Origin of the sequence: Fibrobacter sp. UWB12 (assembly GCF_900142485.1) — a bacterium.
Taxonomy (GTDB): domain Bacteria; phylum Fibrobacterota; class Fibrobacteria; order Fibrobacterales; family Fibrobacteraceae; genus Fibrobacter.
Window position 1 is genome coordinate 1 of sequence record NZ_FRAZ01000012.1, and the last position, 57,671, is coordinate 57,671.

The following is a 57,671-nucleotide window of genomic DNA, read 5'->3' on the forward strand; positions in this document are numbered from 1 at the left end:
CGCGACTCTCGCCTCTTGATTAATTTGACTTCCAAGAAATTTTCTTGGGCCGTCACTAAGCACATCTCCGATTCCTTCAATCTTCCCGAAAGTCTCGCGGGCTTTCGTGTTTCCCTTCGTTCTCGGCTTTCGTTTCTTCGTTTCGGCCTCGTCTCTCAGGAACGGCGCCAATTATAGAATTTTACGATGACTTTGCAAGGGGTAAAAGTGAAAAAATTTCACTTTTTTTCACTTTTTTCGGAAAAAACGGGATGTGCGCCGCGGCACGACAGATTATTCACATTCTGTAAACAGAAATCTTCGGGGCGCCACGGCCAGGGGATGGCGGACGGGGCCCGCCATGACGTTTTGCGTCAAAGCACCTAATGTTTTTTTTCAAAAAACATGACATGTCGCGCATTTTTTAAAGGGAGGTGCCCGCTCGGTGGCGGGCATGACAAGACCGTGACGGAGTAAAAAAGGCGACCCCGGAATAAATCCGGGGTGACAAAAGCAAGAAACGACTGGATGGGGGCAAGCCCCAACCTCTTAGGCTCGGTCATGTCCATACAAGTATGGCCGCGATGCTCGCCTTTTGAGGTTGTCTTCACTTCGTTCAGTGTGACGGGGTAAAAAAAACGCCCGAGAGCGGAGCTTCCGGGACGTTTTCGATTGCAATTGTTGAATTTTGTTCGCGATTTGCGACTTTTACAACAAATTATCTTTTTAAAATTACGGTTGACAACCAGCACCCTTGCCATTCGGGTCATTCGGGTTTTCACCATCTTTCCAGCAGTAAACCGTGTCAAGCACGTCGCCTTTCTTGTAATCAGACCAATCGTCATGCCAACGCCAGCGATTTTCCTTGGTCGTATTGAACTTGGTCATATAGTGGTCAATGAGGTACTGCGGGCATTCCACCTCTTCCCAGTTGAATGTCGGGTTGTCGGCAGCCATAAACCATTCCGCATACCAGCGGCAACCGCGCAACAGGTTCGGCCAGTCCTTGAAGACCTCGTCGCACTTATTGAGGACGCATTGCTGATAAGCTTCCACGGTGTTATCCCAACCAAGAGAGATCTGACATTCTGACAAGAATCCACCGCCATTGGCACCAAGACCGCTAGCAGGCACACCAATTTGAGTAGAGAGAGCATTGAAGGCACCCACGCCACCACCTGGCACCATCAAGTCAAACTGGCCATCTTCCACATCGTAACCGATATTGGAAACCATCACCACAATATGCTTACCCTTAAGTGCCTTGTGGGTCGCCTTGACATCATTAGCATGGTTGCCGCCATTATATTGCAAATGGTAGCACTTGCCACAGCCGTACTTGTGAAGACCACCAGAACCCGCCACGTAGCCGTAAGAAAGATTCTCGTTCACCTGGATAGGTGCCATGTCCGTACAAGTATAAGTACCACCGGCATTCGAGTTGACGCAAGCGCTATTCGTGCCTTCGTAACCCATCCAGTATTGCTGTACTGCATGTCCAAGCGTAAATGCAGGAACTTCTACGTCGTGAATATTGCAGTTGCGCGCCACGGTGCGACCGGCCTGATAAGTCTCCTCGCTCGAGGTATCAACACTGCTAAGCCAAGAACAGTGCGGCTTGCAAGCATCCCAATAACGGCTGCTCCAACCGGTCTTGCCATTGCTCAGAATGTCCTTGGTATAAGACTCAGGAGGCGGACCGTAAGATTCAAGAGTCGGGAAACCATTCTCGTCGAGATTCGGAGCGTTGCTGCTAGAGCTCTCCGTTGCAGAAGAAGTTGGATTTGCACTAGATGTCGGATTAGCAGAAGAACTCGACAAAGAAGGAATCACGCTGGAGCTAGAGCCCGGCGGAACAATAACGGAAGAGCTAGAACCTGGATTAGAGACACTAGATTCCGGCACCACAGAAGAACTAGAACCTAAATTGTTATTCGCGCCATTGCTAGAACTGCTTTGGTTATCCCAAACTAAACTCGACGACGAAGCCGGCGTAGGAGCAAACGGCGTAGCGGCATCATCACCACAACCAACAAACATGGCCACAGCACCTGCGACACATAAAGAACTCAATAAAGCTTTTTTCATAATTTTCCTTTTTACACACCTCTTCTAAAACTAGATTTTCTTGTAAGAAAAGGCACAAAAAAAAGTTTTTTAAAAGCAGATATGTGAGAAGAAACAAAAAAGGCCGCGCTTTACACGCAAGCCTTTTGGTTATTAGCTATTAGCCAATAGTCATCAGCCTTAGTTAGGCGCCAAAGGCGCGATTATTTAAACCAATAACCAATGACCAACTACTAATGACTAGTCGCGGAACTTCACCTGCTTGGAGCCAGCGACGACTTCACCGATCTGTGTCCACTTTTCACCCTTAGCTTCGAGGTGAGCAACGACTTCAGCCTTGTCAGCCGGGTCGATGAAGATGAGCATGCCCATGCCCATGTTGAACGTGGAGTACATTTCGTCCTTTTCAACAGAGCCAGCCTGCTGGATGAGCTTGAAGATCATCGGAGGATCCCACGTGGTGCGGTCGATAATCACATCAACGTTGTCCGGAAGGATACGCGGAATGTTGCCCTGGTAGCCAGAACCGGTGATGTGAGCGAGACCCTGAATCTTCTTCTTGTTGCAAAGATCGATGAGGCTCGGATAGTAGCTGCGGTGCGGAGTTGCAAGAGCTTCGCCGATGGACTTGTCCATACCGTCCACGACAGTGTCGACCTTGTAGCCGGCCACGTCAAAGAGGACCTTACGAGCAAGAGAATAGCCGTTTGTATGGAGACCCGTAGACGGGAGACCGAGGATAATCGTACCCGGCTTGATTTTCTTACCGTCGATGATGTTTTCGCGTTCCACGACACCCACGATAGTACCGGAGATATCGTAGTCACCCGGACCATAGAAGCCCGGCATTTCAGCAGTTTCACCACCGATGAGCACGAGATCGTTTTCGCGGCAAGCCTTTGCCATACCGGCAACCAACTTGTCCATGACACCCGGTTCAAGACGGCCCGTTGCCACGTAGTCGAGGAAGAACAAAGGACGTGCACCCTGCACCAAGATGTCATCGCAGCAGTGGTTCACGATGTCCTGACCCGGCAGTTCATGCGTACCCATTTCGATATCGACCTTGAGCTTGGTGCCGACACCGTCGACGGAACTCACGAGGACAGGGTCCTTCATGCCGAGGTGGTTCAGAGTGAACAGGCCACCGAAGTTGCCCACGTCGCCGAGAACGCCCTGGTTGAATGTGGTACGTACGGACTTCTTGACACCGACCATTGCCTCATCGGCACGTGCCAAGGAAACTCCTGCGTCTGCGTAATTCATCTTTTTTCCTTTGCCCTACGAGCGGGCAGCGATTTGGCCCTATTTACGGGCACTTTGTTTTTCATCAATATTTCTGAGTGCATCAAGGATGAGGCTTGTCGTATCCGTCATCTGGTTGATGTTGACCACATCCGGCATCACGTGCGTATCCAGCTTGAACAGCGTCTCGTCGCCCCACGAAAGCATCTTTTCGAGAGCATCCGGACCAGCAAGTTTTCCGCACTTAGCGCAGCAAATTCGACCTTCCTGGAAAGCGATAAAACCCGACTCTCCAGCACATTCGAAAATAACCGTTCCTGTAATGTGGCTCTTTTCCATTGTCTGAGCAAAATCAATAAACGGAAGCACCTTTGCCGAAGCCAAAAGCGACAAACGTTCAAACTCGTCAAACGCCTGGTTCTTTGCGCGGAGGCGATCCGCCATCACCTTGTAAAGGTAAACCACGACGTTCGGATTCTTGTCGAGGAACTTCACGAATTCCGCCTTCGGAATGTGAAGAACCGTGCAACCATCTTCAGCGGCAATAACCGTATTGCCAGTAGGCTCATTACACAGGATAGACATTTCGCCAAAACAGGAGCCGCTTTCCAAAGTCGCAAGCGCGCTATAATGGCCATCTGGTAAAATCTGACCACAAATAGTAGCGCGTCCGCTCTGCAAAACGCAGAAGGAATCGCCTTCAACTCCGCCCTGGAGAATAATCTCGCCAGTATCATATTCGCGGATCTGCGAATTCAAAAGAAGATAATCCGCATAATCCCTCGGGACCTGTTGCAAAAACGGTACACCAAGATCATACTGAGCGGCGATCCAATCTCCAATACCTGTGTGTGACATCATACGCTAAAAATTATAGATATTTCTGTACCATTTGTAACTGGTATCTACCGAATTTACACCCGGAACGGAGCCTTTTATGCATTTTGTAAGATTCCAAAGGAGTTCCGCCGGTCGAGTGATGGCCCCTTCGTAAAAATCGTTACCACCCCCAGGCCCCTTGCGCCCGTCATTCTGGAAAATTTTCTTCTCCCTGAATGCCTTGATATTCTTTACGCGAGGTTCCAGCGAGAGGATTTCATCGACAGTACCAAATGCAGACGGATTCACCCACATGTCCACGCTATCGGCAAGCGCATAGACCTGTTCGAACGAGAAAGTAAGTTCGCGGGACGTATCGGATGCCCACAGGTAACAGCCACCCGCATCGCGAACAAGATTCGCGGTAAAGCTATTGCCGCCAGAAGCATGCCAGACACCGCCATAGGACATACCGGCAAGAACGCGAGGACAATGGGAATTCAAAGCTATTTCATCATTGCGGGCCGCAGGAGCAGCAATCAAGGCCTTTAGCGTTTCGTATTTATTCTTCTCTTGTTCAAAAATCGAATCGGCTTGTGCGCGAATCCCGAAAAGGATTCCGTACAACTTAATCCATTCCAGTTTTGCAAGCGGTGTATTTTCTTGCCACTCCGAAGTGAGCATCAATGGCAAACTTGTTCTTGCAATTTGTTCGTAATTATCATAATCACCGCCTGTCGTAAAGTCAAGAACCAAGTCCGGACTTAACGCCATGAGCTTTTCCAAGGCGCTAGCATCATAACCGATACTTGCAACAGCGTTCTGCTTTGCCCGTTCATACAAAATACTATCTACAATGTACTGGCCATCCGAGACGCCGATAATGTTGTCGCGAAGCCCGAGCCTGAGCATGTATCCGACCTGCGCAGTCGAAAGAGTAACCACCCGCTTGAGCGGAACGCGCAACACAAATGCAGACTGCCATTCTTCCGGGAAACCACGGCGGCGCAAATCCGTCCCTAAACTTGCGGTCGCAGAATCCATCATCACGTACTTATGGACTATAGTATCCTTACCGAGCACAGAACGCACAACAGCGACATCCGCTCCGCACAACCGGCCAATCGAGAAATAATCACTCCCAATCTGCTCAAAATGTACCGCCTCGTTGCATGTGACCACCTTCGTATCTTGCTTATCGCTATTGCACCCTGTTACAAGGAAAATCCCCGTCAAGGCGCCCAAAAAACACAAAATTGGCAAAACTAAATGCGAAAATGGGCCTATTTTACCGTTTTTCATCATTCTATCGTAAATTTTCATGCACAAAACCGGAAGATAATGTATTTTATTGTTTGACTTAATATCTCTTTTGAAGATACCTATTAGGAGAGAGCCTTTATGAAGACAAAAATAGCCTCTTTATGCTTGGCTGTGGTATTTAGCATTCTTGCATTTGCCACTAATTCATCTGCTGCCGAAGAAGGATTTTACGACAAAGACCACATCCGTGGCTTCGTTTCCTTCGGTGGTGATTTCCGCGGCATGTTCCCCGCATTCAACGACTACATAAATACAGTCGCCCTTGCTAACGCAGCACTCAAAAACAAGAACGGCAGCGACACTTCCCTATACTACGGTTCTGCAAAGTACAGCAAGTTCAACAAGTTCTACCCGAACTTGCACTTCAATATCGGTGCACAGTACAAGCAGTTCATGACCTGGTTCAACATCAACTTTGCAATCACGCAGGTTTCTGAACGTCCGAGAAAATCCATGACCGCCATTGACACAAGCGGAAATATGGCAGCATTCCCCCTCTACGACGCACGCTGGTTCAACTACGGCGTCGACTGGATGTTCGGGTGGAAGACGCTCGGCGAAGATGCATTCTTCAACTTGATTCCGGCAGTAGGTATCGGATTCAACATGATGAACATCCACTTCACGTCCAACTACGTCGTCACGGACAAGTCCTCCAATGAAGAGACTATCATGCGCGACCGTTACTACAGCACCATGGCCGCCACGTTCAATGCCGAACTTGAAGCTCGACTCCAGTTCGAACAGTTCTCGATCGGTCTCTATGGCGGTTACCGCGCAGTTCGATACAACGAACTCAACGTCGAAGGCGCAAACCTCGATACGACAATATTCAATACCGACAACGATGGCGATACCTGGTTTGTAGGTCTTCGCTTCACTTGGACGTTCCTAAGCCCCTGGGCCAAGAAACAATTGGACAAGATTTAACAACAACTTAATTCTCAGCCGAGCCTCGCTAACGCGGGGCTTTTTTCATAACTAGCCTTTTCGAACCCGCTGTGTGAATCATCGATTGAATCCACTAATTTTTTTAGGTAAGTACGCCATGGACTTGAATGTGAAGGGCGTGCACTGTACGGCAGCATGAACAAATTCCTAGCAACTCCATGCCTGGGCGGATACTTTTCGGCAACGTCCTCCATAGCGACATAATAACCACTTAGTTCACGCAAGCACGAATCCGTTTTCCAACAAACGGTCGTGTTATCCTTTTCGTACATGAAGTTCCAACCTAGGAGAAGCATCGGGACACCTTCCCGCTTGAGCCGCTCCGGCAATGTCGAATACTGCCCCTGCGTGCTGAGCAATACAAGAACATCAATCTTGTGGTAATATGCATAAAGGTACGCATCCTCGACCAGTTGCATGTTCGGTCCCATTTTATTGGCATGATCAGACGTGTTATAATGGACCTCGAAACCTGCAAGCGTAAGCTGCTTTTCAAAGCGATCCATCCCGTCGCCAGTGGACAATTCCGCGACATCAGTACTCCGGACATACGGATGATAGTAATGCGCCTCCACCTCGACCGGACAAGCCTCCCTGCCCAAAAGCCTTACGGCATAATCCCTCACCCACCCCTTTAACGCCCTGAAGTCAAGGCGGGCATGGTAACGATGATACTTGAGATAATACTCGTTCACTTTTTTTAGCGTGTAACCATCCAAGAAAAAACCGACACGCAATACAGATAATTTGCTCGACATAAAGCCTCCTGATATGTTAATGAGCTTCTACTTATTAACACGCTTTTTTACCGGGCTTGTACTAAAATCTATGCGATAATTTTTGTTAACATTCAAAAAAGTCCCCACTCTAGCTGTGAGGACTGCAATTCCCTAACCATTGTCTACTTGCTACTTAAATCAACTTGCGGTCGTTGAGATCGTCAAGAAGCGAGCCCGGCATCCATTTCTTTTGCTTTTGGTAGTCCGGGTCATTAAGTTTTTTGCGCTGTTCATTAGCCTTGGCTTCGTCACCCGCGTCATGATAAATGCGGATGAGATTCAAGATAGAACACCAATAGCGAATTGTCTTTCCGGTACGTTCGAGATAGTCGGCGGCACTCTTTTCGTAAATGGCTGCAGCCTCATCGTAACGGTTCAACCTGTAAAGCATATCGGCCTTGATTTGGAGCATCACCGGATGATTCGGTGCTTTTTTAAGTCCGCGTTCGGCAAGGGACAGACCCGTCTTGAAATCCTTGCGGTCGTAGTGCATCCATATAAGCGGTGTCAGGAACAACGGCCAAAACCGGGCCGAGCGCAATGAACCGGAATCAAGAATCTTGAGGTACGATTCCCGGTTATCCGACTTGAACGGGAGCCAGCCAAAGCTGTTGTCGACGTAATAGGCATAGATAGAGTAAAACGCCTTCGACTCAAAATCCTTGGCTTCTTCAAATTGATTCGCCGCCGAGCGGGTCTGCATAGCACCCTTAACAGAATGTCCCGTTTCCGTGAGCACATAGCCAATCTCGAAATTGCGGAGCGCATCCCACAAGCCTTCGGTCTTGCAGGTCTCAAGATTCTTGGCAGCAACCTTGAGCGACGTGGTATCGCCCTTGTCGTCGTACATGCTTACGCGGATGATGTTCTGGAACACGCAGCCAACGCCATCGTTTTCTAGGCGGAGCTTGCGGGCCAAGTTGAATGCCTCGACATAGTTAAGTTCCATCGTCTTTTGCGTAATCTTTTCGGCAAGTTCATTTTGGGCCGGAGAAAGCGCAAAAGTATTTTCGTCGGCAAACGAAATGCCGGCGACCATTAAAAGCGGAACGATGAATCTCTTTAGCATTATGGACAATTTAGAAACTTTCGACCTGCATCACCACATTCCACTTTGGAATATGGCTAGGGCTTGTTTCTGAATGTAAAAAAATGTATAAATACAATAGATACTAATAAGAAATAAACATTTTATCAACAATTTTAGACATTTTTGAATTCTAAGTTGTTGATGCAAGGGAAGTTAGAACGAGTTGGAATGAGAGATTTATAAAAAAACGGAGGTTTCCATGAAGATGCTCCAAAAAACGCAGACCACGGCTCTTTACTACCTGTTCCATACGGGGTTCCAAACCTTCAAGGAACGGATTAAAGATGAACTGACCTCCACAAGCGGCGTAAACCTCGAAGATGTCATGGATGACTCGAACCTTTACGCCTACTACCAGCAAGGTGAATCGGCAGATTTTGTGGCAGCATGCATTGCAGCATGCTGCTGACAGGGATAGGGCATAATTCTCCTCCTAGCAAAAGACCCTGTGGTTTTAACCACAGGGCTCTTTTTTTTAAACGAGAAATTATGGATCCTTCGGGCTTTACCCTCAGGATGACAAGTCAATTATTTCTTTTTCTTGGACTTTGCACCCTTTTCAGCCGCATCCTGCTTTTCGCAAGTGGTGACGACTTCGAACTTGCCCTTGTTCACGGTCACGATTCGCGTATTGGCATTTGCACCACGACGGAACTTGATGTCACCGTAAATACCCTTGAAGTCCTTCGTTGCATTGATATAATGCGTCATGTCGTCTTGCTTGCCCGTAATAGCATTCAAGGCCGTGAAGATGATATTTGCAGCATCGTAGCTAAGGCCACTTACTTTATCTTCACCCGGTTCAACACCCCAACGAGCTGTAAAGTCCTTTACAAAGTTCGTATAGGCGACATTTCCTTTGTTCATATCGATATCCGGAACGCTGAAGAAAGAACCTTCAACAAGGCGCTTGCCCTGAATCAAAAGTTCACGGCCATACCAGCCAGACGTTCCAAGATATGTACCAGAAACCTTGTTGAATGCAGCCTGACTTACCATAGCGCCTGCATCAGCCGGGTTTGTAGCCGGAATAAAGAGGCCCGGGAAATCACTAGTAGAATCAGCGAGGTAAATCTTGCGATCTCTCGGATTCACGGTATTGAGGTCGCTCAAGCCCTTGGCAATATTGCGACGGCGGTTTTCCTGAGTAAAGCGAACATCACGGAGAAGATTGAATTCCGTCTTGTAGTCCGGACGACCTTCTTCGTAATTACGGAAACCAACAACTGCACCGCCACGGCGTTCAACAGCCTTGGTAAAGCTTTCAGACATAGCAGTACCGAATTCGCCAAGCGGGCTCATCACGCCAAACTCGCGGATATCAAGGCACTTGATAGCAAAGTCTGCAATGGTCTGAGCGAGGATATCCATAGTGATATTCACCTGGAAAATATTCGGACCAAGCTTTGCGATGCCTGCATCGGTTGCAGTCGGGGTAAGCATCGGCACATGCTGGAAGTTTGCACCAAGCCATGCAGCCACAGCCGTTGCCGGAGCACTCATGATAGGACCGACAATAGCGATAATGCTATCCTGATTGACAGCACGCTGCGTGCGCATGAGAGCGATAGCAGCATCGGCATGCGTATCCTGGAAAATGATATTCACTTTGCCCTTGAGTCCAGCCTGTTCGTAAGCAAGGAGAGAACCCTGAACGGCGGCGGCACCGAATTCTGCGTAATCACCAGAAAGCGGAGCAAGAACGAGAACAGTCGGAAGGCCTGCACCGAGACCTTCAAGAGCGCTGATACCCTTCTTGGCGGTCTTCTGCAAGTTTTCGGAAGAGGTAGTCTTGAGGACTTTCTTGTACCAATATCTTGCAGCGCGGTAGCGCTTGGCATTCTGACATTCGCGGCCAATCTGGAGTTGCATCCATCCCATCACTTCGCGGTCGACGGGATATTTTTCGAGCAAGGACTGGAGCTGGTCGGCCGTAAGGAGCGAAGCAGCCAATGTCTGGATAACTACATCCTTTGCATGGGAACGGGCAGCCGGATTGGTCGAGTAAGAAAGCACGCGGAGCATAGCTTCGACGCCATCGAACACGGAGCCCTTTTCGACATCGACAACAGCACGGGCAAGTTCCATACGTTCGCGGTAAGCGGACTTCACATGGTATTCCAAGAAGCGAGATGCCACATCGTGAGCGGCGTCTTTCTTGCCAGTGCGGAGGTAACATTCCGCCAGCATGACAGAAGCCTTTTCGCCTTCGAGCTTACGGAACGAAGAACCATAAATTTTTTGCAGCGGAGCAATCGCATCCGAGCAGCGGCCACTCTTGACCACCTGCTTTACCTTTTCGACATCGTCCTGTGCAAAAACCGAAGTCGAAAGAATTGCAGCTAGAAATAGAGGAAACAAGCGATTCATATTTAACCTCGCCGTCTTACTGGAAGCTATCGGCGGCCTCCTGTATTACAAAATGTTCTTTCTTGATTTGCTTTTGAAGAGATTCAGGGAGCTTAGACCAGTCGATTACATCTACGCGGAACGGGAGTCCGCTTTCGACAAACGCCTTCTCCACCGAAGTCATATCATCGAGGGCAATAGGAGAATCCGAAATGACTGCCAATTCCAAATCCGTATCCGGGGTCAAATCCACACCCGTGACACGCGTGCCGTACGCCCAAACTTCAAAGCCCTCAAAATGGAGCCCAAGTATTCTCTGTACGGTTTCTAACTGATCCGATTCTAAACAAAGAGTCATAGTTGTTTCAAATATAGTTAATGTATTTTGACACTGAATGACATTAAAGTCTGTCAGGCACAAAACGGAGGAACCAAATTTCGGTATCGCTACCGACACGGACAGGCGGTCCCCATGAATCAACACCGCTAGAGACTAGCCATTTGACCTGATCCAGCTCGCCAAGACCGTATGCAAGGCGCCAGACCCAATTAATAATTACTGTTCCCGGGAAGAATTGCCCATTGTGAGTGTGGCCGGACATGGCAAAGTCGGGGCGACGACCGGGGTGGTCTTCTTCGATGCCACGCGGCTGGTGATCCAAGAGCAACCAGGGGAGCTTTGTAGCCTCCATCGGAGGGCGCAAATCAAAAAGCGGCTTGCGTTCGACATCGCGCATTTTGGCAACGCTGTAGTCTACACGACCAGTAATGCAGGCAAACGACGTACAGACCGTAGAATCTTCAAGCACGACAAAGCCGTTATTCTGCATCCATTTTTTGTAGTCGCCACCTTCGCGTTCAATGAACCCTTCATGATTTCCGTCGATAGCAATTGCAGCCACCTTGGCAGTTGCCGCCAACTTTTGCACTAAAAAGTCATATTCCCAAGCAGATAGCGTCGAATCCAGAACATCTGCAAAATCACCGCCAAAAAGAACCAAGTCCGGGTGAAGACTGTCGGACACGTGCACAATGCGTTCCATCTTTTCGCGGTTGGATAACGGGTCGATGTGGAGGTCACTAAAGAAGACCGCCGTAAATTCACGTTCTGTCGGAATAGCCACCTTGAAGCTACGAACATGGAAATTATCATTTGCGCTCACACCCACAATGCGGAATATGACTGCAAGGAGCACAGAGACAAAAAGCAAAAGTCTCGATACTGAAATGACAAGGCGTGGGTTAATCGGCTTCTTTACGATGGCACGGCGGATGCCGCGGACAACCCACCAGAGGATATAAAGCATCAAGGCTTCACAAAGCCATACCGCAAAAAACGACATGCCAAGCGAAGCAAAATAACTTGTCCTAAACAGAAAACATACAGGGAGGAGGATTACCGAAATACCGGCAATAATGCTCCCCTTGATTCCTGGCGCTACATTCCTGACATTCATGAACAGGAAAAACACGCCGAAAATGAGAATAAAAAAGAATATCATTTCAGTTTCGCCTGGATGAGTGAAAGGACATCACGATGGACATCATCGGGAGTACGGTCGGCATCGACAACACTCACGACATCGCTGTAATCGCGGCCGGCGGCCAAGTAGCCTTCACGGACGCGTTCAAAGAATTCCGCCTTTTCGCTTTCAAGACGGTCAGGTGCTCCGCCACGAGTCGCCATGCGCTTGCGGCTTGCCTCGACAGTCAAGTCGAGCACCACGGTAAGTTCCGGGAAGCAACCGCCGCACGTGAGTTCTGTGAGGCGCTGTACTTTGTCTGCACCAATCCCACGGGCGTAGCCCTGATAAGCAAATGTGCTCCACGCAAAACGATCGGCGATAACGATGTTACCTGCATCAAGCGCGGGCTGGATGATTTCGTGAATCACCTGGGCGCGTGCAGCATTGTACAACAAGAGTTCGGTATCGTCAGCCATGATGCCCTTGAATGCAGGATCCAAGAGCAGCTCACGAATGCGCTCAGAAATTTTCGCGCCACCAGGTTCACGCAAACGCACAACCTTGTAACCTTCGGATTCAAGTGCAGAAACCAGCAAGTCAATTTGCGTTGACTTGCCGGAACCATCAATGCCTTCGAGGCTGAAAAATTTCTTCGCTGTTTGCATGTGATTTTAGGAATTAGGTTTTAGGTATTAGGTATTAGGTTCAGATAATCGCGGCTACGCCGCCTTACACAGATGCACGAAGTGCATGATACTTTTCCTAATACCTGTCCCCTATAACCTACAACCTCTCCTATTCCACGTCCTTGCCGTGGCACTTCTTGTACTTGAGGCCAGAACCGCACCAGCAGAGGTCATTGCGACCGAGCTTTGCACCAGCCTGCTGTTGGGCGCGCTTCACCGCGGCAGCGAGAGCCGGGTTCACACGGTTCGGGCGAGTGCCCGGAAGCGCGCTCTGCGGCATCGGCTGAGCCTGCTGATCTTCAGAAAGAGCATTCGTCTCGGAAGATGCAGCCTGACCGGCGAGGCCTGCGGCCTTGGCGCCATCGGCACTCAACTGTTCAGAAGCTTCTTGAGATTGCTTCGCTTCGCTCGCAATGACGTCGGAGGCGCCATTTTCACCTGCGTTAGCAGCAGCTTCTTCAGCGGCCTTGCGTTCGGCATCAATCTGTTCCTGGCTCTTGAGCTGGAGCTGGTCCGGAGAGACCGTCACACCGTTCGGGAGCGTGATGCGGATGTTCAAAATGCGGAGAGCAGTAAGCGTTGCAATCTTTTCGAGGCAGCTTTCGAACATTTTGAAGCCGTCGTTCTTGTACACCATCAGCGGATCCTTCTGGGCGTATCCGTGGAAGCGGATAGCATCCTTCAACTGGTCCATAGCATACAAGTGTTCCTTCCAAACTTGGTCAATCGTCATGAGGAGGAAGCGGCGTTCGATATTGCGGAAGTCAGCATCCGGAATAATCTTCGTGAGCTTGTCGTAACGCACCTTGCAAAGGTCGATGATTTCATCGAGCACCTGTTCCGGTGTCTTCGTCACTGCATCTTCAAGCGTCAAATTATATTCCATGCCGAGCGTGCGCTGCAAGTCAGCATGCAAGTCTTCGAGTTTCCACTGTTCCGGATAGCTCTTGGCCGGAATGTATGCGGAAACCTTGATATCGCAAGCATCTTCGATGCGGTTCATGATTTCGTCACGGATGTCTTCGCCGTTCAGGATGCGACGGCGGAGCCCATAAATCACCTTGCGCTGTTCGTTCATCACGTTATCGTAGTCGAGCAAGTGCTTACGGATATCGAAGCTCTGGCTTTCGACGCGGCGCTGTGCACCACGGATAGAACGGGAAACGATCGGGTGGGTAATCACTTCGTCTTCGCCCACGCCAAAACGGTTCATGAGGTTCTTGACGTTGTCGCCACCGAAGATACGCATCAAGTTATCGTCGAGGGAGAGGAAGTACTGGCTAGAACCCGGGTCACCCTGACGGCCAGAACGACCGCGCAACTGGTTGTCGATACGGCGAGATTCATGACGTTCAGTACCGAGCACATGCAAACCGCCGAGTTCAGTCACTCCCGGTCCGAGAGCAATGTCAGTACCACGACCAGCCATGTTCGTTGCAATCGTCACCTTGTCCTTATGACCTGCGTACTGGATGATTTCAGCTTCGCGGCCATGGTTCTTGGCATTCAAGACTTCGTGCGGGATGCCTTCCTTTTCGAGCATGCCGTGGAGGATTTCAGACTTTTCGATGGAAGCCGTACCCACGAGGAGCGGCTGGCCCTTCGCATGGCGTTCCTTGATTTCAGCAACAATGGCGCGCCACTTGGCATCTTCGGACTTATAAACGAGGTCCTGCAAGTCCTTACGGATGCACGGCTTGTTCGTCGGAATGACCCACGTGTTCATGTTGTAAATCTTGATAAATTCCGTTGCTTCGGTTTCTGCCGTACCGGTCATACCCGAGAGCTTCTTGTACATACGGAAGTAGTTCTGGAACGTAATCGTTGCAAGCGTCTGGTTTTCACGACGGATAGGCACGTTTTCCTTCGCTTCGATTGCCTGGTGGATACCATTGGAATAGCGGCGGCCTTCCATCAAACGGCCCGTGTTTTCGTCGACGATGATGATTTCGCCATCACGGACGATGTAGTCAACATCCTTTTCGAACAGGTACCAGGCGCGGAGAGCGTTATCGAGGAAGTGAACCCAATCGGCATGTTCGCCATAGAGGTTCGTAATGTGCATCAAGTCCTGGATGTGGAGCACGCCCTTTTCGGTAAACTGGATGTTCTTGTCCTTTTCATCGACAGAGAAGTCCTTGTTGCGGACGAGCTGCTTCGAAATTTCGTTTGCCTTTGCGTACTTTTCGGTAGCGTCTTCGGCCGGACCACTGATGATAAGCGGCGTACGGGCTTCGTCAATCAAGATAGAGTCGACTTCGTCAACGATACAGAAGTTGAGTTCGCGCTGCACGAGCTGGTTCGGTTCAACAGCCATGTTGTCGCGGAGGTAGTCGAAACCGAATTCGTTGTTGGTACCATAAGTCACGTCGGAGTTGTAGCTTTCGCGACGCTGTTCCGGATTGAGGCCGTTGATAATAAGACCGACCGTAAGACCGAGGAACTTATAGACCAAGCCCATCTGCTTTGCGTCACGGCCAGCGAGGTAATCGTTCACCGTCACCACATGCACGCCATGGCCCGAAAGACCGTTCAAGTAAACCGGGAGAGCTGCAGCAAGCGTCTTACCTTCACCGGTTGCCATTTCTGCAATTGCACCTTCGTGAAGCACCAAGCCACCGATCATCTGCACGTCAAAAGGCAACATGCGGAACGGCTTCACAGATTCCGGATAGAGTTCACGAACCTTAGCATAGAGAGCTGCCGGGAGGTAGACTTCCCATTCGTTCTTACCACTTTCGAGTTCGGCCTTAGCCTTGTTCACAGCTTCCTGAAGTTCCGGGCCGAGGCGGCTAAAATCAAAGCCAAATTCCGGCTTGAAAATATTGAAGATACCCAAGCGGCGGTCGCAAGCTTCACGGCAAACCGCAAATGCTTCAACCTTGATATCGTCGAGCGTTGCGCCGTTATTCAGTTTTTCGCGAAATTCCGCACTCTTTGCAGCGAGTTCAGCGTCGTCCAACGTTGCAAGGGCCTTACAGGCTTCGTGAATCTTTGCAATCACCGGGCGGAGCTGCTTCACCTTACGTTCATGAGGTGTACCAAAAATCTTATGGAGTACTGTATCTACAATGCTCATGGTTATCCTTTATAATTGCCCTCGGATTCCCGCCGGGCATGATTTAAAATTAAACGTGGTTAAAAGTAGCAAAAGATGTGCCACAATTTTTTCGTTTCAACTTGAAATATAGGCTAATCGCCTTAAAAATCATGCGGGCGGGGCCTTAAAACGAAACTTTGAATTTAGTTTACTTAAACAAAACCATCAATATATTATATTAGTGGCATGAAAAAAATGGATTTCGTAAACGGCTTTTTTTTACTTGCAGCAGGATTTTTCCTTGTAGCCCCCCTCAACGCCCAAACAAGTGATGCCGAGCTTGCAAAACATCCCGAATTTACATCGAGCAATTACCTTGCGTACCCGGAACCCGTAAATACCAATTACACTAAAATTCCCGCCGGATACAAGCCATTCTATATCAGCCATTACGGACGCCACGGTAGCCGTTACCACCACAGCGACGAAGAATACACCTACCTTTTCGAGACGCTTTCCAAAGCCGATTCCGCCCAAAAGCTCACCGAACTCGGTAAACAAGCGCTCGCCTACGCCAAGGTACTCGCAAATGACGCCGCCCCGCGCAAAGGAGACCTCACACAAGTGGGAGTCAAGCAGCACGAGGGAATCGCAAGCCGCATGTACAAGAATTTTAGGGAAGTCTTCAAGGACTGGAAAATCGGTGGCAAAAAAGTTACACCGCGCGTGAAAGCGTACGCAAGCACAAGTGGACGCTGCATCGTGAGCATGGCCGCGTTCAACGGAGAACTCCGTTCGCTCAATCCAAAAATAAAGCCCGAACTCATCTCTGGCAAAAGCTACATGAAGTTCATCAGCGCTTTCGATTGGGGCAAACTCGACTATTCGAAGGTCAAGGCCTACACAGATGAAAGCGATAAACTTTGGAAAAACGTAAACCCGCAACCCTTCTTGAAAAAGCTCTTCAATGACAGCAATTATGTTGTAAAAAATATTGAAGCAGACAAATTTTATAACCGTTTCTTCGAGATTGCAACATCGCTCCAAGGCATGGACAAGCAATTACTCGATGACATTGCTGCAAATGCAAAAATTCCTGCCGATTCCATCGTAAACCTCTTCACGACCGAAGAAAAAATCACACGCTGGAAAGCCCAGAACGCTTGGTGGTACAGTCTCGTCGGCACAAGCCCGCTCATCGCAAGTTCCGAAGGACTCAAATCTGCGGCCCCCACACTGCAAAACATTCTTGACGAAGCCGATGAAGCAATTGCCGTAGATACATCGACAAATGCACGCACAGCCCAAACACCAATTGCAGCCACACTCCGCTTTGGTCACGATGCAACACTCCTCCCCCTCGCTGCCTTGATGCAACTCCCCTTCGCAAGCGCAAAAGTTTCGGACCTCACCAAATTGCACGAACAATGGAACGACTTCAAGATTATCCCGATGGCAGCAAACCTACAAATGGTATTCTACAAGTCCTCCGGCAATAATTCCATCCTCGTAAAAGTCCTGTACAATGAAATCGAGCAGACACTCCCCATCGAATGTAAGGACTCCAACAAGGATAAATGCCCCGCTGCCCCGTATTACCGCTGGGACGATGTCCGCGAATTTTACTCCGCTATCCTCTATACTTTAAAAAAATAATTTATCATGAAAAAATCCATTGCACTCCTTTTTTGCATCGCCACAACCTCAATTTTTGCGGCTTCAAATACAGCCAACAAAAATGCTGACGCGGTCGAACGCCTCGTAAACGAAGGCGTCCAGTTCCACGAACAAGGTCAATTCGACGATGCCATCGCCAAGTACAAACAGGCCGAAAAGAAGGATCCCAAAAACGCACTCGTCAAATACGAGATGGCTTTTACGTACCATGCCAAGCGAGATTTAGACAAAGCACTCACCTACGCCAAAGCCGCGACAAAGCTCAAAACAGAATCTATCAACGAAAATCTCTATAGCCTGCTCGGAAGCATCTACGACGAAAAAGGCATGCCCGACTCCGCGCTCGCCGTCTACCGCGAAGGATTCCAAAAAACGCCCAACTCGGCAAACATCCCCTACAACGCAACCATCACCTACATGCGCAAGAACAACGCCGACAGCGCCTACGCCTGGATCAAGCGTAGCATTAACAACACGCGCACGCACGAAGGCTGCTACTATTACGCAGGATTCCTAGCAAGTCAAACCGGCAAGTGGCCCGCATTTTACGCCTATACGATGTATTCCACGTTCATCTCCAAAAAAGCCGAAATCATCCGCGACAACCTTTCGAGACTTTACGGCCGGACAAAATCATTTGTTCTCGTGAAAGACAATAAAGTCGAGATGAACACACCCAAAATCAAGCAGGCCGATAGTGATTCCACCGTCAACAACGAATTTTTGCTCGCCATCCAAACCATGCTTGTGACAGACACACTCGGCAAGCGCAAACTCTACGACAAGGATTCCTCCTCGGCAGAACAAACTGAATTCTTAATCCACATTCTGAGAAAAAACATCAAGCTCATCGCCTTCACCGACGAAATCGATGACCCCATCCAGAGATTTTATCAGGGACTTATCCGCGAAGGATTGGTTGAAGCATTTATCTACACCATCTGCGAGCCCATTGACCGCCCGACATTCGCGCAATGGCTTATCAAGAACCGCTCCGAACAAGCAAGACTTTACCAGTGGTTCAATAAAGAATGGCTGATGCAATAATTTTCAAAGGAACACCATGCGATTTTTTGTACCCACGGATATCTACGTCGAAAAAGACTGCGTCAAAAATCACGCACAAAATATACTCGCGGTAGGGAAGCGCGCGCTCATTGTGACCGGGCGAAATTCCGCTGCCGCAAACGGTTCACTGAACGATGTAACAAACATCTTGAACGCAGATGAAATTCCATACCTGATTTTCAGCGAGGTCGAAGAAAACCCGTCAACAGATACCGTGGGGAAGGCAGCACAAACCGCCCGTGAATTCAAAGCCGACTTTATCATCGGCATTGGGGGAGGATCCGCTATCGATGCCGCCAAAGCAGTGGCACTCCTCCTCGTGAATCCCGATGTTGATGCAGACGAACTTCACAAAGCGCCGAGCCATCCGCTCGACCACGCGCCCGTTGTAGCAGTTCCGACAACATGCGGAACAGGTTCCGAAGCAACACCCGTTTCTATCATCACAAACCACAAAATCAACCTCAAGAAAAGCATCCCGCACATAATTTTCCCTGTGCTCGCACTCGTCGATGGCAAATACCTTGCCTCCGCCAAAAAGCAGTTGATTGTAAACACCGCGGTCGATGCGCTTGCCCACATGGTCGAAAGCATCCTCAACGTGAAATCGAATTTATTCAACCGCATGTGCCCAGAATACGGCCTTAAGCTCTGGGGGGAATGCAAGGACGCACTAAGCGCCGCGCAAAATGCCACAGGAAATGATGCTGAAAATGCCGCGCCGATTGATGCAAGTTTATACGAAAAACTCATGCTGACCTCGACAATTGCAGGCATGTCTATCGCACAGACAAGCACCGCAGTACCGCATGGAATGAGCTACGACCTTACACTCCACGCAGGCGTTCCGCACGGACCCGCAGTAGGCTATTTCCTAGCCGCCTACGTTGAAGTCTGCGCCAAGTTCGTCCCGCAAGACGTCGAAAAAATCCTCTCGCTTTTGGGCATTGAAAATGTCGATAAGTTCGCAGAAATGCTCCGCAAGCTCATCGGCACATGCACCGTCACCCGCGAAATGCGAGACAAGTTCGCCGCCGCGATGAAAACGAACCGCTCCAAACTCGACCTCGTCCCCGGAAAAATCACCCCCGAAGACATCGACTACATCTACGAAAAATCGCTAATGGTGGAGTAGGGGAGACAGGAAAAGGAACCGCGCACAATCAGCATTGTCATTCCCGCCTCTGAGCGGGAATCTCCTTACACATCACGAAATTTTTATATTACTTATCGTAAATCGAAAAAACGGAGTCTCAATGAAAAAAGCTCTCATCATCATCGCTATTGTCCTCGTAATCATCGTAGGAAAAGGCATCAGCACTTACAACAACATCATCGCCCTCGAAGAAGGCGTAAAGGCACAGTGGGCACAAGTCGAAAACACCTACCAGCGCCGCTTTGACCTTATCCCGAATCTCGTCAGCACCGTGCAAGGCGAAGCCAACTTCGAAAAGAGCACCCTCACCGAAGTCATGGAAATGCGCAGCCGCATGGGCGGAACCATCAAGCTCGATGAAAGCCTCATGAATGACGAAGCCGCCCTCAAACGCTTCCAGGAAATGCAAGGCTCCCTCAGTGGCGCCCTCCAGCGCTTAATGGCCGTCTCCGAAAACTATCCCGATCTCAAGAGCAACAAGAGCTTCCAGGAACTCCGCGTACAACTCGAAGGCGCCGAAAACCGCATCGCCGTGGAACGCAAGCGCTACAATGAAACCGTGCAGGCCTACAACACCACCATTCGCCAGTTCCCGACAAACCTCGTCGCAGGTTTCGCAGGCGCCTCCCCGAAAGCCCTCTTCTCCGCTGACGCTGGAGCAAGCGTAGCCCCGAAAGTTCAGTTTGATATAAAGTAAACGCGCGAAAAACGCCCGCAAAAAGCCATTCAGGCCCGCCACGAGCGGGTCTTTTTTTATTTTATCCTATAAATAAATTGATGTGAATCTTATTCTGGGAAGAATAAAAATGCGTATAAAATTTTCATTGTTTGTTCTGTGTAGCGTAATTCTGCTTTCATTTGTAGCCTGTACAACAAATGAGAATGCAGAAGCTAGGTCTCCTGTAGGGCTTGCTCGTAACTATCTCTCAATAAATGCAACCGAAGATCCCATATTGTATGAGGAAAAATATCTACCATTTTACGATTATATAGCAAGAGACTCCGCTGATGGTAAAATTGAAGATTTTACCACTATGTATAATGTTGATTCGCTTGAAAAACTTTGCTTAAGAGATAAGAATTCTTACTGCAGACAAATTTTTCTCACCAACGATTCTATTGCCTTTGTTCCTTTTTACCTGCCTAATTATTCAAAAAAAGATGAAAAAGATTCGTTTGTAACTGTTGTTATTGTCAATAAAAAACAACAGTGCGTACACGGAGAAATGTTAAATTACCGGAAAATGGGTGTAGGTAATGCAAGCTATAGAGCGTGTAGAAGCCCGGAAATGATTAATGATGAAAAAGTTGCTAAGGTCCAAATGTATGTTCTTATAGCAGTGTTATGTCTTGGCGCATGCTATTTGTTGTTTTCTTTAACAAAAAAATTAATAGCCTTTATAAAAAAAGGCGACAGATTCGAGTCGCTAAATCAAAACTTAAGAAGTTTTTTGAAAAGAAAGAAAGATTCATTTGAACAGAATATTCCAAAAAATGAAATAAAAATTAAAACGTTTATTACGGTCTTTTTTGCTTTCTTATTGCTTGGTTATTATCTCTTTTGTGGAAGTGGACATGAAGACAGTATTACAAATAGGTATCCTATTTTTTGTAAATCACCTTATAACAAATCATATTTCGACCATAGTCGTGCATGTAAAATAGATGGAAATGTGCTATATACAGAAATGGATTCGTTGGATGTTCCTTTTTTGCATTTGTTTGTCTTAGACTCCTATGGAATATACGAAACGCACCACCTGAAGTGTGTAAATAAGAATGGAGAAGATGTAACTATATTAACTTATAAGGAAGACTATGTGTGGGGTATGCGTGAACGAAATCCTGTCCGTTTTTGGATAAAAGAAACTGCCGATTCGGTTAAAATATTTTATGATCCGGAGCCTGTAGGTGGATTTATTGTTGAAAATAATCCATTTTCAAAGAACTTCGTGATCGAAAAGCAAAATATGAACGACATAAAATAAAAGGTGAGTTATGAAAATCAGCAGTCCGTTAATTAACCGTTTTTTATCCCTGACCTCTTCTTTGCTTTTACTCCTGTTCTCGTTATCAGGAATTATGGATTTTATCCATGGCGAAATACATTTTTTATCCGTTCTAAGCGTCTTTGCATCGGTCCTCTATTTTGTCACTGCTATTTTGCTGATACTTGATTTCTTGAACTTGGAAATGGCAATAGTTAAAAAAAGAACTTGGATACCATTCTTCTTTATTGGATTTGCGATAAAAATATCCCCTTTTGTTTTCATTATGGTATTTTCATTTATCAGATCTATTTATGATTTTTGCCGTCTTGGCGGAAAATTTTACTAGAAAAAAAACGGTCATCGTGAAGAACGATGACCAAATTTTTATTCACTTGTAATCAAATTACTTACAGTTTTTTTTACAGTATCTTCAATTTTACCATACATTTCTGCTATTTTTGTTTTCTCAGGCTCATCAATTCCATTATCAAATTCAATTGTTACACATTCACCATCTAATAACTTCTTTAATAAAACAACATAATCAAAAGCTTTTTTTTCTTCACCCTCTTGCATGTGAGCAACAATTTGTTCATCTTCCGTTTTTTTAAATATTATTTTCATTTTAGTTAAACCTCTTTAAATCATATTTTTTTACGCGTTTTTTTATTGAAGGTTTACCTCCATCTGTAATCCTAGCGATTAGATCAACAACCTTTTTTCCATCAATTTCACCTTCCATTGGAGCTGACTTAATCTTTATTTTCGAATTTTTATTTACACAATACACTATAGTTTGCGCGTCAGCAATCATTGGTATAGTAGCATTATGAGAGACTAAAATAATCTGTTTCCTCTTTTTTGTTTCTTTTATCGCCTTAACTAAACCATCATTAATATAAGAGGTAGCTAAATTATCTTCCGGTTGATCTATTATAATAGGAGCAAAATCATCCTCATAACCTAATACTAAATCCAAAATAATTGAAGTTTTCCAACCGGGACTAAGATTATCATAATCCTTGCCATCTTTTGTCACTATCTTATATCTATTTTTATTTTCATTTTTCAATGCATTGCACACTTTTTCAATGAATTTTTCATATGTATCAACTTTTGGACGCTGTTTAAAATTACTTTTGAACAGCATTTCAGGAATAATACTTTCATATTTTTGAATCTTATTATTCAAGTATTCATTAAATGTATTTAAAATTATATCTTTAGATAAAGTAAATTTATTTTCTATATATAACTTATGTCCCATAGAAATAATTTCTCTCGAATCCGCTTTAAAAGAATATGTAGATATCTTTTCTAACTTCTTTTTAAACAAAATCTTCATTTTTACATATTCTTCTATCTTTCCTACAAGAGAATCTATTTGCTCTTTTTTCACTTGTTCTTGAGCATTTTTACCTTCTGTTTCCAATTTAAATTCTTTTATTGCACTAGTAACGAGAACTAAAATTTCAGAATGCATATTAGAAATTGTATTCAATCGTTTAATTTCTTCTGCAATATTCTCAAAATTTATTAATATTTGTTCATTAAAAAATGGATTCTCTGTTATCGTATTTTTTATAGAATCTAACAATTCAATATTACTTTGCATTTTTGAATCGTTATAGTCTATTTTTTCAGATATCTCTTTAGTCGGCTCAAACAGCCTATATATGTTTTGTGGAATCTTTGTTAAAAGTATTAATTTTCCAAAATGCGGTACAGCTCTCAACTCTTTTTCTAGTTGCTCTATTTTTGAAACCTCTTCAATAAGATCTGTTACATCTTTTTGGAAGTTATTCAATAAGCGAACTATTTTTTCCTTAAATGATGGATCATCAGGAAAGATACTCTTTATTATATCAATATTTTCAAGCTTATCAGAAGATTCATTATTTACAACCTTCATAATATAATTCTGTGATATATAATGCGGACTAACACCAGAAGGATTATATACATTTAACGCAGATACATTATACGAATTATATTCTGAATTATCAAATGAACCTTGATTATGCGAAAGTTTTCTAAATAGAGAATCAACGAACAAAGTTTTTCCGCTAGATGATCCACCAATAACAACATTAAGTCCAGAGCTCAAATTAACATCAACATCAATTTTATCGTTATGAAGTTCCACTGTTTTTATATATTCTGACCAGACTTCCGGTTTTTCTTCCTGATATAGAAAACGAGATTCTTCAGATAACGATAATCTTAAACCATCAAAAGAAGGTTCTGCAAACATCCATGTTGGAACAAAGGGAGGTGCATCGCGATTTTTTGAATTTGGATATATTTCAGGTTTATAGTTATCAGTACATGTCACCAAACTGATAAAATCACGAATTCCCAAACGCTGAAAATATTCTAAAGTTTCTTCTAATCCATTCTGTGACCTAGCAGTATATCCTTCAAACTGATTATAATAGACACTTTTTTCCATTACAGTATCAAACTTCTTGCCTCTTGGAATAGAAGTATCAAAAGTAGCATGTCCCTGTCCCCCATGAGGTAATAAAATAAATTCATAAGCATCAAAAGCCTTAACAATTCTATCTAGAGATGGAATTCCAGGATCCATCTTGTCGACAACTTTTTGAGGATATAATTTATCCAATATTTCATTTATATTATCAATACATTCTTCTGTTATTTCATTCTTAAATAGTATATGACAATGATAAGCCGGGGCTTCTGCAAAATTTTTGATATGCAGTTCAACACCTAAAAGTAGATGAATTTTATCCACACCCTTACTTAGGATATCGCAATACACCTTCTTGTTGATTGTATTATGATCTGTAAAAGAAATAAGACAATCTGCATTTTGAGATACATCTTCAATTTTATTTAAAATTGTATCAACTGCATAATTCTGATTAAGTGCATCAGGATTATCAGATGTATGAATATGAATATCTAGATAAACAGGATTCATTTTTTCACAATTTTTGTTGTTTAATAATAAAACTAAGCCATTTTTGCTAATAACATATTTGCAATTTTTTCAGGCAATTTTTCATGTTCTCCATATGAACATATATTTTCATCACATAATATGCTATCTTGCGGTTCATGATATTGAGTTGTATATATTTTAGGAGTACGAGCTAATTTATTATATTCTTTTATTTTATGCACATATTTAAACATTCGTGAATCATCAGAACATAACACAGTTGCACGAGAAACAATCAACAAAGCAATTATATGAGGATCATCAAAATCTGTATCTTTTTCAATTTTTTTTATTTGTGATTCTACATTTGATACATCTTCATTAGAAAAAAAATGTATTTTATTAAAGTTATTTAACTCTTTAATAAAAGAGATCAGCGAATCTTGTTTTTCGACAATTTCTTCTGTATACAGTTTTCCACCAAGAACAATTTTAGCCCTACCCAAAACAACCCACTTTAAAAGAGGCACTAATTTCTCGTGTTTTTCATTTCCAGATTTAAAAAACGAGGATATTACATTTGCATCAATGACAACACACATATTATATTTCCATCATTTTAATCGATTCATCTATAAAAAATTCTCTATATTCAGCCAATTCCGAACTATCGAATCTTCCATTTTCTTTTATTGGAATCAATTGAATAATATTCTTCTCTCCTTCATTTTTTGTAAAAAACACATCAGCTTCTACTTTAATTTTTCTATTGTTCATACAATATCTAAAGCGATCTATGATATAATCACTATGCGTCTCTACTACAAACTTACACTTATTATCAAGACATGCTAATTCAAATAAAAATTCACCAAAAGCAGCTTGCGCTTTAGGATGAAGATGTACTTCTGGTTGCTGAATCAAAACTAACCGATCTTTAGCCAATAGCATATCCACAACTATAGGCAAAATTTGTGATACGCCATATCCAACAGTTGACACACCATATTCTTTTTCTGCTTTTTTTACAATAAGTTCAAATGGTGAAAAACCTTTACGTTCAAATTTTGATATACTAATATCATCAAACAATCCACTATTTTTCCCGAATTTTTTTAAACTCACTAATGAATTTTCATGATTTTCAATTATATTTTTTATTTCATATGGAACATGACTACCTTCTGATGTATATGTAGTCTTAATTCCAGAATAAAATTTTTGTGGTTTTGCTCTTATTGGAGCAATATACATACAACCACTACTCATCCTTTGAGCCATCATCTTATTTAAAATTTCAGTATACTTTTGCTTTGATTTTATATTTGAATAATTTTCTAAAATAATTGATGGAATAATACCTATCGGTATCTGAAAACTCACCGGAATTCTCTTTTCTTCTATACCAATAACAATTTCATCTACATATGATGGATTATCCAGAATTTTCTCAAGATCCTTTTTTTGACAATTTTCCTTAATTCGATAACTAATTCGTTCTTGAGATTGCAAAACCATAAGCAATTCATCAATAATTATTATTTCTCTACATAACTTGGGCATTCCATGATCATTTTTAAAGCAAAGTATTTGAGCACGCAATTTATTATCATCATATATAACACCCAACCTAAATTCTTCTGCCAAATTATGAGCAGAAATCATATCTTCAAAACAAACAAACTCAACATCTTCTAACGATATAACACCATCCATCCAAAAACGTACATTACTTATAATTGCTAAAGCTTTTATTATAGAAGTCTTACCACTGCTATTTTCACCCACAAGAAAGTTTATTTTTTTTAAATCAATCCTTTGATTTTGAAGACCTCTAAAATTATCAATGTAATATTTCATTTTTTTCATTTATCCCTTTTGAGTGATTTTTTCGCACAATTTATACTTAATTTAATTTAATGTCAACAAATGAACCTAAAGTAAGTTTTTTATAAACTTCTTACTTTTATCTGTCATGGACAAAGTTTATTTGCAATGAATTTACCTGTCGCTCAGAACAGGCTCTGGCCGGAATGACAATGTCAAAGGGCAGGGCATTGTTCGGCGCATTTCCCACGCAGTTTCATTCTAAACCATCAATGGATTCTTCACGGCGTTGCCGTTCAGAATGACGGGGTGGGGTAGGCGGGGCATTTCCGGCGAATTCCCTTCTGCATTCCGCGAGCGTTCCTCCAACATTATGCGCATTATCCGCGCAGCCTCGTCTTGCATTCTCAGCGATATTTCTCCGCTTTCCTCAAAACTTTTTACTACTTTTCCCATCATGATCAAATCGCAAGTTATCGTGCATCCTTACGACATGGCGCAATCGGACTGGGTTCGTTGCATTTCTCCCTTGACGCAGTTCATGGGGCCGAACGATTTTCAGGTCGTGCCTTCGGTTACGCAAATCATCTGCAACAACAAAGACGCGCTCAAGCAGACGCGCGCGGTGATTTTGCAAAAACCGACGGCGCCGGGACGCGCGCAGATTGCGTTGTTCTATTCCAAGCTCAAAAAAGAATGTGGATTCAAGCTGGTGACAGACTTGGATGATTTGCAGTGGGATCTTTCGCCGGTCATCGCATCGTACGCAAAGCAGATTCCGAATCATGACCAGATGATGCTTGCAAGTCTCAAGCAGGTGTTGCCGCTGTTCGACGTGGTGGTTTGCTCGACACGTTATCTCGCGAGTCGCATCAAGTCCGACCTCGGCGTTAACGCGGTGGTGATGCCGAACGGTGTTTCAAAGTCGCTGTTCGGGATGGGGCAGAGAACGTCCGCTTTCACGGGCAAACCGAAAGTGATGTACGCCGGCAGTCTCGGACATTTCACTGCTGAAATTCCGGGTGACCTCGAAGGCGCCTGGATTCCCTGGATCCGCAAGCATATCGAAGACGGGAGCATCGATTTCCAGATTTTTGGCGAGCCAGATTTTCTGAAAGACCTCGACGGGAAATACACGAAAATTCCTTACACGAACTTCATGCAGTTTGCATCAACTGCGGCAAGCTACAAGCCAGACTTTTACATCACGCCGCTTTCGAACAACAATTTCAATAAAGCGAAGAGCGACTTGAAGCTCAAGGAAGCGGCCGCACTCGGAGCCGTTTTTATCGGAAACGATTTTGCAGGGAGTCCGTACAGCTACGCTCCGAAGGAACAGCTCGTCGGTTCAAATGCAACGGTCGATGAACTCGATGCAATTTTCGCGCAGCTCTGCAATCCGGAAAAATTTATGCAAGCCATCAACTGGCAATACCAGGCGATGGAAGAAAAACATTGGGCACACGAAGATCCGGAATTCCAGAAAAAATTCGTGGCGACGTATTTGTAATGAAATTTTCGCCTACGCGGGAATAACGAGCCTGAGATTCCTTGACGCAGTTACACTTCGCTCAGGATGACAGTTTGTACCTGGCGCACATTTAATTTTTTTGTCAGGGTTGAACGTCTTCAGTTTGAGGAGGTTCTTTATTCTGACTTTTGCGAAGCATCTCGGCAGCGCGTTCGATATCACGTTCGCGGATTGCTTCTTCTACACGCTTATTGAAAAGCGTCTCGGTATGATACTTGAAAAGTTCACGTTCTTGCGCAGTGTAAAACGTCAGGAATTTGATATACAGGCCAATGCTTGCCACAAAGATCAAATTTTGAATGACAATCTTAACCATAATTTCAGAATGGTTGAACATAAGCACCACATACACAAGCGTAGCAAAGAACCAAGCGACTAACAACTTTTTCGGGAAACGTTCCTTCAAAAGACCACGCTCTTCCATGCATTTTTCCTGACACACGGCCATGTCGTTAAAAATCCAAAAGTGCAGAACAAATCCAATAATCGGAATCAGAGTAAGAATAATTGCACCGACAGGTGAAAAATCCGGTTTCGCTATAACGCGCAAATTTGCAATCGCACGGTGAAGCCATGAGAAATAATAAACTAGGAACATCACCGAAGAAACCAAAAAGCCTATTCCACAAATAAAACTATAGATGATATAAACGACAGCAAGGACAACTGAATCTTGCTGCATGCTTTTCATGGAATCACCAAAGGCGTTATTTACAAAAAACAATAGGATGAAAAGTACAAAAAGGACTTTCATCCAAAAAAGAGCCTGTTCTCCGCGTTTCGTATTATCCTGCATAAATCCTCCAGCCAAAATATAACAATTGCAAATTTACTCCTGTTACCACAGGCAATTATTTCGTAGAAATAGCACTATAAATAGTCAAAAATCTATTCACATTCACCTACAAAAACAAAGAAGGGGTGTACGTAAAGCCGCAAAAATTTAATTGCGTATTTTGGATTCGACATATACTCTAAAATACGCTGTGTTGATATAATGTACATATTTAAAATAAGATTTTCACAGTTTAACATCATTTTTTACAATTTATCCACCTACTTTATTATTTGTTTCACGTGAAACATCATTTAGTGGAAAAATGTAAACAATAGCTATCAACAAAAAATTAATTATTTTGAAACTCATATTTATTTTAGCATATAATTGTTTATAAAAACACTTCATTTTATCAACATTCATAAATCGACAATTATTCACAAATAAAAAAGAACCGAGTTCCACGTAGAACCCGGCGTTTGTAAATTATTTGAATTTTTTCAACAATCAACTAAAATGTCACAGTACGCGGCGGTTCAGTGAAGCTGCAGAACGTGGCAGTTGCATCCTTGAAATAAAGGACTTCAGTGTTTTCATCGTCCGGGGAATACATACGCTTGAGTTCGGGGTAAGCTTCGAGCATGTGGACTTTGGGTTCACGGCGGTCATCACGAACGAGAGTTCCACTCAAACGAAGCCACTTATTGCAAGTTTTGTTCATGGCGCAAAGCTGAACCTTGCCGTTCTTCTGGATCTGTTTCGAAACATTCTTGGACTTGCCGGTCTGGATGTAGAGCTTGCCTTCGAAAATTTCGATGGTGCCAAACGGACGTACTTTCGGTTCGTCGCCGTCAACTGTTGCGAGGAAATAGGCCCCGCATTCCTTGATGAAATTCTTGACTTTTTCCATAAGATGTTCCTTTTTGTTTTTATGCCAATATAGAAATTAATAATTCTAGCGCCCCTGCCGACATGAGAATGCACACCGCCAATATCGTCCCTCTAACCTTTGGCGAGCTTTTCCAGGTATAGTTCTTTTTGCGTATCGTAACAACTCTTGCAAATACCGACACAAGCGCCCCTGCAAAACAAAACTCAAAACCCGTAATGAAGTTAAGAAGTTCCAAACTTTCGGACGAAGGGGCAATCACTTTAGGAAAAACAATTTCAAGTAATGGTAAGCAATTGCAAAGACTGGCAACAGCACACAAACAATACGTAGCCAAAACAATAGTAAACATTACTGGCTGAGATTCCCATCGAATTTCAGCGATAAGCAGAACCCGCTTACGATGGAGAGAAAAAACAATAACAGGTACAGAGAGAAGGAAAATGATAATAAATTCCAAAGCGACGGTCCTATATTATGCACATTTAAAAACGTCTCGATAAATCTTTTCCATCTCCGTACTGAAGCAACAGAAGATGACCTTCTTGACGTTTTTCGCTGGGAAGTTCCGGACCGTCTTCACGGCAATTTCGGTTGCCTCTTTCCAGGGGTATCCATAGACGCCGGTAGAAATAGCGGGGAAGGCAACAGTCTCACAATTTTTCTCTTCGGCAAGAGCAAGGCAGCTTTTATAGCAAGATTCCAAAAGTTCAGGTTCACCATGCAGGCCGTCGCGATAAACCGGCCCCGGGGTATGAATCACAAACTTTGCCGGGAGCTTAAACCCAGGTGTAATTTTAGCTTTGCCCGTCTCGCAGCCGTTCAAAGGAATGCACGCCTGCAAAAGTTCCGGACCCGCCGCACGATGTATAGCTCCATCGACACCGCCACCTCCCAGCAGCGAACAATTCGCCGCATTCACAATGGCATCGACTTTAAGCTTGGTAATATCGCCCTGGATAACTTCAATATTGATCACGAAAACCTCCTATAAATATTTCACTATTAAATATAATTCACTATATAATAATGGCAAATAGGTCGCTTTTATGTATATTAATAATGTTGTTCCAAATGATCATTTTATGAAGATTGAACATATTGCCATCTGGGTTAAAGACATCGATAGGGTATGTGAGTTCTACCGGAAATACTTCGGCGGGGTAGTCCACCCAATTTACCACAACCCGACAAAACAGTTTACCAGCAGATTCATTACCTTCGATGATGGTGCCCGCCTGGAAGTCATGCATCGCCCTGATATACGTGTTGAACGAAATGTTGGGACTGTCGAGATGTTTCACGTGGAACATCTTGGCTTCACCCATCTTTCCTTTTCCGTTGGTTCAAAAGAAGAGGTGGACCATCTGACCCAACAAATGTCTTCTGAAGGTGTACCAGTTGTAGGTCAACCCAGAACTACCGGCGATGGGTATTATGAAAGTGTAGTCTTCGACCCCGAAGGGAACAGAATTGAGATTACTGTATAAAGCTCTTACCATATTCTTTGTCTCAGCATCATTTGTCCTCGCAAACAATTACGAGGACACATCTCCTAATGAAAAATCAATCGATAGTAACCTAGACATCGACACCACCAAATCCAACAATTTCGACCTTCTCATTTCCTTAAAATTAGTTGGGGTAGGGTACACTTCCACAAAAAGACTCGAACTCAACGGATTATCCGTCAGTATAATGGGAGCTTTCGACAATAAACGATTGGAATTCGATTTCATTCCTTTGCGTTTCGATAGACGTCTAACAAGAAAAGAAAACGGAAAAGAAATCAACGAAAGTTCCCTTGGGGCAATTATTGGAACATTAGTATTCGGAAGCATATCCCGATTCACCGACAAAAAAAGTACAATGCGAAAAATCGCAATTGGTGGGTTATGGTTGTCTTCCGGATCAACGCAATTCGCAGTGATAGAAAATCCCATATTTGGCATATCGCTCGTAGAAACACACGCCTTTGAATGGTTCCTTAGCAACACCAAACATGACAGAAAGACAGATTATGCTTTTAACGAGGTCGGTTTCATTGAAGAAATCGGCGTTCAATTAAATTTAGTAGTCGCCTACATATCTTCTGGCATATCGTTGGAAGTAACAAACAAACAGCGTAACATAGGATGGTATGCAAAATTATTCTTCTTAGCAATACCTTTTGTAATCTAGACAATGGAGCGAAGGACATAAATAACACATTTATGTTCATTCCTGCTTCTCTCGCCTCATATCATGTTTGGACTATGATTTCATCATAGTCCTACATGCTCATGCTCGGTCATAAAAATATGCAAGCATATTTTTGCAACACTCGCTATCGCATGTTTGGACTATGGCAAAGCCATAGTCCAACACCCATCGGTCAGCAAATGAAAAAATGCAAGCATTTTTTCGCTTTCTGACCTCGGCTGCGTTTCACGTGGAACATTATGATTAAAAAGTCTATTACCATATTCCTCATCTCTATATCTTTCGCTTTTGCAAAGATATCTGCATTGGAAAATTCAGTGCAGGATTCTACTTTTTCTATAGATGTAAGCAACATCTACGAAAACAAATACAACCCATTCCAGGTAATATTCCTAGGAGGGGTAGGATATACATCCACTAAAAGATTTGAAGTGGATATATTTTGCATGAGCGCACAAAACTTGGGGAGCAAACTTTTCAGCATTGACCGACTGCTCGCAGACTTTACATTTTTACGATTTGATCGCAGGTTAGAAAGAACCGAAGGAGACAAGAAAATCGATGACTTATCAATCGGAAGTGCAGCAATCTCTGTAGGATTTAGCATTCTCGGAATGGCGGCTCCCAAAGAAAGCACTTTGCAGAAAATAGCATTTGTAGGATTGTGGCTTGCATCCGGTACAACAAAGTACATATTGTATGGGAACAATCTTTCTGGAGTTGCGCTAGCCGAAAGTCATGCTATAGAATGGTTTCTCAGATCTGAGGAAAAAGACAACAAATTTCATTATTCGTTCAAAGAATTCGGATTCGTTGAAGAAGTGGGGATTCAATTTGGAATTTTCTTAGCTCAGGTAACAGCAGGTGTCTCTTTCGAAATCACCAACAAGCAACGCAACATTGGTTGGTTCTTTAAGATAATTACACTCCCGTTCTTCATGGAAAACTTTTCGCGACATGAACAAAATCCACCTCAAGTTAAGCCTGCGGTAAAGCCATAAGTCGATTTCATAATTTTTCCAATATAATACTCACAAATTAATTTATTTACTATATTACAATACATGAAGAAGAAAATCATACTTATACTTTCCGCTTTAGTTCTATTTTCTCAAGCTTCGGCCAATTGCATCCAGGCAATTTTCGATTTAGAAAAAATGGAAATTGCAATGTTCGATGAAAATTACGATGGTCTCGTTCCAGACAGTGCATACTGGGACAAAGGAACAGCCGAAACCAGAGGCAAATCCATCTACATCTGGAAAGCATACTGGAACAATGAAAAAATCGATAGCATCTATGAAGCGAACCTCCGTAATGGGGAATGGTCCTATAAAACAACTAATATACCTCATGATAGTATCAAGGTCTCTCACGAAGGAAATATATGGACCATAAGTACTGCGATAGACAGTATGAGTTTTTCACCGACAACAACTATGTACTTTGATGGAGACTCCATAGCCATTACCGACATTGATGATGAAGATGAACATACTTTCATCTATGTCATGAAAAACGATACCATTTTCAGACGCGACCAAACCGAGATTATTGTCATGGATGAAAAAGATACTAATACATGCTATCAGAAAGATGATCGCGACAATTACCAAACTATATGGTACCGATATGAAACCGCTGTTATAAATGGGAAACCTACACTCAGCAAAACATATATAGAAGAAGGACTTGATCACAAAACAGTTACCTACTTTTTCCATGAACGAAAAAATGGCAAAACATCAATTCATAATACAGTCCGCCCAAAACTACATATCGAAAAACGCAGACATTTTGATTTAATGGGACGACCTGCTAAAGGAAAATTCACAGTCCAATTTTTAAAGTAATTAACCATTAAAAACAGATAACCCTCGCTATGAATGCGAGGGATTTTTTTTTGCTTCACTCGCCTCATATCTCACCCTATGTTGGGCCTACGATTACATCGTAGTCCTACACCCATCGGTCAGCAAATGAAAAAATGCAAGCATTTTTTCGCTTTCTGACCTCGGATGCGTTTCACGTGGAACATAAAGCACGTCTTCGCATTCAAACCTTAACAAGTTTTGGGCATAGCCCGAAACTAACGCCTCAGCTATGAAATGTATGCAAGCATACATTTCGCAGCATTCGGCTTAACAGTTTCTCAACATTTATCAAAATGTTATCAACATATATTTTATAAAAGTTTTATAGTGGGGGAGTTATTTGTTTGTTTTCTAAAAAAGTTATGCTAAATTTCAATTCGGATCGAAAATATTTGGACACTTCGTGTCCTACCTTAATCGCCTCGGTCATAGAACATACAAGTATGTTCTGCGACTCTCGGCTCATAAGGTTTCACGTGAAACATGCAACCATAATCCCAACAAAAGGGAGATTCCCGCTCGGTGGCGGGAATGACAATAAAAAAACTTGAGTTATAGAACTAACAAAGCGCAGCAAAATCTCTTGAACCAGTTCTTGGCAGAACATGGTGTGCAATTGTCCGAAGAGACTCTCGACAAGCTTTACCAATTTGCAGACTTGGTGGTGGATACCAAGGAATTTGGCAACTTGATTTCGGCAAAGGATTCTGAAAAGTTCTTAAGCAGGCACATAGCCGACTCGCTCGTTCCCTTTGTGTTTATGGGAAAGTTACTGGATCCTTCGACTTCGCCTTGCGGCTCCGCTCAGGATGACACGAAGCGTTGGGCCGATATGGGTGCTGGTGCTGGCTGCCCAGTTTTCCCGCTTGCGATTGCTATGCCGAACGTGCAGTTCTATGCTGTCGAACCGCGCCACATGCGCGTGAACTTTATGCAGATGGTCAAGGAAAAACTCCACTTGGATAACTTGACTGTCGTCGGCAAGCGCTTCGAAACTTCCGGCCTGACCGACCTTGACTTTATCAGCTGCCGCGCCCTCTCGACTTTCGAAAATGATTGGGAACGCGCCCAAGTTGGACTCAAGAAAGGTGGCACATTTGTCACCCTCAAGAGTTACAATAATATTGTCCATTTGGAAAATGATCCTAATGTGCGTATTCAACAATACACACTTCCAGAAGAAGAACAGGTGTACGCTCTAGTCACCCGAGGTAATAATGAGTAAAATTATCGCCATATGCAACCAGAAAGGTGGAGTCGGAAAGACTACAACGGCCGTGAATTTGGCCGCCAGTTTTGCAGCCCTTGAAAAGAAGACTCTTCTTTTAGACATGGACCCGCAGGGTAACGCCTCGCAGGGTTTGGGTTTCATGGAATCCCAGGATATGGATATCCACGAAATCTTGGACATGGCTGGAAATCCGGATAATCTCACATTCGAAAATATCAAGCCTGCAATTTTGGACACGCCGCTTGACTTTTTGAAGATTATTACTTCTGGACCTGACCTTGCTGTCATGGAAATTGAACTTGTCAACGCCATGAGTCGCGAACGCAGACTCGAACGCGTGATGAATGTTCTGAAGCAGGAATTCGACTTCATCATTGTCGACGCTCCTCCGAGCTTAAACTTGTTAACAATCAATACACTGACTGCAGCGACAAGCGTTCTTATTCCGGTGCAATGTGAATATTACGCCTTGCAGGGTATGACTGAACTTTTCAAGACTATCCGCGAAGTTCAGAAGAACCTTAACTCCGGATTAAAAATCGAAGGCGCCCTCCTCACGATGTATGACTCCCGTCTGAGTCTCTCGAAGCAGGTTGCCGAAGAAGTCCGCGAAAACTTGAGCGATACCGTTTTCCAGACAATGATTCCGCGTAACGTAAAACTTTCCGAAGCTCCTTCTCACGGAAAGCCGGTCATTCTTTACGATGTCCAAAGCACGGGTTCCCAGGCATACATGAAACTCGCCGAGGAAATATTGAATAAGGAAAAGTAGACCCTGTCAATAGTCATTGGTCTTTAGTCATTAGTTTTAACAGCTACATAGATGCATAACTTTTAACTAACAACCATTGACTAGTAACTAACAACTACTAACTTTTAACTACTAACCATTGACTAACAACTAGAAACTATTATGGGTAAACAAGCACTTGGTCGCGGTCTCTCTGCAATTTTCAAAGCACACGATGTTCTCGGCAATTCTGTCGACAACGCTATCCACAATTCCGGAACTACTGAAAACACAAATCCGGACAATCAAAAAATAGTCGAAATCAACATCGACTTGATTGACCCGAACCCGTTCCAACCGCGTAAGTTCTTCGACGACGATGAACTTGTGGAACTTGCAGAAACTATCGAAAAGCATGGTCTTATCCAACCGATCGCAGTCCGCAAGGTAGGCGACCGTTACCAGATCATCAGCGGTGAACGCCGTACCCGCGCATCCAAACTTGCAAACTGCAGAACTATCAAGGCACAGGTTTACGACAACCTCGACGACAAGACCATGAGCGAATGGGCCTTGATCGAAAACATCCAGCGCGTGGACTTGAACCCGATTGAAGTCGCTCAATCTTATCAACAATTAATTGACAATCACAATTACACGCACGAAGACCTCGCAAAGACGGTAGGCAAGTCCCGTTCTGCAATTACGAACGCACTTCGTCTTTTGAAGCTCCCGAACCAGGTCCAAGCATGGATCCAGGAAGGCAAACTTGCAGGTGGTGCCGCCCGTGCACTTTGCAGTGAAAAAATCGCAGACCCGGAAGCTCTCGCAAAACGCGTTATCGAAGAAGGTCTGAACGTTCGCCAGATTGAAGCCATCAGCCGTGGTGAAGATCCGTTTGTGAATAAAGACGATGCTTCGGCCCTTCAACAAGCTCAGGAACCTGAAAGCAACACTGCCCAAACAACTGAAGATGAGCTCCCTCCGGAAGTCCATGGTGCAGATTCCGAATCTGATACTCCGGCAAAACCGAAAGTTGAACTCAGTGCCGACATGAAGCAGTTCGAATCCCGTCTCGAAACATTCTTCGGAACAAAGGTCGCCTTGAACCCGAACGTCAAGGACCAGACCAAGGGCACAATTGTTATCAACTATTATTCCATGGATGACTTGACCCGAATTCAAGAAATCATGGAAAACCGCTAACGGTAAAATCGTGAGTCGTAAGTATTACACTATCCAGATTATTCCGGAAAATCCGTACGGCACCAAGAAGTACCGCATTTCGAGCAAGCAGTTTATCTTGTTCAATGTCGGGCTTGTCATTGTCGCTATCATTCTTGTTTTATTCATTGCCCACATCGCAAAAATCAACAAAACTCTTGCGAACTACGAAAAGATGCGCGTGCATAATGCGCAGCTTGTGAAACAGAACGCAAACTACGAAGAGTTGTTCTCGCGACTTGATTCCTTGTGGATAATGGAAAATAGAATCCAGAATATTTTCGAAACTTTCCTGGAAAACGACTCCAACAAGATCAACAGCATTATCGAACGCAACCGTTTTGCACACGTGCCTTCCCAAAAGAACAGCATCGATTTCGAAGGGATTCACAACTGGTTGACAACCGACGAAAAAATCAGAATGGAACGAATCCCGAATGTTATTCCAGCAGTCGGTATCATAAGCAAAAAATTCTCCTATGAAAACAAGCATCTGGGAATTGATATTTCGGCCCGCAAGGGAAACCCGGTTTTTGCATCCGGCAGTGGAAAAGTCACTTTTGCGGGTAACAGTGGAGATCTCGGAAACACGGTTGTCATCGATCACCAGAATGGCTACAAGTCATCTTATTCACACCTCAAGACTATAAGAACCCGAAGAGGGGCAAACGTCACAAAAGGTGATGTCATCGGTTATATTGGAGAAACCGGAAATACAAGTGGTCCACATTTGCACTACTCCGTTACAAAAAACAATATTCCGCAGGATCCAGAAACGATATTTACTTACTAGAGGTAAGTTATGGCAAAGAACGAACAGGAATTTACTCAAATCGGAAGAAGTGTCGTAGTTAATGGCGATATTACCGGAAAGACGGATTTACGTATTGCCGGAAAGGTTTATGGAAACGTTTCGATAGATGGCGAGTTGATTCTTGAAAAGTATGCCATTGTAGAAGGTGACGTCAAGTGTGGCGCCGCCATTCTTGCAGGTTCCATCAAGGGAGATGTGGATTGCAAGACTAAGCTTATTCTTCAGGATAACTCAAAGATTATCGGAAATGTAAAGGCCGAACAGCTCGTCATTAACGAAGGTGCCATCTTCCAGGGCAACTGCGACATGAACGAAATGCTTGCGGGCAAAAAGGAAAAGTAATCAACCACCTATATTAAATAATATTAGATATATTTATATATAATATTTGATAATTAATGTGGTGAATAGTGGATAAAAATTTTGGTTTGTAATTGTAACTCGATGATATTCAACGAGATACAGAAATAAAGAAATTGTGGATTAATGTTGAAAATTTAAAATCTATTCACTTTTTTCAACGTTGATAAGTGTTGAACCCTAGTTTTCAATGTTAATTCACGAGGTGGTAACAAAGGGATGTTGAAGATTAGGCGGGAAAGTGCATAAAATACCCCCAAAAGTATGAACTAAATCACAAAAAATATAAATTAATAGTTGATAACATCAATTTTTATCCCCATTAGCTATATTCATAGTAAATCTACGTAAAAGCATGCAAAACAAAGTACTAAAGATTGGCCAGATATCCGACGCCCACATCGGGATGGATTCTAGCCCTGTGCAGGAGATTGATGTTCGCAAGAATTTTCTCGCTGCATACAATTCCGATTCCATGAAGAATCTGGATCTTTTGGTACTTTCCGGAGATTTGGCAGACAGTGCCGATCCTGGCGCTTATTCCTTTATTGCCGATATTTTAAAAGACTGTAAAGTGCCGGTGTGCATTATTCCGGGGAACCATGATAATCTTGAAGTCATGGAAAAGTTCTTTGACCTGAAAGGCAAAGTTCATAATGGAAAATGCTACTATCGTTACGATATTGATGGTCATTCCATTTTCTTTTTAGATAGTGCGTGCGGTATTGTTTCGAGTGAACAGCTTGCATGGCTCGAAGAAGAAACTGCAAAGATTGATGGCGAAGTCCTTTTATTTCTCCATCATCCACCATGTTACTGCAACCACAAGTTCATGGATTTGAGATATTCTTTGCAAAATATGGAAGAAGTTCAGAATTCTCTTGCAAAAATCAAAAATCTCAAGTATATTTTTGTAGGACACTATCACAGTGAGATGACTGTAGAGTTGGGAGACAAAACAGTTTATGTCACGCCGTCGACGCAGATGCAGATTGATCCAAATATTTCGGTATTTTGTTTGAGTTCTGCAGCTCCACGTTGGCGTGTGATAGAATGGGGCGAAAAATTTTTAGAAACTAAGGTTTATTTTTCGAATACCCCTTGAAATTTAAAACCACTTTTGCTAAATTTGCACTCGATGGCGGTTTAGCTCAGTGGTAGAGCACTGGAATCATAATCCATTGGTCCGGGGTTCAAATCCCTGAACCGCTATTAAAAAAAAGAGGCGAGCATGTCAAAAAAAATTCTAGCAATTTCACTTTTGGCAATCGCCTCTTTTTTTGTTTCTTGCTCTGACAAGCAGCCAGAAGCAAAGGCCGCAAGCCAGGTAGTGTTGCCGCAGTCGCAGCCGATTGTTCCTGTGCTTCCGTTTACGGCTCCTGCAAAATCCGTTATTACAGTCGAAAAAGCACTTATTTACGCAAAGGCAAGCAATGGTCTTGTCGAACTTGGCGCAAAGTGGTCTGAACGTATCGACAATTCGAAGGATTACGAAAAGATTCAGGTTCTGAATGCCTACAATGTTGCACGTGATCAGCTCTGCGCACGTGCAGGTCTGCAGGGTGGCATTGCCGAATATGACTGGATTACGAACGTGGCCTTGAAGAATCCTGAAAACAAGCTTGCATTTGAAAAAGCTGGCTTCAAGGTAAAGTAGTTTAGCTAGTTACTAGAAATATCAAAAAGAATGCCGCGAAGAATCGCGGTTTTTTTTGTGAAAAAATCCCGCGCTTTGCGCGGGATGATTGCCTATTTTTTGTTGTTTATGACTCTCTTATAAACTTCAACCTGGCGTTCGATAATGCCGTCCCAGGTGAAACATTCGCTGATACGTTTTTGAGCACCGGCGAGGAGGCGTTCCGTCAGAGACGGATCGGCTGCGAGCTGCTTGAATGCATCGGCGAGAGCGACAGGATCTTTTTCGGGAACGAGGATTCCCGATTCGTTATCGATAACAACGTCCGGAATTCCGCCGACATTGCTTGCGACAATCGGGAGGCCGAGTTCCATGGCTTCGATAAGAACGACACCGAGACCTTCGGTATCGCCCTTGCTGTCGACGATGGCGGGGAGCGTAAAGACGTTTGCTGTCTTGTACTCGTTCGCAAGATCTTCCGGAGAAAGCTTGCCTGTAAATATGATTTCGGCAGAATCCGGGTTGGATTGCTTCACTTCGTTCGCAATGACGTGAAGTTGCTCGGTCAGGTCGCCGACGCCGACGATGCGAATTTCGAACTGGTCACGCGGTAAGTACTTAGCGGCCTCGATGAGGTAGCAGATGCCTTTGCGTTCGATGTGTCGCCCGACAAAGAGAATTTTGAACTTGCCATTCACTGGATGCGGAACAATTGTGACTGGATCCTTCGACTTCACTTCGTTTTGCTCAGGATGACACAAGGTTGGTGAGCCTGTTGAATTAGTCGAACCACTCGTTTCAAGTGTCGTTCCGTACGGGCTCCATTCGACGTTCGCGTTGCGGAGTGCCTTGATTTTTCCGGCCGTGAAACTCGAGTTAGCAAAGATTGCTTGTGCCTGTCCGATGGCAAATTTCAAGAGCGGCTTGACCCACTTCTTTTTGCGGATGAGCAAAAGCTCTGCGCCGTGGAAATTCAGTACGAGCGGGATTCCAAAAAGCTTTGCGGCACCTAGTGCGATATAGGCATGCGGAAATGGCCAGTGTGCATGGATAACGTCAGGGCGCCACTTGCGACAAATTCTGAGACACTGGAAAAATCCGTTGATGATATAGGGAATGGCGAGCAACTGTAGCCATGGCTTGGAAGCCATTTTGCTTGGGGCGCCTTCTTCGTGCGTGAGGATTTCCCAATTCGCAGGTGCGTAGCGGAAACGGTTTACATGTGTTCCGTCGATGTCGTGGCTCTTGAGTCCTTTGTATGCAGGAGCAAGCACTTGAATTTCGATGCCTGCTTTTTTCAGGTGTGCAACGGAAGTGCGCAGCCACGGGACTTCGGCATCTTCTTGAAATCTTGGGTAGACAGAGCCTATGACGAGAACTTTCATTGTTCCTGCTTCTGGGCTTGTTGTGCCTGGATGTCCTGAATGCAGCTCGGATACACGATGGGCTTTACGGTTTTCTCGAGCACAAGGTTTATAATATCGAAGTTGTGCTTGCTTGCGTTACGCGAAAAACGACCTGCAAGGCGGGTCCACCCGTCGAGTTTCGAATCTAGCAATAACAGTCCGATTCCACTTTCGTGTTCGAGGAAGCCAAGGATATCGTTGCCGCGCTTATTCTGGGAAAGTGTCTCTATAAAGATGTTCCAGAACTGCTGTGAGTTCGCCTTGTTTCCAAGCGTATTGTCGATAGTTTCAAAGTCGAATTCAACGTACACGAAGGAACTCTTATCCTCATCACTGCGGATAATTTCTTCCTGACAACGTCTTTCAAAAATATCTTCAGTATAAATGGAGATATTGTATTGATGTTTTTTTATCAAGTTGAAGAGGTATTCCTTCATCATCGACCCTAATTTAGTCTATTTTTTAACCATGCAGCGATTGTTAAAATTGAAAAAAGCACTGAAGAGCAGTGTTTTGGCTACTTCGGTTGAAAATTTTAAAGTCATTAAATCAGCGACTGGCAAGTACCGTCCGATGACGGCTTTCGAAATCCAAATTTTGGAGAAAAACGGGAACAGTTGCGATGACTGGACCAAGGTGCTGGTCGAGCCTGATTTTGATCCGAATAGAATTTTCCGTTCGAGCTTTATGGGCGATGTGCGTTTGCCGAAATTCTTTGGTACGCTCCTTTTGCCAGGTGATGTTTCGGTTGCGACAGGTATTTACGATTGCATGGTCCACAACTGCATTATCGAGAACGCCTTGATTTACAAGGTCTCGATGCTTAGCAATGTACTTGTGCGTAGCAGTGCAGTTGTGCACAATGTAGGAACTCTTGTCAGTAGTGGAAAAATCAACTACATGGTAGGTTCGTCTATCAATGTGGGTAACGAGATGGGCGGTCGCGAAGTGCTGGTGTTCCCGGAACTCACGATGGACCTTGTCGACTTGCAGTTGTTCCATAAGCCAGAACCGAGTGTCCAGAATTCTTTTGTGGAAATGCTCAGTACCTACAGGTCTGAACTTGCGCTGCCGTTCGGGATTGTGGGGAAGGGTGCTATCGTTTCGAATACGAACATTATCCGTAATAGCTGGATCGGCCCGCATGCCCGTATTGAAGGTGCTGCGAAAATCCGTAACTCCATTATCATGAGTTCGCTCGAAGAATCTAGCCATGTCTATGATTCTGTGATTGTTGAAAATACGAACGTACAAATGGGCGTGTCGATACATTCCGGTGCCGAAGTCCAAAGTTCCGTGTTGATGAGTCGCTGCAAGGTGGGGAGCAAGGCGATTGTGAAATCCTCTATCATTGCTCCATGCTGCCATATCGAAGAAGGCGAGGTCAACAGTTCGTACATGGGTCCGATGACGCAGATGCATCATCATTCGCTTTTGATTGCGGCACTCTGGCCGGAAGGTTGTGGCAATTTGGGCTATGGTGCAAATGTCGGTAGCAACCACACGGGGCGCATGCCGGATCAAGAAGTGATGCCTGGTCAGGGCATGTTCTTTGGTCTTGGCGTGAACATTAAGTTCCCGTCGAATTTCCGCGAGTCGCCATTTACCTTGATTGCAAGCGGCCTTACGACACTCCCGCAACGTCTCAAGTTCCCGTTCTCGTTGATTCATGCCGGGGATCCGCAGTTGGTGGGTGTTGCTCCGCGTTTAAATGAAATTGTGCCGGGCTGGAATTATTCCAAGAATGCGTATGCACTTGACCGTAATGCATACAAGTACGCTATTCGTGGAAAGGGCTTAGTGTCGTCGACATTCTATTCGATTTACAATCCTGAAACAGCCCGATTGGTATTCGATGCGTACAATCGTTTGCAGGTGGAAAAGGTCAAGGACGTTTATACGAAATCTGATATTGACGGTCTTGGTGAAAACTTTATGCGTGAACGCGTACGCCAGAATGCAATCAAGACATATAGTGAATATTTGGAACGCTATGTGCTAGATTTGATATTATCGCTTGTAGAAAGCGATGAATCGCTTGCAAAGCAGTCTGTGCGCGAATTGCGTAAGCTTCTTGTCGATACGAACAAAGAAATTGCACGTGTTGTATCGCTCCCTGAAACGATGGATGATTTAGTCAAGCGTTATAAGCAACTCGAAAAGGAATGGTTCGATAATGTAAACCATGGCTTGGATCGCGATAACGAACGCGGCCGTAAGATTTTCGATGACTACGATAGCGCTCATCCGGTAGACAAGGGATTCATGGAATGGGAAAAGACACGCCTTGAAGAATCGGCAAAGCGTTTGAACGCCATCGTGAAAAATCTTGCCTAGGCTTAAACAGCGCGGATTTTTTCTGTTATGTTGTTATACATTTTACTTTGTTTAGAATTTGCAGCGCACATCGCATTGGAGGTTCGCGAACGCAGGCTTACGCAGATGCGCGGTGGCGTGTTTGCAGTCTTGCGTTTGATTCCGCTTGTGAACGATATTGTACCGCTTCCGGAATATCGCAACGAAGTGCCCGAGTCAAAATTTGTGAAGCTGCACGAAGAAGGTCACAAGGCGCTGCATCATGCGGTGTTGCGCAATTTGATGAAGGTCGCTTTTTGGATGGTGGCAGTATGGTTTTTGGCAGCAATGATGGTGCGTTGGAATGCAAGCTTTATTGAAGCTGTGCTATGGCTCCATTTAGTTGCGATTCCATTCCGCATGCTGTTTCATTTTTACTGCTGGAATCAGGAATACGAATGTGACAAGTATGCGCTAGAAAAGACAGACAAGAAAGTAGCGAAGGCTGCCATGCGCGAACTTGCTGCGTGCGAAATTCCGTACACGACCTTGTTTGCACTTGTATATCGCGAACACCCGACTGCCATGTTGCGTAGCCAAAGACTACTTCAAAAAGTAGTGAAGTAGTTAGGCGATTTAAACAAAATCGGATGCAATAATTTTGCTTACGTCAGCCTTTCCTAAATCGGATAATGCGGCAAGGCGGTTGGCCTGCTTTTCAATGACTTTTTCGAACAGGTTTCTCACGTAACGTCCGTTACCAAAGCGACTGTCCTTGTTTTGAACGGCGGCTGCAATGCATTTTTTCATTGCGACTTCGGCATCGTAGTCCATTTTGTAATCGTATTTTGAAAGCAGCGATTTGAAAATTTCTGCAAGTTCATCTTCCGTGTAATCAGGGAATTCAATGTACCTGTTAAATCTAGATGAAAGCCCCGGGTTGGAATTCACGAAATTTTTTATTTCGTTTGTATAACCTGCAATGATAACCACCAGTCTATTGCGGTCATCTTCCATGCGCTTGAGGAGCGTGTCTATAGCTTCTTGACCATAATCGTTTTCGGCATTCTTCGAGAGCGTATAGGCTTCATCGATAAAAAGAACTCCATCAAGTGCGCTGTCAATGACTTTATTTGTCTTGATTGCCGTTTGCCCCATGTATCCTGCGACTAAATCGGCACGAGATGTTTCAACCAAGTGGCCTTTGGCAAGAACGCCCATATCTCGGAAAATTTCGGCCATGATTCGAGCAATCGTTGTTTTGCCTGTTCCGGGGTTACCGGAGAATACTAGGTGGTAAGATGTCGGCGGAACAGAGAATCCTTTTTTCTTGCGTTCCTTTTGAATTTTGATAAAGTTGCGGAATGTGATGACTTCGCGCTTGACCGAAGAAAGTCCGATAAGTTCGTTGAGCCTTGTGATCACATCACTGCTGACAAAACTGTCTGCTTCGACTTTAGACTTATTCTTGACGACCATGTCATTGAGTGGATTTTTGTAATTCACTTGACGAGTGGTACATTTTACAAAGTTTGGCTTGCGGGCCGATAAACGGTAATTGCCGATGAATCGTTCTAGGTGCTGCAGCCATTGGACTTCTTGCGGGATGAGTTTTCGGTCGATGTTTGCAAGGGCTGCCGAAAAGTCATACATCAAGCGCATGTATTTTTGAACGGCATCCGGTGAAAATTCCGAGAAAATGGAAGCGAAAAGAAATATTTCGCCTGTGGCTTCAACTTGGGCATGGTTCTTTTGCAAGTTGTCGAGCAATGAATCCATGTCGATGTTTCTGTCGACGAATGCCTGAAAAACAAGACGGTTCCAATCGGTATTTTCGGGAGCGTTTGTTCGTAGCCGCAAAAGAAGCGTCACAAAACCGCATGACTCAAATGAATCAAAACTTACTTCGTGCCCGAGTTTTGCGGAAAGGAATGCCACGTCCGAAAGGAATATCGTTGAAAGTTCATGAAATGTATCGCTACCACTTCCTAGCGAAAAATGGTTGCGCAATTTTTCGGCCACGCCATTGTAGTGTATAAAATCATCAAAAAATTTCGATAGGGCAGAAACTGTTGGCTCGAGTCGTTTCATGCTTCTTACGAGTCTTTGGTCGATGGTTCCATCAGGTTTGATGGCCGCAGCGTATCCCGAATCTCCAAAAGAATTGCCTTCTAGCGGAGTCGTCAGAGCCTCTTTCATTAAATCGGCAATCTGTTGCGTAGTTTCGTTTTCGCGGTTCTTGCTCCAAAAGATATAACCCGCAAGCATGACGAACACAACAAATGCAGCAAAAATCAAGTATGCAATAGGGCCATAGACGACAGAAAGTTTGACAACAATAATCGCAGCAAACATTACCACTATCGTAATAATGAGCGTTAATCCCTTAATCAAGTTTTGGTTTTTCTTGTTGGACATAAAATTCCTTCTTTTCATCTCAAATGTATAATAATTTCTAGGGGAAATATTGCAGCAACGGAGTTGGCAGAACTAAGAGCTTAGTTATTAGAGAAATTTTGGCTCAGGAGGGTTAAAACTAGGAATTAGTTTTTTTGTATATTCTTTGCCACAGAGGTTTTTAATGTCACTAGTTTTATGTAAAAGTTTGTTCCGCCCTGCAGCTATGCGTGCTGCAGTTGTCGCGTTTTTTGCTTTCTGCACACTCCCTGCTTTTGCGTTTGACTTGTCGGTCAAGGCAAATGTCGATAATGCACAAGTTTTTATCGGTGACAAGTTCAATTACGAAATCCAGGTGACCGCGCCCGAAAATGCTATCGTAGATTTGCCTAGCTTTGTCGGGAACCTTGGCAGTTTTGAAGTCAAGGAAATGAAGAACGAAAAGATTACCGAGGGCATGCCTAAGGGAACAGCAAAGTTTACTTGGCTTGCGACGCTCAATACATTTGTGAGCGGCGATTTTCTGATTGCACCGCAAGAGGTAAATGCGATTGTCGGAACAGATACCGTCAAGACGCACACCGACCCGGTAGCGGTCAAGGTTTCGAACCGCACGAATGGCGAAGAAACGGATATCCTCGAAGTCGAAGATCCGATAAGCGACCCGAGACTCCCGCAGTGGCTTTATATTCTGTTCGCTGTTCTTGGTGTGGTTTTGCTTGTGTTCCTCGGTTGGTTCTTGCATAAGAAATTTGCAAAGCGCGGCGAAGAGCCTCAGCTCCCGCCGTACGAAGAGGCTGTACTTGCTCTCAAGAATTTGCGTAACAAGAATTACCTTGCCGAAGGCAATCAGGGCGATTACTTCATGTCGCTTGGGTTCATTATCCGCCGTTACATTGAGCGTCGTTTTGAAGTCGATATTTTGGATGCGACCGTTGCCGAACTCAAGAAGCGCATGTCGCATGTGGCAGGTCTTCCGCAAGCTTACAAGGAATCCGTGGTGACGCTTGCCGTTGAAACGGAACCGGTGAAGTTCGCGAAGATGAAGCTCGAAGGCGAACGCTGCACGTTCTGGATGGAATGGGCTGACCGCCTGCTCGAAGACACTAAGCCGGTGCCTGAAGAAGAAAAAGAGAAGAAAGAAAAGTCCTAAAAATACTCGGTGATGATGTAAATGAGCCGTTGTTTTATTTGAATGGCGTAGTAAAGTAACATAGGGTTCTTAATCGTCGCGGTGGTTTTTCTTGTAGACTTGATCGATGGCGACACCGACGGGACTGTGTTGCAGCTTGTCGATAGCATTCATGGTCGCCTCTTCTGCTCCATCTAGAAAATTCATGACTTTGTTATAAATTCGGTCGCAGCCTGCTTCCCACGAGGGGCCGATTTCTTCCATGTAGTTGGCGACACGTTCCAAGCCATCTTCAACCGCTTTCGGAAACAGATCGTGCGCAATATCCAAAATGTTTTCAAAAATGCCCATGGATTCTTCGGTTTCTTCGTCTTCGATATTTTCAACGATTTCCGGTTCGATTGTTTTGAGTAGTGATTTTGTAACAGCCATGTCGGCCTCCGTTTTTAATGTTGTTGTGCGATTAATTTAACTGATTTTTACACGTGCTCAAATAGGCAATATTTTTGCGTTCTGAAAGCTGGAACTTTTAAAAGACGAGATATTGCGGAAATTGGTTGAAAATGCGCGAATTTTCAATCAATGCGCGCGGAAAATGGAACTTTTAAATTTTGCAAGTGGCCGTACAAAAGTAATGCTATTGAATTATCTTTATGGTATGATTAGCGTATCTCAGAAAATTAAGGTGGCATCATCGCATTTGTTGCGTAGCCAGATGGAGCTCGATGTTGAGGATTACGGGCTCAAGGGAATTGGCGACTTGTGCAACCGCATTCTTGCACGCTATGCAGAGTTCTCCGTGCCGGATGCTGTCCAGCTAGCGATGGATGATACTTTGTACAAAAATATTCCACCGCTCCAGTTTTCGCTTTCAAAGACCGGCGAAAGTTTTGCGAATTATGCGAATAATTTAGGGAATGCCCGTAACGTCAAGGTAGCGGCTCTTTGCCGATACTATTTTGAAAGTTATGTCAATCTCCCGCGTGGGAAACGCGAGTGCTTTATCTTTCACGATGATTTGAATAAACTATTAAATGCCATTGAAAAGCGCGTCAATGTGACGCTGAATTATCGTGGTGAAGTGAAAACCGTTTCGCCGTGTTTTTTAGCATTTTCTCCATCGCAAGTACGTGCGTATGTCGTTGTGTGCGATGGTGATGTGAGTAAGCCTGTGCCAAGTCGTTTCCATTCGTTGCGACTTTGCCATATCAGGGGAGTCGCTGCCGACTTGGAAAGCAAGGCTTATCATTGTGAAAATTTTATCCTCTCGAACCAGGCAAATCTTTATCGCGAACACTTTGACCCGTTCCTTTGTTACGGACAAAATGTTAAAGTGCGTTTCACGGAAAAAGGTGCAGAACGATACAACAAGCTCACGACAAACCGTCCTAAAGTCATCGCAATAGATAATGCCTGCGACAAGAGATCCGCGAAAATGGATTGTGCAGAAGTCCGTGGTGCCGGTAATTATACTTTCGAATGTTCCGAGAAACTCGCGAAAATCTATTTTCCGCAGTTCCTTGCCGAAGCGGAAATCCTAGAACCGCGAGAACTCCGTCTCTGGTTCAAGGAAGAGTTTGAGCGGGTCGCGAAAGTTTATAGCGGACAGGGTTAAATATTGGGTTTGGAATTTTAAGTGTGTTGGATGAAATCGATTCGATATCGTCCACTTCCGAATGTTGTGTTTTTCCCTACTGCAATTTGTTCGCCTGCAAGAAGGAAACAAAGAATTTCTAGAGGAACTTTTTTGAAATACACTTGACCGATAAATCCGGAATAGTCTATTTGCTGATGTTGCCGGCTGCTTGTTCGCAGTCGATTTTTCATTTGGATATTCACGACGGTATTCAGTGCTTTAAAGGAATCTATGAATGCGGAAATATTCCATTGTTCAGGCAAATCTTCGTTAAGTGCATTGCATAGCGCTTTGAGACGTTGTGAAAGATTACGGGCAAATGCATCAGCATTCCAAGTGGTCAAAAAGTCGCCTCCATACGCACGCAAAGTTGTGGGTGTATAAAAATCTATAACGATATCTTTGTCGCAGTCATCAATTATTTTCAAACAAGCGAAATCACGAAGCATTCCTGATTTTAAGCTTACTTTGGAATCAACTTCGTAATGTATCCCAAATTTTCCAACACCCTCTTTGCCTAAATCGACTAATATCTGATAAAATAAATTCAGCAAGTCTTGATTGTTTCCGAATGTGGTAAATTCCAATTCGAATAAATGTTTATTGGCATTGTTGCGTTTTATGAAAATTGTTGATAGTCTTGGTGGTGTGGCTTTTTTAGGTTCATCCTGTTTGTCGCCGTATGGTCCGATTAACAATTCATAGAGGCATATGGCTTGTTCTTTTTGAGAATGGTAATGGGAATCATTTGATGAACAAATTAAATCATTCAGATAGTAGCCCATTGCCCCGCGTATGCAGGCTTCTGGAAATTGAGAAAAACGCTCTGGCTTTTCGGCTAGTAGGCTGTATCGTGCGCGTGTTATTTTTAATGTAGGCCAAAGCATTTGAAGAATCCTCTTTTTAAAGATAATAATTTTATTCGTGTTTTTTAGACTATGCTTGTTTTTCGCGGCCGTGCTCGCACGGGCATGTCTGAGCCGCTCACTTGGCAGCCGTAAGGCTGCAATCTCTCTTGCGAGAGTAATGCTTTTCAGGGCTCCAGCAGGATATGGCTGCTGCTCACGGCCAGGACGTGTCTTAATCTCTCTTGCGAGAGTATCGCTTTTCAGGGGGCAGACAATTTATTCAAGTACAGTGCCCTTCATGGTCTTAATCTCTCTTTCGAGAGTATCGCTTTTCAGGGGCACGTCTATTTGGGATAAAAGAGTATCCTGTCATTTGGTCTTAATCTCTCTTTCGAGAGTGTTTTATAGTAACTGGATTCTTCACTTCGTTTAGAACATTGTTTGGTATTCGCTTTTCCAAGTCTTATGCGACAGAGGCGAGCGAAGCGGGACCGCTTGCGGGACCATTTCCGAGCCGACAAGCAGGCAGCCGTAAGGCTGCAATCTCTCTTTCGAGAGTATCGCTTTTCAGGGGCCATGATGTCTATGTTCAACGGCGGTGCAAATCCGTTGTCTTAATCTCTCTTGTGAGAGTCCATAATGCTCTAGATCCTTCGACTTCGCTCAGGATGACACTTTAGTACGCTTTCTGCTCTTATGCCTTCTCCAAGTCTTACAAGTGTACAAGGCGAATGGCGCGACCGTGCTTGCACGGGCATGTCTGAGCCGCTCACTTGGCAGCCGTAAGGCTGCAATCTCTCTTGCGAGAGTAATGCTTTTCAGGGTAGAAAACATGAACTTCTCGTAAAGAGATATGAGACGTCTTAATCTCTCTTTCGAGAGTATCGCTTTTCAGGGGGCTAAAAAGGAGAAAGAGTGGAAAGAAATAGATATCAGTCTTAATCTCTCTTGCGAGAGTATCGCTTTTCAGGGGCTGCCAATGTGCGATTCGGGCCTTTACCGGAAATATCTTGTCTTAATCTCTCTTGCGAGAGTATCGCTTTTCAGGGATTATTATCGATAAGATATATCGTCATAATAAAGATAAGTCTTAATCTCTCTTGCGAGAGTATCGCTTTTCAGGGTTAAAACAATGTGCGATGCATTCTTGGTTGAAAAGTCTTAATCTCTCTTGCGAGAGTATCGCTTTTCAGGGAGTACCCTTCCAGAACCCTTGAAAATCAAGGCTTCCAGAGGGGTAAAAGTAACAACTGCCCATCCAAGCACTAAATTATTTGTAACCATTATTTTGCATTGCCCTGAAAAACGGTCGAAAATGGCGTTTTTAGCTCAATTTCGACATGGTAACACGAATGTTGTCTGCAACAATGTCAATTTGCAGCCCGGTATCCCGTACTAGGCTCTATAAATATACTCTTTTTTCGGCCTCAACGGCTTATAAACCGCATTACGGCACTGGATAATCCCTGAATCGTACATGCACAAAGACGTGCGTCATTTGCACGCCCGCAGCGGAATGGACTTCGGTCGCCTCGCGTTTGGTCGTCGCATAAACACAACGCACCCCACGTGCTCGGCACCAGTCTAGCACGCTCACCGTTACGCCCCATTCGCCCTGCACCCACACGACATCGCCATTGGCCACATTTGCCGCAAGCCAATCCAAAAACGGAGCGGCATACTCGCAGACAGAATCCAATTCCGGCGGAACTGTTCCCCATTCCTGCTTCAGCGTTGGCGGTAAATCCACCAGAGTATCGACATTAAGAGACTCTACCGCATTTGCACGCTGTTTTGCAGTCACCGTATGGTTTGTCAGTACGAACAACTTTCTCATTTTCTTCTATCCGGAACAATATATGGTTTCACATATTGCAGATTATCGCGGATGGTCTTAATCATCGTATCCAGGGAATAATCGCCCTTTAGACTGTGAGCCACCTCGTTTCGGATATCAGTTACATCTGTATAGCATTTCCGAAGGCTCAGTTTGAGCAGTTGAGATTCATCGCATGGCTGCATCACGCCCAAAGCTTTTTTCCCCAGCAAAAGCGCTCCGTTTTTTTTAAGATAACTGCAATTATTTTCAAAAAACGGATCCACCAAGTTTTGCTTTCCGCATTTTCCTATCAGTAAATTTTTCGCCCTTAAACGGTCTTGCTTGTCATCGACTTTGTACGCAACGCATTCCGCCATAAAGGAGACGTAGGCTTCCGACAGGCAAAGGGAGGCCGCCGCATAGTGCCTTTGCGCAAACTGGAATTCCGCCAAATAATACTGGTACTGCGAAAGTAGCTTAGCCCTTTTGAACCTATCCAAGAACGCATCTACAATGGGTTTTGCAATCAACCGACCGTATTCTGACATTTGTTCAAAATTAATTTTCCGAATGTTCTTCACTTGCTCTTGGATAGCGCCAATGTAGTTGAAGTTCAACACGTCCGAAAATTCGCGCAGAACCTTTGCCGCATAAAGGTCGCTTTGTGTTGCCGCAGCGTTGCCATCAAGCAAATCAGCGATCTTATAGGCATTGCCCGAACCCATGAATTCAGATGCGCCAGAAATCCAGTCATTGATTTCCAGGATAGATTTCATCTCGATTACCGGAGTTCGACCCATTTCCTGAGTGATATCCAACATGCCATAAGAAATGGAACAGATTGAAATTCTCTTTGAGCTGACATTTCTGAGGAAAATCAGGCTGTTCATCAATAGCAGCGGCAGCGACCTGAACGAATGCGTAATATCGACAAAAAGTTCGTCATTGGGTTCAAGGAATTGTTCCAGCGACAGGACCTTCTTGGAATTTTCATCCATCTCACGCGAGTCCAGCCCGTAATTCACCAGAACAACTTTCGAACCGTTGCCTAAAGATTTTTCGATTTCATTTATATGCGGAAAATCGTCAAGCTTTGTTTTGTGGTTCGCGGATTCGCAAAATTCTCCAATTTCGGCATAGACATCGTCAACACACCCCGAAAAGGCGTAATAGACTTCTTCCCACATCGATTTTGGAGTGCCAATCAAAATGATTTTATCAATTTGATAATGCTTCTTTAAAGCGAGCGCGACAAACGAACTTTCTATACATTCCCCATCGGGGAACGTATATTTTGCACGACGGTACTGGCGATAACCGGAATCTGTTTTTTCCGGTCGGGATGTCCCCAAGAATGAAACAAGAACTCTGGACATTTAATAAAAACCTTTTTCTAATTACGGCAAATATTCAGCCATCGCAACAGATAGAACTTTGACCCGGATTTCCGAATCAATTCCCTTATCTGCAGGGACTGCATCGCTATTATTGACTGCAATCAGCGTATCCTTATCCTTTATATTTACACAGACTTGCCATTTTCCCTTTTTCGTCTGTCCTTTAATTGGAGCGACAACTTCCATAGGGTATGTAGAAATTTTGGGCTGTGGCTTTCCTCTTTGGAAATTGTCTCGCGGAGCACCCGCACTGGGTCTTTCTACAGCTACCGTGACGATATTCTGTTCCACTTTAGGCTTGCGTACAGATTCTTCGAGTTTTTTACGTTCCTCTTCAGAAGCGACAACCTTGAAGCGGCCATAACCGACAGCAGTCTTTGCCCCTGCACCAATTTCATAGAAAGCTTGTCTCAGCACATCCTTCAAATATTGAAGCAAATTGTCAGGCCCTTGCATCGAAACAAAGAAGCTTAATCCGCTGCTTAAAGCTAGTGTCTGAACAGGAATTGGGCTTTCCATCCCATCCGGGAAGCGTTCTCCGCTATAGTATTTTTGATAATGCGGATTGATGATATCCCTTTCAAACCAGCTGTCGCAATCAGGATAGAGCCAGGCGTCATTAAAAACTACTGACCCGGAATATTTCTTTCCATCATAATTGCCACCAAAGATATTCACATAGTCCAGACTTTCCAAAGACAACGTTCCTGTTTTACGCAAGAAACTCGCCAGGATTCCCTTAATAGAAGAACCGCTGATATAAGGAACGCCCCATGGCTTATTCAAGTGAACGCCCACCTCAAGGGCAGATGTATTGCCTGAACCAAGCATTATCCTCGTAAGGCTAACGATGTCAAAAGCAATCGCTGTACCTTGTTGCGCCTGATTATTTACAGCCTTTTTCCATTCGTCAAAAGCATAACTATAAGACTGCTTCAATTCACCATTCAAGCGATATCTAGAAAATTTTTCCAATAATTCTTTTTTTATGTTCGGATCATGAACATCGAACTGAGAAATAAACTTATCAAAAGCAAGACCGAAATTACTCCCATCCCAGCTATTTCCAGCTTTAATTGCAATATTTGCATGAACGTTTCTAATGGCATCTATCGGCATCAGTCATCCCCACCCGATTCGCAGTTACCTTCAATCAAAATATCCGAGACACGCTTGTGCCACTGCAACAGCAACAGCATTCGACGTGTGCATTGCATGTAATCACTGAGGGACATCCCGCGAACTTTAGCCATAAAGGCATCGATATTGTCGTTATTTTCGCTTTCGCGAGTCAAGTCTTTCAAAAGCATCTCATAGTGTTTGTACTTGTTGCTTTTAGACTTCAAAAAAGCGAGGTACTGGATAAGCCCGACTGTACGAAGAATGCCGCCAGAACGTTTGCAAAGCCCCTTGTACTGTCTGAGAACTTTGTTATCCGCAGTTGCATTTACATTTGCCTGGATTCGGGAAAAAACGATATTAGAATACTTTTGACTTGTAGTTCCAGCCATGTTTACCTCCCTACGCTTCAACATGCATCACGACAAAGCCCTTGCCAGTTGTCGCTTTGCCGCCAATTTGGCAATACAGGGATTTCTGTTCCGAAATCAATTGGGCGAGGTCATCCGCAAGTGCAGCCTGCCTTGCATCAAAAGAACGATCGACAGAAATAACGCCAGCAAGCAATGTTTCCGGAGCCATCGTTTCTTCGTACCAAAGCATGCCATCCTTTACGCAACCCGTTTTGTCGTCAATTGCAATATGTGGGTCCACTGGTAATGCCGTTTCAGTCAAGAAATTCAGAGCGTTGTCGTCCACAATCGCAAAACGCTTCTTGAACAACATCTGACCTTCTTCATCGGCAAAGAAATGTTTCGAAAGCAAATCAGCCCAAGCGTCGCATGTCGCCTTAAGAGAATCATCTTCGTTTAGGTCCAACTCTTCGAGATACACGTTTTTTGTTCCCGGAGCGCTGAGAACACTGCCTGTTGTCAAAGCGACTTTGTAATGACCATTCTGAGGATCCACCTGTCTAAAAGTCGGAATCGCAGGGCAATTCTTTTTCCCTACGCGCATGCACAAATCCTTAAACATCTGGAGCGTATAGGTAGAAGCCAGATAAGCAAAAGTTCCGAAATTCGAACGTGTCGGTAAAGCGACCAAGTTTGCATCACCCACAGAAATGGCAGAAGCATAGGATTCGCGATCCGTCGGATCCCCGCCAAAAAGGGCACGAACCTTGCCTTTATTCTGATCATTGCGATACTTCCCGTTCAAGAATTCATCTTTCAGAACGCCCTTCAGCGAAGATCCTGGAATCAGAGGATGTCCCGAAACTGCATGGCGAGCCGTCGGCAAGTCGATATCGATAGAGCCTTGGCCTACACCGCAGTGAACAGACGAAAGGGCACGAATTGAGAATAACATATTTTTCATGGTTTTTCCTTTTTTATTTTAAACTTTTACCTGTTTAGCGGCAAGGCCCAGTACAACAAGCCCAAAGCCGTCTTTTTTCGCCTGACCATCGCAAAGAGAACTACCCCAAAGGTATTTCGCCACATCAGCAGATTGCGAGGGATTTTCCAATTCCAGAAGATACACCGTTCCTGGGCGTACAAGTTTCGAAAGGGCTTTGGGCTTTCCGGGCTTTCCGTCTTTCTTGCTTGCATAATCCCAACCGCTAACGCCATCCCAGCCACTCACGCAGGCAGAACGCAAACGAACACGGTATTCTGTTTCGGGAATATTGACAAATTCAATAGAATCGGCATTCAAGTCCGGCATTAGCCATTGAGGGCACCACCCACCAAAATTGCCATGCGTCATGAGGATGACCTTCAAGAAACGCTGATTGTCAAAGACCTTCTGCAAAGTCGGAAGTTCTAGAGAAGTTTCCTCGACTTCTACAGTCTTGCGTTCGCCACCCAAAAAGGCATCGCCAACAGGCATGGCTTCGGACGTTTCAAAATACATTTCCACTGGAATTACAGAATCATCAGATTGTTTTTTTGCAGCCATATACAACTGCTTATTGGCAAATAAACGCCCATCCTGCGTAGATCGCGTCCCATAATCTAATCCGTTATGGATATGGACATCTGAAATCATGGAAGTTATCCCGATATCGTCCAACAAAAAAGCAGAACCATTGGGCAAACGTTCATTCAAGTACTGGTTAAACGAATCCCAGAACCAGCGCTGCGGAATATCCTTCGCTGGTTTTTCGGAACAGTCTAACGAAGGAACAAGCCAATCTTTATTGCGGATATCCGTTCCGCAATCTGTAGGCATTCCAGCAAACGTGAGTTGATTCAGCTTTAACTTTTCGCCATCCTTCGTAAAAATGACATCCGCAGGCGGAGGCGTCAAGAATTCATTCTTGCCTTTCAATTTGGCATAGTACATCACCTTGCTTATGACAACATTCAAAATCGCTTGAATATTTTCGTCTGTCGTAAAGTAATCAGGACTTTTTGAAAAACCAATTGCAGTTCGAATCATGCCTGCAAGCGTTTGCGGCATAATTGAGCTATAAGAGGAACCACCGAAGTTCTTCTCATCGCCAAACGGTTTTCCATCGCGAAGAATCAACTGATTACGAGTCTTTATAGAATATCGCATTTTACACCCCTAGACATCAGAAACGACACCAGCAATTTGGCGGGCTACAACAAGTTCATCCGAAAGTTTTCTAATAGACGTGCGCCCCACAAGCAATTGGTTCATCTCTTCAGACGCATTTTTCTTCTGTAAGAAAATTCTCTGGACAAGTGCCGACTGAGCGTTCATTGGAACAAGCTTGCCGCCATTGACCTTATATTCAAGCTTATCACCCGCTTCGACATAAGCTTCTCGCAGTTGATAACCCAAGCGAGATGGCAACGTAGAATCATCGGAATCTGACGTATATTGAGCAATCATTTTCTGCATGCGTTCAACAAGTCCCGGCAAGTCGCCCTGCTTTTCCCATTTGCCAGATACGACAATCGGAGCGCCAGAACGTTTGTTTTGGCTAATCGCTAATGCATTCTTGTCATCAAAATTTTTTGCAATTTTTTCGGCACGGCGGGCATAATCAAGCGCATTGCTCAATGGTTCAGAATGGTGTACGATTGCCATGCCGACACTCAACGTCGGAAGTGTCGTTATTCCCTGCGATTTGCAAATGGGTGCCATCGTCTCGGCAAAGGCAAGCCGCAATTCATCGGCACACTTCAATGCCGTTCCCATCGGGACAAATGCCATCACGTCATCGCCACCTGCATAAATAAGGCAACCATCATTTTCCTCAACAATATTCTTGACTTTATCCGCAAATAGGGAAAGTTCCTTCGTGAAATTCTGGAAACCGTCCTTGGTCTTTATCTTGTCGATAGCAGCACCCATGTTGTCGCCATCGCCTAGCAGTACACAGGAATACTTTTGTGGAGCACCCGCCATATCTTTACGGCGAAGCTTACGAAGGGTTTCGCAAGCCTGTAAGGTATTGTTGCAACCGTATTCCAGCCACGTGTCCTGATTTGTCGATTCCTCGTAAATCGCATCCTTCGGGAAATTTTCTCCATCTTCAAACAGGGCTTCGAACTGCTTACGCAGCTTTTGCGTCTCCGAATTCGACTCAATCCGTTTAAACCAGGAGGCGCTTGCAATATCCGCGAGGTCGTCAAATTTTTTTACACGCCTTTTATTTTTCATCGTCCAGAATCTTTTAACAAGGCCAATGGCATCGAGCTTTTCGTTGCGTTTCAACAACCCAGAAATGCAAGCTTTCTCATTCCTTATAACAGTTTCACGCATGCCATCTAGGCTATTTTTCGGGATGCCAAAACCATTCCATGTTGGCGCGTAAAATTCACGAAGGTTCTTTCTGCCTGCAAGCATTTTTTCCACTTCATGGCGAGAAGCTCCGTAATCATCCTGATTCACGGGCACCCACGCTGCAAAAAATTCACCGAAATCCGCAATCTGCGCCCTGAAAAGTTCAACATTCACATTCATCGTCCTATAACGTGAATTAGAATCTATCGCCTGCAAAGTCTCTTCAGAAATCT

The 57,671-nt window shown here is 44.4% G+C and carries 55 protein-coding genes, 1 tRNA gene and 1 CRISPR repeat array (1 of these 57 running past the window's edge); of the genes, 25 read left to right on the top strand and 31 right to left on the bottom strand.

Annotated elements, in window-relative coordinates; translation table 11 throughout:
- Window positions 1-711: 711 nt before the first annotated feature.
- The 4 genes from BUA34_RS14495 to BUA34_RS14510 all read right to left on the bottom strand — a co-directional run bounded on the left by BUA34_RS14495 (window position 712) and on the right by BUA34_RS14510 (window position 5,346).
- On the bottom strand, window positions 712-2,067 hold the full coding sequence (locus tag BUA34_RS14495) for a glycosyl hydrolase family 5 (RefSeq protein ID WP_072830817.1): 1,356 nt from the start codon (window positions 2,065-2,067) through the stop codon (window positions 712-714).
- A 219-nt stretch (window positions 2,068-2,286) separates the two neighbouring features.
- Entirely contained in the window at window positions 2,287-3,312 is a 1,026-nt protein-coding gene (purM, locus tag BUA34_RS14500) for a phosphoribosylformylglycinamidine cyclo-ligase (protein WP_072830819.1), read from the bottom strand.
- Between the two features lie 39 nt (window positions 3,313-3,351).
- Window positions 3,352-4,152, bottom strand: coding sequence for a cyclic nucleotide-binding domain-containing protein (locus BUA34_RS14505; protein ID WP_072830821.1), 801 nt, complete (start codon window positions 4,150-4,152; stop codon window positions 3,352-3,354).
- Between the two features lie 3 nt (window positions 4,153-4,155).
- A complete protein-coding gene (locus tag BUA34_RS14510) occupies window positions 4,156-5,346 on the bottom strand; it encodes an ABC transporter substrate-binding protein (protein WP_254794506.1) in 1,191 nt (396 codons plus the stop codon).
- 165 nt (window positions 5,347-5,511) lie between these two features.
- Here BUA34_RS14510 and BUA34_RS14515 point away from each other — a divergent pair, with 165 nt between their 5' ends.
- The gene (locus BUA34_RS14515; protein WP_072830825.1) at window positions 5,512-6,363 is read left to right on the top strand and encodes a hypothetical protein; all 852 of its coding nucleotides are present in this window, start codon (window positions 5,512-5,514) and stop codon (window positions 6,361-6,363) included.
- Between the two features lie 14 nt (window positions 6,364-6,377).
- Here the strand turns inward: BUA34_RS14515 and BUA34_RS14520 are convergent, their stop codons facing one another.
- A complete protein-coding gene (locus BUA34_RS14520; RefSeq protein WP_072830826.1) occupies window positions 6,378-7,142 on the bottom strand; it encodes an NYN domain-containing protein in 765 nt (254 codons plus the stop codon).
- Between the two features lie 154 nt (window positions 7,143-7,296).
- Window positions 7,297-8,232, bottom strand: coding sequence for a tetratricopeptide repeat protein (locus BUA34_RS14525; RefSeq protein WP_254794507.1), 936 nt, complete (start codon window positions 8,230-8,232; stop codon window positions 7,297-7,299).
- A 220-nt stretch (window positions 8,233-8,452) separates the two neighbouring features.
- On the opposite strand from BUA34_RS14525, the gene BUA34_RS14530 reads away from it, so the two are divergent.
- Window positions 8,453-8,662: a hypothetical protein gene (locus tag BUA34_RS14530; protein ID WP_072830828.1), complete on the top strand. Its 210-nt coding sequence runs from the start codon at window positions 8,453-8,455 to the stop codon at window positions 8,660-8,662.
- 119 nt (window positions 8,663-8,781) lie between these two features.
- On the opposite strand, the gene BUA34_RS14535 is transcribed toward BUA34_RS14530, so the two are convergent.
- The 5 genes from BUA34_RS14535 to secA all read right to left on the bottom strand — a co-directional run bounded on the left by BUA34_RS14535 (window position 8,782) and on the right by secA (window position 15,833).
- Window positions 8,782-10,623, bottom strand: coding sequence for an ABC transporter substrate-binding protein (locus BUA34_RS14535; protein ID WP_072830831.1), 1,842 nt, complete (start codon window positions 10,621-10,623; stop codon window positions 8,782-8,784).
- Between the two features lie 16 nt (window positions 10,624-10,639).
- A complete protein-coding gene (locus BUA34_RS14540) occupies window positions 10,640-10,960 on the bottom strand; it encodes a nucleotidyltransferase family protein (protein WP_072830833.1) in 321 nt (106 codons plus the stop codon).
- Between the two features lie 43 nt (window positions 10,961-11,003).
- On the bottom strand, window positions 11,004-12,104 hold the full coding sequence (locus tag BUA34_RS14545; RefSeq protein ID WP_072830835.1) for a metallophosphoesterase: 1,101 nt from the start codon (window positions 12,102-12,104) through the stop codon (window positions 11,004-11,006).
- Complete coding sequence (tmk, locus tag BUA34_RS14550) at window positions 12,101-12,733, bottom strand: dTMP kinase (protein ID WP_072830837.1); 633 nt, start codon at window positions 12,731-12,733, stop codon at window positions 12,101-12,103. The genes BUA34_RS14545 and tmk overlap by 4 nt, the downstream gene beginning before the upstream one ends.
- Before the next feature lie 130 nt (window positions 12,734-12,863).
- Window positions 12,864-15,833 (bottom strand): preprotein translocase subunit SecA, encoded by a 2,970-nt coding sequence (gene secA / locus BUA34_RS14555; protein ID WP_072830839.1) that lies wholly within the window; start codon window positions 15,831-15,833, stop codon window positions 12,864-12,866.
- A gap of 207 nt (window positions 15,834-16,040) precedes the next feature.
- On the opposite strand from secA, the gene BUA34_RS14560 reads away from it, so the two are divergent.
- From BUA34_RS14560 to BUA34_RS14585, 6 genes are all read left to right on the top strand, one after another.
- Complete coding sequence (locus BUA34_RS14560) at window positions 16,041-17,450, top strand: histidine phosphatase family protein (protein ID WP_072830841.1); 1,410 nt, start codon at window positions 16,041-16,043, stop codon at window positions 17,448-17,450.
- Between the two features lie 6 nt (window positions 17,451-17,456).
- On the top strand, window positions 17,457-18,518 hold the full coding sequence (locus BUA34_RS14565) for a tetratricopeptide repeat protein (protein ID WP_072830843.1): 1,062 nt from the start codon (window positions 17,457-17,459) through the stop codon (window positions 18,516-18,518).
- A gap of 16 nt (window positions 18,519-18,534) precedes the next feature.
- Window positions 18,535-19,674, top strand: a complete 1,140-nt coding sequence (locus tag BUA34_RS14570; protein WP_072830845.1) for an iron-containing alcohol dehydrogenase family protein — start codon at window positions 18,535-18,537, stop codon at window positions 19,672-19,674.
- A gap of 121 nt (window positions 19,675-19,795) precedes the next feature.
- Window positions 19,796-20,392 carry a LemA family protein gene (locus BUA34_RS14575; protein WP_072830847.1) on the top strand — a complete coding sequence of 199 codons (597 nt, stop codon included), beginning with the start codon at window positions 19,796-19,798 and terminating at the stop codon, window positions 20,390-20,392.
- Between the two features lie 109 nt (window positions 20,393-20,501).
- Entirely contained in the window at window positions 20,502-21,683 is a 1,182-nt protein-coding gene (locus tag BUA34_RS15640) for a hypothetical protein (protein WP_083579809.1), read from the top strand.
- 10 nt (window positions 21,684-21,693) lie between these two features.
- On the top strand, window positions 21,694-22,032 hold the full coding sequence (locus BUA34_RS14585) for a hypothetical protein (protein ID WP_139255960.1): 339 nt from the start codon (window positions 21,694-21,696) through the stop codon (window positions 22,030-22,032).
- Between the two features lie 38 nt (window positions 22,033-22,070).
- Here the strand turns inward: BUA34_RS14585 and BUA34_RS14590 are convergent, their stop codons facing one another.
- The 4 genes from BUA34_RS14590 to BUA34_RS14605 are packed head-to-tail and all read right to left on the bottom strand — an operon-like array spanning window position 22,071 to window position 26,463.
- The gene (locus BUA34_RS14590) at window positions 22,071-22,310 is read right to left on the bottom strand and encodes a hypothetical protein (protein ID WP_072830851.1); all 240 of its coding nucleotides are present in this window, start codon (window positions 22,308-22,310) and stop codon (window positions 22,071-22,073) included.
- A 1-nt stretch (window position 22,311) separates the two neighbouring features.
- The gene (locus tag BUA34_RS14595; protein ID WP_072830853.1) at window positions 22,312-24,633 is read right to left on the bottom strand and encodes an ATP-binding protein; all 2,322 of its coding nucleotides are present in this window, start codon (window positions 24,631-24,633) and stop codon (window positions 22,312-22,314) included.
- Window positions 24,634-24,665: 32 nt separating this feature from the next.
- Window positions 24,666-25,196: a hypothetical protein gene (locus tag BUA34_RS14600; protein WP_072830855.1), complete on the bottom strand. Its 531-nt coding sequence runs from the start codon at window positions 25,194-25,196 to the stop codon at window positions 24,666-24,668.
- 1 nt (window position 25,197) lies between these two features.
- Window positions 25,198-26,463, bottom strand: a complete 1,266-nt coding sequence (locus BUA34_RS14605; RefSeq protein WP_072830857.1) for an AAA family ATPase — start codon at window positions 26,461-26,463, stop codon at window positions 25,198-25,200.
- A gap of 331 nt (window positions 26,464-26,794) precedes the next feature.
- Here BUA34_RS14605 and BUA34_RS14610 point away from each other — a divergent pair, with 331 nt between their 5' ends.
- Window positions 26,795-27,931 (top strand): glycosyltransferase family protein, encoded by a 1,137-nt coding sequence (locus BUA34_RS14610; protein ID WP_254794508.1) that lies wholly within the window; start codon window positions 26,795-26,797, stop codon window positions 27,929-27,931.
- Between the two features lie 103 nt (window positions 27,932-28,034).
- Here BUA34_RS14610 and BUA34_RS14615 read toward each other — a convergent pair whose 3' ends face one another.
- From BUA34_RS14615 to BUA34_RS14630, 4 genes are all read right to left on the bottom strand, one after another.
- Window positions 28,035-28,748: a hypothetical protein gene (locus BUA34_RS14615; RefSeq protein ID WP_072830859.1), complete on the bottom strand. Its 714-nt coding sequence runs from the start codon at window positions 28,746-28,748 to the stop codon at window positions 28,035-28,037.
- 493 nt (window positions 28,749-29,241) lie between these two features.
- Window positions 29,242-29,640 (bottom strand): pyridoxamine 5'-phosphate oxidase family protein, encoded by a 399-nt coding sequence (locus tag BUA34_RS14620; protein ID WP_072830861.1) that lies wholly within the window; start codon window positions 29,638-29,640, stop codon window positions 29,242-29,244.
- Between the two features lie 19 nt (window positions 29,641-29,659).
- Window positions 29,660-30,079: a hypothetical protein gene (locus tag BUA34_RS14625; protein ID WP_072830863.1), complete on the bottom strand. Its 420-nt coding sequence runs from the start codon at window positions 30,077-30,079 to the stop codon at window positions 29,660-29,662.
- Between the two features lie 15 nt (window positions 30,080-30,094).
- The gene (locus BUA34_RS14630) at window positions 30,095-30,598 is read right to left on the bottom strand and encodes an O-acetyl-ADP-ribose deacetylase (protein ID WP_072830865.1); all 504 of its coding nucleotides are present in this window, start codon (window positions 30,596-30,598) and stop codon (window positions 30,095-30,097) included.
- A gap of 106 nt (window positions 30,599-30,704) precedes the next feature.
- On the opposite strand from BUA34_RS14630, the gene BUA34_RS14635 reads away from it, so the two are divergent.
- The 12 genes from BUA34_RS14635 (at window position 30,705) to BUA34_RS14690 (ending at window position 39,711) form a co-directional block, all read left to right on the top strand.
- On the top strand, window positions 30,705-31,109 hold the full coding sequence (locus BUA34_RS14635) for a VOC family protein (RefSeq protein WP_072830940.1): 405 nt from the start codon (window positions 30,705-30,707) through the stop codon (window positions 31,107-31,109).
- Window positions 31,093-31,800, top strand: a complete 708-nt coding sequence (locus BUA34_RS14640) for a hypothetical protein (protein ID WP_072830867.1) — start codon at window positions 31,093-31,095, stop codon at window positions 31,798-31,800. Before BUA34_RS14635 ends, BUA34_RS14640 begins: the two co-directional genes overlap by 17 nt.
- 260 nt (window positions 31,801-32,060) lie before the next feature.
- Window positions 32,061-32,822 carry a hypothetical protein gene (locus BUA34_RS14645; RefSeq protein WP_072830869.1) on the top strand — a complete coding sequence of 254 codons (762 nt, stop codon included), beginning with the start codon at window positions 32,061-32,063 and terminating at the stop codon, window positions 32,820-32,822.
- A 63-nt stretch (window positions 32,823-32,885) separates the two neighbouring features.
- Window positions 32,886-33,674 carry a hypothetical protein gene (locus BUA34_RS14650; RefSeq protein ID WP_072830871.1) on the top strand — a complete coding sequence of 263 codons (789 nt, stop codon included), beginning with the start codon at window positions 32,886-32,888 and terminating at the stop codon, window positions 33,672-33,674.
- Window positions 33,675-34,242: 568 nt separating this feature from the next.
- Window positions 34,243-34,920 carry a 16S rRNA (guanine(527)-N(7))-methyltransferase RsmG gene (locus BUA34_RS14655; protein WP_083579810.1) on the top strand — a complete coding sequence of 226 codons (678 nt, stop codon included), beginning with the start codon at window positions 34,243-34,245 and terminating at the stop codon, window positions 34,918-34,920.
- Complete coding sequence (locus BUA34_RS14660; protein ID WP_072830875.1) at window positions 34,913-35,698, top strand: ParA family protein; 786 nt, start codon at window positions 34,913-34,915, stop codon at window positions 35,696-35,698. The genes BUA34_RS14655 and BUA34_RS14660 overlap by 8 nt, the downstream gene beginning before the upstream one ends.
- Before the next feature lie 141 nt (window positions 35,699-35,839).
- Window positions 35,840-36,862, top strand: coding sequence for a ParB/RepB/Spo0J family partition protein (locus BUA34_RS14665; protein WP_072830877.1), 1,023 nt, complete (start codon window positions 35,840-35,842; stop codon window positions 36,860-36,862).
- A 10-nt stretch (window positions 36,863-36,872) separates the two neighbouring features.
- Window positions 36,873-37,673: a M23 family metallopeptidase gene (locus BUA34_RS14670; RefSeq protein ID WP_072830879.1), complete on the top strand. Its 801-nt coding sequence runs from the start codon at window positions 36,873-36,875 to the stop codon at window positions 37,671-37,673.
- 9 nt (window positions 37,674-37,682) lie between these two features.
- Window positions 37,683-38,036 (top strand): bactofilin family protein, encoded by a 354-nt coding sequence (locus BUA34_RS14675; RefSeq protein ID WP_072830881.1) that lies wholly within the window; start codon window positions 37,683-37,685, stop codon window positions 38,034-38,036.
- Between the two features lie 373 nt (window positions 38,037-38,409).
- A complete protein-coding gene (locus tag BUA34_RS14680) occupies window positions 38,410-39,159 on the top strand; it encodes a metallophosphoesterase family protein (RefSeq protein ID WP_072830883.1) in 750 nt (249 codons plus the stop codon).
- 35 nt (window positions 39,160-39,194) lie between these two features.
- Window positions 39,195-39,266: transfer RNA gene (locus BUA34_RS14685), tRNA-Met, on the top strand.
- Window positions 39,267-39,285: 19 nt separating this feature from the next.
- A complete protein-coding gene (locus tag BUA34_RS14690; RefSeq protein WP_072830885.1) occupies window positions 39,286-39,711 on the top strand; it encodes a hypothetical protein in 426 nt (141 codons plus the stop codon).
- Window positions 39,712-39,803: 92 nt separating this feature from the next.
- On the opposite strand, the gene BUA34_RS14695 is transcribed toward BUA34_RS14690, so the two are convergent.
- The gene (locus BUA34_RS14695; protein ID WP_072830887.1) at window positions 39,804-41,075 is read right to left on the bottom strand and encodes a glycosyltransferase; all 1,272 of its coding nucleotides are present in this window, start codon (window positions 41,073-41,075) and stop codon (window positions 39,804-39,806) included.
- A complete protein-coding gene (locus tag BUA34_RS14700) occupies window positions 41,072-41,536 on the bottom strand; it encodes a hypothetical protein (RefSeq protein ID WP_072830889.1) in 465 nt (154 codons plus the stop codon). Before BUA34_RS14700 ends, BUA34_RS14695 begins: the two co-directional genes overlap by 4 nt.
- A 73-nt stretch (window positions 41,537-41,609) precedes the next feature.
- Between BUA34_RS14700 and BUA34_RS14705 the strand changes: the two genes are divergently transcribed.
- Both BUA34_RS14705 and BUA34_RS14710 read left to right on the top strand, forming a co-directional pair.
- Window positions 41,610-43,433 carry a DUF4954 family protein gene (locus BUA34_RS14705; protein WP_254794510.1) on the top strand — a complete coding sequence of 608 codons (1,824 nt, stop codon included), beginning with the start codon at window positions 41,610-41,612 and terminating at the stop codon, window positions 43,431-43,433.
- A gap of 27 nt (window positions 43,434-43,460) precedes the next feature.
- Window positions 43,461-44,018 carry a M48 family metalloprotease gene (locus tag BUA34_RS14710; RefSeq protein WP_139255961.1) on the top strand — a complete coding sequence of 186 codons (558 nt, stop codon included), beginning with the start codon at window positions 43,461-43,463 and terminating at the stop codon, window positions 44,016-44,018.
- Window positions 44,019-44,027: 9 nt separating this feature from the next.
- Here BUA34_RS14710 and BUA34_RS14715 read toward each other — a convergent pair whose 3' ends face one another.
- Window positions 44,028-45,809, bottom strand: a complete 1,782-nt coding sequence (locus tag BUA34_RS14715; protein WP_072830893.1) for an AAA family ATPase — start codon at window positions 45,807-45,809, stop codon at window positions 44,028-44,030.
- Between the two features lie 163 nt (window positions 45,810-45,972).
- Between BUA34_RS14715 and BUA34_RS14720 the strand changes: the two genes are divergently transcribed.
- Entirely contained in the window at window positions 45,973-46,941 is a 969-nt protein-coding gene (locus tag BUA34_RS14720) for a DUF11 domain-containing protein (RefSeq protein WP_254794511.1), read from the top strand.
- Window positions 46,942-47,010: 69 nt separating this feature from the next.
- Here the strand turns inward: BUA34_RS14720 and BUA34_RS14725 are convergent, their stop codons facing one another.
- Complete coding sequence (locus tag BUA34_RS14725; protein WP_072830897.1) at window positions 47,011-47,352, bottom strand: hypothetical protein; 342 nt, start codon at window positions 47,350-47,352, stop codon at window positions 47,011-47,013.
- 163 nt (window positions 47,353-47,515) lie between these two features.
- Between BUA34_RS14725 and BUA34_RS14730 the strand changes: the two genes are divergently transcribed.
- A complete protein-coding gene (locus BUA34_RS14730; protein ID WP_254794512.1) occupies window positions 47,516-48,535 on the top strand; it encodes a WYL domain-containing protein in 1,020 nt (339 codons plus the stop codon).
- A gap of 17 nt (window positions 48,536-48,552) precedes the next feature.
- Here the strand turns inward: BUA34_RS14730 and cas6 are convergent, their stop codons facing one another.
- From cas6 to cas10, 8 genes are all read right to left on the bottom strand, one after another.
- Window positions 48,553-49,443 carry a CRISPR system precrRNA processing endoribonuclease RAMP protein Cas6 gene (gene cas6, locus BUA34_RS14735; RefSeq protein ID WP_072830899.1) on the bottom strand — a complete coding sequence of 297 codons (891 nt, stop codon included), beginning with the start codon at window positions 49,441-49,443 and terminating at the stop codon, window positions 48,553-48,555.
- 748 nt (window positions 49,444-50,191) lie between these two features.
- Window positions 50,192-50,599: direct repeats of the CRISPR family, unit length 37 nt; unit sequence GTCTTAATCTCTCTTGCGAGAGTATCGCTTTTCAGGG.
- Between the two features lie 252 nt (window positions 50,600-50,851).
- Window positions 50,852-51,241, bottom strand: a complete 390-nt coding sequence (csx20, locus tag BUA34_RS14740; RefSeq protein ID WP_072830901.1) for a CRISPR-associated protein Csx20 — start codon at window positions 51,239-51,241, stop codon at window positions 50,852-50,854.
- Window positions 51,238-52,599, bottom strand: coding sequence for a TIGR02221 family CRISPR-associated protein (gene csx2 / locus BUA34_RS14745; RefSeq protein WP_072830903.1), 1,362 nt, complete (start codon window positions 52,597-52,599; stop codon window positions 51,238-51,240). The genes csx20 and csx2 overlap by 4 nt, the downstream gene beginning before the upstream one ends.
- 21 nt (window positions 52,600-52,620) lie before the next feature.
- Window positions 52,621-53,739 (bottom strand): type III-B CRISPR module RAMP protein Cmr6, encoded by a 1,119-nt coding sequence (cmr6, locus tag BUA34_RS14750; protein WP_072830905.1) that lies wholly within the window; start codon window positions 53,737-53,739, stop codon window positions 52,621-52,623.
- A complete protein-coding gene (gene cmr5 / locus BUA34_RS14755) occupies window positions 53,739-54,131 on the bottom strand; it encodes a type III-B CRISPR module-associated protein Cmr5 (RefSeq protein ID WP_072830907.1) in 393 nt (130 codons plus the stop codon). Before cmr5 ends, cmr6 begins: the two co-directional genes overlap by 1 nt.
- A 10-nt stretch (window positions 54,132-54,141) precedes the next feature.
- Window positions 54,142-55,056, bottom strand: coding sequence for a type III-B CRISPR module RAMP protein Cmr4 (cmr4, locus tag BUA34_RS14760; RefSeq protein ID WP_072830909.1), 915 nt, complete (start codon window positions 55,054-55,056; stop codon window positions 54,142-54,144).
- Window positions 55,057-55,074: 18 nt separating this feature from the next.
- Window positions 55,075-56,241, bottom strand: a complete 1,167-nt coding sequence (locus BUA34_RS14765; protein ID WP_072830911.1) for a type III-B CRISPR module-associated Cmr3 family protein — start codon at window positions 56,239-56,241, stop codon at window positions 55,075-55,077.
- Between the two features lie 9 nt (window positions 56,242-56,250).
- Window positions 56,251-57,671: the 3' portion of a type III-B CRISPR-associated protein Cas10/Cmr2 gene (cas10, locus tag BUA34_RS14770; protein ID WP_072830913.1), read on the bottom strand. 295 nt of this gene lie beyond the right edge of the window; 1,421 of the gene's 1,716 nt are visible here — the last part of the coding sequence; the start codon falls outside the window, past its right edge; its stop codon occupies window positions 56,251-56,253.

Bases quoted from the DNA above. Each gene is read 5' to 3' on its own strand.
- BUA34_RS14600 (WP_072830855.1), bottom strand. From the start codon at position 25,196: ATGTGTGTTGTCATTGATGCAAATGTAATATCCTCGTTTTTTAAATCT.
- BUA34_RS14495 (WP_072830817.1), bottom strand. From the start codon at position 2,067: ATGAAAAAAGCTTTATTGAGTTCTTTATGTGTCGCAGGTGCTGTGGCC.
- BUA34_RS14645 (WP_072830869.1), top strand. From the start codon at position 32,061: ATGATTAAAAAGTCTATTACCATATTCCTCATCTCTATATCTTTCGCT.
- cmr6 (WP_072830905.1), bottom strand. From the start codon at position 53,739: ATGCCGATAGATGCCATTAGAAACGTTCATGCAAATATTGCAATTAAA.
- BUA34_RS14535 (WP_072830831.1), bottom strand. From the start codon at position 10,623: ATGAATCGCTTGTTTCCTCTATTTCTAGCTGCAATTCTTTCGACTTCG.
- BUA34_RS14700 (WP_072830889.1), bottom strand. From the start codon at position 41,536: ATGATGAAGGAATACCTCTTCAACTTGATAAAAAAACATCAATACAAT.
- BUA34_RS14545 (WP_072830835.1), bottom strand. From the start codon at position 12,104: ATGATATTCTTTTTTATTCTCATTTTCGGCGTGTTTTTCCTGTTCATG.
- BUA34_RS14710 (WP_139255961.1), top strand. From the start codon at position 43,461: ATGTTGTTATACATTTTACTTTGTTTAGAATTTGCAGCGCACATCGCA.
- BUA34_RS14650 (WP_072830871.1), top strand. From the start codon at position 32,886: ATGAAGAAGAAAATCATACTTATACTTTCCGCTTTAGTTCTATTTTCT.
- cas6 (WP_072830899.1), bottom strand. From the start codon at position 49,443: ATGCTTTGGCCTACATTAAAAATAACACGCGCACGATACAGCCTACTA.
- BUA34_RS14585 (WP_139255960.1), top strand. From the start codon at position 21,694: ATGAAAATCAGCAGTCCGTTAATTAACCGTTTTTTATCCCTGACCTCT.
- cmr5 (WP_072830907.1), bottom strand. From the start codon at position 54,131: ATGGCTGGAACTACAAGTCAAAAGTATTCTAATATCGTTTTTTCCCGA.
- BUA34_RS14690 (WP_072830885.1), top strand. From the start codon at position 39,286: ATGTCAAAAAAAATTCTAGCAATTTCACTTTTGGCAATCGCCTCTTTT.
- BUA34_RS14570 (WP_072830845.1), top strand. From the start codon at position 18,535: ATGCGATTTTTTGTACCCACGGATATCTACGTCGAAAAAGACTGCGTC.
- BUA34_RS14605 (WP_072830857.1), bottom strand. From the start codon at position 26,463: ATGAAAAAAATGAAATATTACATTGATAATTTTAGAGGTCTTCAAAAT.
- purM (WP_072830819.1), bottom strand. From the start codon at position 3,312: ATGAATTACGCAGACGCAGGAGTTTCCTTGGCACGTGCCGATGAGGCA.
- BUA34_RS14565 (WP_072830843.1), top strand. From the start codon at position 17,457: ATGAAAAAATCCATTGCACTCCTTTTTTGCATCGCCACAACCTCAATT.
- BUA34_RS14715 (WP_072830893.1), bottom strand. From the start codon at position 45,809: ATGTCCAACAAGAAAAACCAAAACTTGATTAAGGGATTAACGCTCATT.
- BUA34_RS14515 (WP_072830825.1), top strand. From the start codon at position 5,512: ATGAAGACAAAAATAGCCTCTTTATGCTTGGCTGTGGTATTTAGCATT.
- cmr4 (WP_072830909.1), bottom strand. From the start codon at position 55,056: ATGAAAAATATGTTATTCTCAATTCGTGCCCTTTCGTCTGTTCACTGC.
- BUA34_RS14610 (WP_254794508.1), top strand. From the start codon at position 26,795: ATGCGCATTATCCGCGCAGCCTCGTCTTGCATTCTCAGCGATATTTCT.
- BUA34_RS14505 (WP_072830821.1), bottom strand. From the start codon at position 4,152: ATGATGTCACACACAGGTATTGGAGATTGGATCGCCGCTCAGTATGAT.
- BUA34_RS14620 (WP_072830861.1), bottom strand. From the start codon at position 29,640: ATGGAAAAAGTCAAGAATTTCATCAAGGAATGCGGGGCCTATTTCCTC.
- csx20 (WP_072830901.1), bottom strand. From the start codon at position 51,241: ATGAGAAAGTTGTTCGTACTGACAAACCATACGGTGACTGCAAAACAG.
- BUA34_RS14520 (WP_072830826.1), bottom strand. From the start codon at position 7,142: ATGTCGAGCAAATTATCTGTATTGCGTGTCGGTTTTTTCTTGGATGGT.
- BUA34_RS14530 (WP_072830828.1), top strand. From the start codon at position 8,453: ATGAAGATGCTCCAAAAAACGCAGACCACGGCTCTTTACTACCTGTTC.
- BUA34_RS14590 (WP_072830851.1), bottom strand. From the start codon at position 22,310: ATGAAAATAATATTTAAAAAAACGGAAGATGAACAAATTGTTGCTCAC.
- BUA34_RS14720 (WP_254794511.1), top strand. From the start codon at position 45,973: ATGTCACTAGTTTTATGTAAAAGTTTGTTCCGCCCTGCAGCTATGCGT.
- BUA34_RS14725 (WP_072830897.1), bottom strand. From the start codon at position 47,352: ATGGCTGTTACAAAATCACTACTCAAAACAATCGAACCGGAAATCGTT.
- BUA34_RS14665 (WP_072830877.1), top strand. From the start codon at position 35,840: ATGGGTAAACAAGCACTTGGTCGCGGTCTCTCTGCAATTTTCAAAGCA.
- BUA34_RS14575 (WP_072830847.1), top strand. From the start codon at position 19,796: ATGAAAAAAGCTCTCATCATCATCGCTATTGTCCTCGTAATCATCGTA.
- BUA34_RS14525 (WP_254794507.1), bottom strand. From the start codon at position 8,232: ATGCTAAAGAGATTCATCGTTCCGCTTTTAATGGTCGCCGGCATTTCG.
- BUA34_RS14680 (WP_072830883.1), top strand. From the start codon at position 38,410: ATGCAAAACAAAGTACTAAAGATTGGCCAGATATCCGACGCCCACATC.
- BUA34_RS14675 (WP_072830881.1), top strand. From the start codon at position 37,683: ATGGCAAAGAACGAACAGGAATTTACTCAAATCGGAAGAAGTGTCGTA.
- BUA34_RS14615 (WP_072830859.1), bottom strand. From the start codon at position 28,748: ATGCAGGATAATACGAAACGCGGAGAACAGGCTCTTTTTTGGATGAAA.
- BUA34_RS14695 (WP_072830887.1), bottom strand. From the start codon at position 41,075: ATGAAAGTTCTCGTCATAGGCTCTGTCTACCCAAGATTTCAAGAAGAT.
- secA (WP_072830839.1), bottom strand. From the start codon at position 15,833: ATGAGCATTGTAGATACAGTACTCCATAAGATTTTTGGTACACCTCAT.
- BUA34_RS14560 (WP_072830841.1), top strand. From the start codon at position 16,041: ATGAAAAAAATGGATTTCGTAAACGGCTTTTTTTTACTTGCAGCAGGA.
- BUA34_RS14730 (WP_254794512.1), top strand. From the start codon at position 47,516: ATGGAACTTTTAAATTTTGCAAGTGGCCGTACAAAAGTAATGCTATTG.
- BUA34_RS14595 (WP_072830853.1), bottom strand. From the start codon at position 24,633: ATGAATCCTGTTTATCTAGATATTCATATTCATACATCTGATAATCCT.
- BUA34_RS14765 (WP_072830911.1), bottom strand. From the start codon at position 56,241: ATGCGATATTCTATAAAGACTCGTAATCAGTTGATTCTTCGCGATGGA.
- tmk (WP_072830837.1), bottom strand. From the start codon at position 12,733: ATGCAAACAGCGAAGAAATTTTTCAGCCTCGAAGGCATTGATGGTTCC.
- BUA34_RS14540 (WP_072830833.1), bottom strand. From the start codon at position 10,960: ATGACTCTTTGTTTAGAATCGGATCAGTTAGAAACCGTACAGAGAATA.
- csx2 (WP_072830903.1), bottom strand. From the start codon at position 52,599: ATGTCCAGAGTTCTTGTTTCATTCTTGGGGACATCCCGACCGGAAAAA.
- BUA34_RS14660 (WP_072830875.1), top strand. From the start codon at position 34,913: ATGAGTAAAATTATCGCCATATGCAACCAGAAAGGTGGAGTCGGAAAG.
- BUA34_RS15640 (WP_083579809.1), top strand. From the start codon at position 20,502: ATGCGTATAAAATTTTCATTGTTTGTTCTGTGTAGCGTAATTCTGCTT.
- BUA34_RS14635 (WP_072830940.1), top strand. From the start codon at position 30,705: ATGAAGATTGAACATATTGCCATCTGGGTTAAAGACATCGATAGGGTA.